Raw genomic sequence first — 57,671 nt, 5'->3', positions numbered from 1 at the left:
GTGTCGAAGAAGGTGGCGGAGAGACTTGGATTCGTGAGGGCGGCGTGAGGAACCACGCCTGCGATTGAGGCATGCTGCGGATGAGCCGGGGCAGAAAATTCCGAATGAAATGGCAGGCGCCGTTCCTGCCGATCGTGAATTCGAAATATAGCGGCAAATAGGAAAAAAAGTCATTTATTTCTCTCAGATTTCTCTTGTCAAATGGTGTCATCATCGTGTATATTAAACATTGTATACAAACAACATAAATACAATGTGTAAGCCTGTTTCGGCAGAAATTTGATCCGGATGGCGCCTTTTTTGCGATGAATGGAGCGTAAGCGAAGATCTGCGAGTGTGAGAGGCGGCATGATCCGGATCACACACATGGAAAATAGAAGGTGACAAGATGAAAGACCATTTAGAGCTGAAAGCCTACGCAAAGATCAACCTTGGGCTGGATGTGGTCCGGAAGAGAGAGGACGGTTATCACGAAGTCCGCATGATCATGCAGACCGTGAACCTGTATGACCGGATCGACATGGACCGGACGGAGGACGGCGTGATCAAGACGGAGACGAACCTTCCGTTCGTGCCGGACGGGGAAGGAAACCTTGCGTGGCGCGCGGCAAAGCTTCTTTTAGATGAGGCAGGGATCAAAGACGGCGTGACCATCAGGATCCGCAAATATATCCCGGTGGCGGCGGGCATGGCCGGCGGAAGTACCGATGCGGCAGCTGTTTTAGTCGGCGTGAACCGGATGTTTGATCTCGGATTTACGAAGAAGGAACTCATGGAGCGGGGCGTAAAGCTCGGTGCGGATGTCCCGTACTGCATCATGCGCGGAACGGCGCTCTCCGAGGGGATCGGCGAGATCTTAACGGAGCTCCCGCCATCCCCGAAGTGCCATCTCGTGATCGCAAAGCCGCAGATTTCCGTCTCAACGAAAGCTGTGTACGGAAAACTGCGGGTAAATGAGCTTGCACCGGAGGAACATCCGGATATCGACGGAATGACTGAGGCGATCAGAAACGGCGACCTTGACGGCGTGATCAGCCGCCTTGGAAATGTCCTTGAGACGGTGACGATCCCGGATCACCCGGAGATCGCAAGGATCAAGAGTATGATGATGGAGAACGGCGCCTGCGGTTCCCTGATGAGCGGCAGCGGCCCTACCGTGTTCGGTATCTATAAGGACAGGGAACTCGCGGAAAAGACCTGCCAGGCGCTTAAAGAGGCGGATGACGGGCGTCTGACCCGCCAGGTGTACCTGACTGAATTCTACAACCGGAAGAAAGCCAGATAGAGGAGTAAAGACACGATGACAAATCATTTTGAAGTAAATATGGATGAATATCTGCCGCTCAGGGATGTCGTATTCAAGACCCTGCGTCAGGCAATCTTAAAAGGAGAACTGGAACCGGGCGAGCGCCTGATGGAGATCCAGCTTGCGGAGCGGCTTGGTGTGAGCCGTACCCCGATCCGAGAGGCGATCCGGAAACTGGAGCTGGAAGGTCTGGTCCTCATGATCCCGAGAAAGGGAGCGGAGGTTGCAAAGATCTCCGAGAGCAACCTTCGGGATGTTCTGGAGGTGCGCCGTTCCTTAGAGGAGCTTGCGATCGACCTCGCATGCCAGAGGATCACCGAGGAAGAGCTTGATGAGTTAAACAAAGCGGAAGTTGATTTCAAGGCTGCGATCGAGAACGGAGATGCGATGCAGATCGCCCAGACAGATGAGAGCTTCCATGAGATCATCTACAACAGCACGAAGAATCAGAAGCTGGTGCAGATCTTAAATAACCTGAGAGAGCAGATGTACCGCTACCGCCTGGAGTATATCAAGGATGCGGACAAGCGCCAGATCCTCATGGTGGAGCATGAACACATTTTAAAGGCACTGACACTGCGCCATATCCAGGAGGCGAAGATGGCTGTGCGGGAACACATCGATAATCAGGAGATCACGATTCTCAAGAATCTGAAGGAGCAGGAAAATGACATTCAAAGAAAAGTACCAGGCAGGAGAAATTGAATTTGAAGCGATCGACGACTATGTCGATGAGTGGAACAACAGCGATGACGAGAGAACGCTGGCGAAATTCCTCGGTCTCAACGCGGACGAAGAGGACGCGTGGATCGATGACGGGGATGAAGCGCTGAAGGAGATGCTGGACGCCGGAAAGCAGTAGGTAGCTGCGTGAAGCATGAAATAATGCTTTTTGACGGTATTTTGCCTGCTGTGAGGCGGAAAGTATTATAATCTGGAATATCATTTGCCCGCAGTTCAGAAATGGTTATTTTTCACGGGTAGGAATTTTCTGGACTGAAAATTCCGTATGATACCGTTATGGCCGCGGATTTTGCCAATTTGGAATGCGAAGCATCGGCAAAATCCTGTTACAGTGCGCGGGCATGGAGTGACCGTGTACTGTAACCAGAAATGTCAGCTGTCTGCGGGCAATTCATAAAGAAGACAGCATGTTCAGCTGTGAAAAAACATGATCAGGCCGCAGGGCCGTACAATATCGGGAAAGGGGATATCTTCATGACGACAGTTACACTTGGAAAGACCGGGATCACGGTCAACAAGAACGGATTCGGTGCGCTTCCGATCCAGAGGATCACGAAGGAAGAGGCGGCAAAGCTTTTAAGAAAGGCGTACGACGGCGGAATTACATATTTCGATACGGCGAGAGCTTACTCCGACAGTGAGGAGAAGATCGGTTATGCGCTCAGTGATGTCAGAAACCATATCTATCTCGCAACAAAGACCGCGGCAAAAACAGCGGATGAATTCTGGAAAGATCTTGAGACCAGCCTGCGTCTGTTAAAGACGGACTGCATCGATGTATATCAGTTCCACAACCCGGCAGTCTGTCCGAAGCCGGGCGATGAATCCGGCCTTTACGATGCGGCATTAAAAGCGAGAGAACAGGGAAAGATCCGTTTCATCAGTATCACGAACCATCGTCTCGCGGTCGCAAACGAGGCGGTCGATTCCGGCCTTTACGCGACCTTACAGTTCCCGTTCTGCTATCTCTGCAGCGACGCGGATCTGGCGCTCATGGAGAAATGTAAGAAGGCGGACATGGGCTTTATCGCGATGAAAGCGCTGTCTGGCGGTCTGATCAACAACTCGAAAGCGGCTTATGTATTCCAGGCACAGTACGACAGTGTGCTCCCGATCTGGGGTGTCCAGAAGGAGAGCGAACTCGATGAATTCTTAAGCTACATCGACAATCCGCCGGTGATGGATGACGAGATCCGCGCCCTGATCGAGAATGACAGAAAGCAGCTGTTCGGCAGCTTCTGCCGTGCCTGCGGCTACTGCATGCCATGCCCGGCCGGCATCGAGATCAACACCTGTGCGAGAATGTCTCTTCTTCTCAGAAGATCCCCGTCCCACCTCCAGCTCACACCGGAAGTCCAGGCGAAGATGATGAAGATCAAAGACTGTCTCCACTGCGGCCACTGCATGAGCAAATGCCCGTATGGACTGAATACACCGGAGTTGCTGCAGAGAAACCTGAAGGATTATGAGGAGATCCTTGCGGGAAAGGAGATTTTGCCGGGAAATTTCTAGGACAAATAAGAAATGATCTGCATATTCGGAACTTACATATGCAAATTTTGCACATTCGAAAAGTGAAATGTGCAAAAAAGAAAAAGGCTTTTTGGAGAACAATCTCTGAAAAGCCTTTTTTTGCAAAAAAATTGGAAATAATGACAATAAATGACATCGATGACAATTTTTGTCCATATAAGGTGCTATAATAACAGTATCATGATTCCTCGAATACAAGAAACTTCTGAGCCTCGACATGCAGGGCATCGGCGATATCGAAGAGGGTATCTAAAGACAGTGCCTTGGAAATATTCGGCGCTTCGAGGTGCCCGATGTAAGCGGGAGTCAGTCCGACCTGTTCAGCAAGCTCTTCCTGGGTGAGACCACGGAGCTTGCGGTAATAGGCGATCTTCAGGCCAATTTGGCGATATTTTTCAGTGTGAATCGATTTCATGAATTTTCCTCCGAATATATTTATGATAGCGAATCACGACAAAAATTGACATGAGCTGAAAAATATAATATTATAACTAACAGATAGTATTATATGATTATAAAGCCATAGAATGCATGGGAGGGAGTATGAACAGTACAACAGGTAAGTCAGACCGTCTGCTTCAGATCTATTCCAGACTTGTGAACGGAGAAGTCCTGTCAAAAAAGGAAATGGCGGACAAGTTTCATATCACTGAGCGCAGCGTTCAGCGAGACGTGGAAGCTCTGAGGTGCTTTTTTCAGGAACAGGGCCTAAACCAGAATGTCATCCACGACCGGAAAGCCGGCGGATACCGTCTGCAGCGGGAGGAAAAACCTCTGTTAAATAACGGGGAGATCCTGGCTGTGTGCAAGATCCTTCTGGAAAGCCGCTCCATGAGGAGAGAGGAAATGTTTCCGATCCTCGAAAAACTGACAGCAAGCTGTGTCCCGCAAAAGAGCAGGGCAGCAGTTGACTCACTCATATCTAACGAAAAATTTCACTACATCGAACCACATCACGGAAAATTCATCATCCCCGGCCTCTGGGACATCGCGCAGGCCGTACAGAATCACTATGTCATGGAGATCAAGTACGAGCGAATGAAAGAGCCCAGATTTGTCAAGAGGACCATCGAGCCGGTTGGGATCCTGTTCTCGGAGTACTATTTTTATCTGGCGGCATTCCTGCGGAATATCGACCGGGAAAAGGAATTCACTAATAAAGATGATATCTACCCAACCATCTACCGGATCGACCGCATCAAGTCCTTTAAAATCACCGACGAACATTTTAATGTGCCGTATAAAGACCGCTTCGAGGAAGGAGAATTCCGGAAACGGGTGCAGTTTATGTATGGCGGGAAGTTGAAGAAAATCCGGTTTAAGTATACGGGGATGTCGGTGGAGGCGATACTGGACCGGCTGCCGACGGCGAAGGTGATTAGAGATGGCGAGGGTGGCAAGGTGATTGAGGCGGAGGTGTTTGGTGGTGATGGGGTGGATATGTGGTTGAAGGGGCAGGGGAGTGCAGTGGAAATGATCAGCGAATAAAATGGCTGCGAGCAGAAAACGGGAGGAGAATTATAATGTTCTTTTCGGATGCAAAGAATCAGATGGAAGAGAAATTGGAGCAGGAGAGAAAAGAGTATCAGAAGGTCTTTCAGGAGACGTTGAGCCACTGTGAAGTGTTGTGCGAAGTCAGAAAAGGGGCGGTAGCAACGCTCCATAGTTGTGAAGAGTACATACAGGCTATATCGAATCGTCCATATGAGTACGATTTAAAAAGCAAAAAAATAAATCAGGATTATCAGAAATTTGAAAAACAGCTCAAAAAATATAAATACAAATCACCTCGGAATAAATCTGGAATGATGTTAGGAAGGAGTACTGCCGCAGGAGCAGGAGTTGCGCTGCTTGGACCTAATGTAGCATTGGCAGCAGCAACTACATTTGGTACAGCATCAACCGGAGCCGCAATCAGCTCTCTTAGTGGGGCTGCTGCTGCAAATGCTGCGCTTGCATGGCTGGGAGGTGGGGCATTGACAGTTGGTGGGGCTGGTGTCGTAGGTGGACAAGCACTTCTTGCGCTGGCAGGTCCAGTTGGTATTGCGATAGGAATCAGCGGTGCTGTAGCGGCGGGAGTTAAGATGGTTTCAGATAATAAAAAGAAAGCACAGAATGCAGAAGTGGAGATTACGAAGATGAGAATAGATATGACGCGGCTGCAGGGCATTCAGAAGAGAGTGGATGTGCTCAAAATTGAAACTGAAAAACTCGATCAGACGGTAAAAAGAGAATTAACTGAACTGCAAAAAATGAAAGCCCAGGATTATAGCAGATTTTCTAATCGGGAAGTTCTCAAATTGCAAACGATGATAAATAATTCACAGTCACTTGCAGTGAGAATAAATGAGTTAATTCCAATAAGCAGATAGGCAGAGTATATGGTGTAGAAGAGGTGATATGATGCAGAAACAGATTTCAGATTCACGTTATTGTACGAGTGTAGCGGAATTAAATGTACAGATGGACTGGTGTGATAAATATGAATTTGGTTTAGCAGCATTTTGCGGTGCGATGGCTGGATTCATTGATGTTTTCTTTGTGCAGATGCCGGGCAGAAAATCAGCGCTTAACCAGTTAACAGATCACCAGGTGGATACCTTGGTAAAGAAATTTGCGAAGTTCTCTGGGTGGAACCCCAAAGATGGGAATGAGAACAGTATAGCTTCCGCTATTGGTTTTCTGGAGAGGACATATAAAGTCAATTATGATCAGAAAAATATGGAAGAAGTGGGAAGAAAATTCCCGATTTCCCCTCAAAATCATCATCTCAAATCGTTGGCACATTCACCGGATATTGTGGGATTATTTTTCTCGATTTTAGATCAGTTTCAGAATAAAGCAAGTTATGTTTCAAATGGACGTCTGATTCGCATTGATACTCAGGACGGGAATTTTGAGTTACGAGGTGGAAATTTTGCCGCAAAGCTCTTTGCCGGTTTTACGAACTGGCTGGGACATATTATGTCAGATGCAGCAGGAAGTACAGGAAGCCGAGGCAGCGGAGGACGCGGAAGCGGCGTACCTATGCCGTTTATGGAACTGACTCAGTTTTGTAAATTTGGAAGATTTCAGGTAGGAAAGGATCGGCAGACATTCGCAGAAGTTATGGCTAGAACATTCCAGCAGGGATATGATGCAAGGTTTGGCGCTGCAACTGCGATTCCGGTAGTGTTCCAGCAATTAGCGACCAGTGCATGTTGGGCTATCAAACGCCATTTAGTGGATAAAAAACGATGGGAAGACTGCATACCATCTAATACATACGGCAGCTTCCGAATGATGCAGTTGGTTTCTAATGGAACACTTTGTCTGATTGACGTTGGGGATGCAGCGCTTAGAAGCGGTGGAAATGCATTGACATTCTGTCTGCATTTTAACTTTGCGGCGTCATTACGACTGTCTTATCTTGTACTGAGAGAAATTAATGTCCGTGTTGGAGCTGTGCTGGATCAGAAGATTGCTAAATTCTATAAGGACATTATGGCAGCTTCAAAAGGTGAAGAAAAAGAATATCTGCGCCAGATGGAGATACGCCTGCAGCAGAATCAGATCAGACTTAATGAAATATATGTGGCCTACTGTGAAAGTGTGGAGGCAGAGTATCGCTATTTTTTGGTACAGATGAGGACGATTGACAGTAGGATGGCGAGCCAGAAGAGAAAGGCAGATGCATCTACTAAACTGGTGGAGACAGATGGAGTGGAACATGATAAGATTATGCATTCACCTGAAGAGATGGATGAAACATTTGGAGAACGAGAAGGAAAAAATGGTTTGAAAAATTTTTTCAAAGGGAGAAATTAACATGGTGGATGATAAATTAGCACAACTGAATGTTTTAATTATTGGTAAGACTGGGGTTGGAAAAAGTACCTTAGTTAATAGCATATTCGGAGAAAGTATAACAGAAGAAGGGCTTGGAAAACCAGTCACACAAAAGATTCATAAGATTGAAAAAATGGGAATGCCAATTTCGATTTATGATACACCAGGTCTGGAATTAGGCGGAAATAATTCTGCAGATAATCTTCTTAAAGAAATGGTTAAATTGGTTAGGACATGTAACACTAGCGGTGATCAGAGTCAAATGATTCATTGTGTTTGCTATTGTATAAATACCCTTTTGAGTAAAATAGAACCGGCAGAACTTGAATTCTTGAAAAATTTTATAGAAAAAACTAAAAAATATAATATCCCGATAATTGTGGTTCTTACACAGGCACTTCAAAAAAATTGTGTAACAGAACTAAAGCGAGAAATTGAACAGGAAAAGCTTTCAATCGTACAGGTTATACCGGTTTTGGCGAAAGATTATCATGTTGATGGGCAAGGGATAATTAAAGCTTTTGGAGTAGATAAACTAATAGATATAATGTTTAGTGTTTTGCCAGATGATCAAAAGGATACGTTTGCAGCGATTCAGATGTCCAATCTAGATTTAAAACAAAAGGCGGCATATAAAGCAGTTAAAATCGCAGCTGCAGCAGCTGCTACGACAGGTGCGGTCCCAATTCCATTTTCAGACGCTGCACTTTTAATACCTACACAGGTAACAATGTTGATGCATATCACTACAATTTTTCATATTCCGATTCAAAAAGCAGCATTAACAACTATTGCAACAATGGCAATAGGTACAATGGGGACAACATTTATTGGAAAAACAGTGGTGTCTAATATTTTTAAAATGATTCCAGGAATAGGAACAGTGACTGGTGGTGCAATTTCTGCAACGACAGCAGCATTTTTAACTACAGCATTAGGAAATGCATATATTAAAATTTTGATAAAAATTAGTAAAGGTGAAATGCGGGTAAGTGATTTAACAACCAAAGAAGGACAGAAAATTTTGAAACAAGAACTAAATACACAATTAAGGGAAAAAAGAGATAGATAATATTGAAAAAGGAGAAAGAGACTTTGTTTAGAAAAAAGTTATTACTGGAGGAATTAGTATGGAAGACAAGGAGAAAGAATTTTTTGAAAATCTTATAAAAGCAGAGGTGGAAAACACTGTGAAGATATCTATGAATACACAGCTTATGCCCAAAATAGAAGAACTAAAAAATTTAATTCAAACGCAAAAAAGAAAGAGATTAGCAGAGAGAATAACCAACAGAGTGATATGTACCATAGGAATAATATTTGCAATACCTAGATTAATTTCAGTGTTATCTGAAAAGCTATATACAACATCTCTAAAAAAACCTATTTTTGATGAGGATTGGACATCTGAATATGTAAAAGTTAAAAGAACTAAAGGGAAGGAGCACAATGACAATGGCTGATTCATATGAGAATCTAGAGATACTGCAGGATATAGGAAATAAAATAAAGGATGAATATAGTAACTTTACGACTTTAAATATTGTGATAATTGGTAAAACAGGCGTTGGAAAGAGTACACTTATTAATACTATTTTTGGTCAGAAATTAGCAGAGACGGGCATAGGAAAACCTGTTACACAAGCTATTAGAAAAATTGAAAAGAAAGATATTCCATTAGTTCTTTACGATACACCAGGGATGGAATTAAAGGGAGATAATACGGCCCAAAATCTATTGGATGATGTTGTTGATTTGATTAATAATGGAACTGAGACAGGAGATGTAAATCAGGCAATCCATTGTGTATGGTATTGTATTAACGCATCATCCGGGCGTATTGAACCAACGGAAATTCAATTTTTGAGAGACCTTGCAATAAAAACAAAATACTGTAATGTTCCTCTTGTTGTTATTTTGACAAAATCCATTTTAAAGGAAAATGTGAAACAAATAAAGAAGAAATTGAAAAGGAAAATTTACCAATTAAAAAAATCATCCCGGTGCTATCGGAAAATTTTCCAACTGATGGTGGAATGGAAATAAAAGCACATGGCATAGAGCAACTCGCATGGGAAATGAATGATATTCTTCCTGACTATGTGAAAGCAACTTTTATATCCATTCAGGATGCTAGCATAGCGCTTAAACAAGAAAAAGCAAGGATAGTTATCAAAAGTACAGTCATAACGGTAATGGTGATAGGAGGTTTGCCTATACCTACTTCTGATGCTCCGCTTATTATGACCGTACAGATGGATATGATAGCAAAAATCACAGCAGCATTTGGCTTAAGAATTGAGAAAGAAAAGTATATGACTATTATCTATGCAATTCTTGGAACAACTGGAGCAACGAGTGCAGGAAAAAAATAGTGAGTAATATTTTTAAAATGATTCCGGGAGTTGGAACGATTGCAGGTGGTGCAATTTCAGCAGCAACAGCAGCAACGTTAACAACTGCTCTTGGTGAAACATATATTGTTATCTTAGGCCAAATCGCAAAGGGAAAAATTAGTCTTGCGGATTTATCTACTAAAAAAGTTCAGAGAGAAATGCAGCATGAATTTAAAGCTCAAATGAAAAAAGCATCAAAATTAGCTATATAAATAGCGATGGATAAAAACAAGAGAGCAATGATTATTTGATAGAGTTTGATCATTAGGGAATAGAGAGGAGATAAGTATGTCAGAATTCAATGTAGTTCTTGAAGGTGAATACAAAGGGAAAAAGATAAAAAAAGGATCATTTCTTGAGATCATTACTGAGGGGGAAAATTCGAAAATAAGCATCAATAAATCTAATGTGCAAGCTTATGATATTCTTGATGAGACAGATAAGAAAACTTACTCTGTCTGGAAAGGCATGTGGGGGAATATGATCGTTCCATTTTTAGGTTGGGCAGCAGGAATCGGCGGAAAGAAAAAAGAAGTTTATCTTGTTTCTATTAATTGGAGAGGTGGAAAAAAATCATTAATCTGTATCGAAAAAGGCTGGAAGGAAGCGTTAATTAGAGGCATGTTTTAGTAAAAATATGGTTTTAACAGAAAGAGATATAAGCTTTATTAAATAGCATGAAATATCTGCATAGAATGCTATGGAAGGAATAAATACCAGGGGGAATTGCTTATGAAAAAAGACAGCAAAAAATCCCGCAAACTCCAACGCGAAAAAGCAGAACGCTTGTCATTGGAAAGTGCAAAGGGAAAAGCATCACCGGATTCCAAGCGGGGCAGGAGAATCCATACATGTCCTCATTATACATTAGTTCCTAAGGCGTATGATTGCGAATGGGAATATTCCAAGGATCTTAGTCCTTATCCCTGGAACACACCGACACTAGATGGACCGTTGGAAGTTCCAAGATGCATAGGAGTAGTGCTTCCGGGAATGAATGCTATAGGAGGAACACTGATTCATGTAGAGATTCCTATGTTGCATTTGAAGTATGCGAAATTCCGCGGAGTCATGAACAACTACATACGTCCTATTTCAGACACCGAATGCCAGTGCTCCCAGTGCCAAAAGAAATTCCCGATCGAGACGATGGAAATCCTGAAAGAGATGAAGGAACTTCAGGTGCAGCGGTATAAGTACCGGGATCTGGATAATGGATTGTGGGAAAATTATGAGGATAAAGAGATTCGGGAAAAGATTGAGAAGTTAGAGAAGAAGATTCCGCTGGTGCGTTATAGGAAATTGTCACCGATAGATTTTATTTATGTAGATGAATAATAATGGGTGCCAGAGATCAGTGATTAGCTGCTGATCTCTGGCATTCTCGTTTTATTTTATAAAAATTTTATCCTTTTTTATACCGGACACGCTTGAGGTTGAAGCGCAAAAAATCCATAATGAAATAAAAGAGGGGATAAAGATATGTATTTTGAAATAATTGATAAGTTGATAGCAAAATGCTTAAAGAAACTGGTGGATTGGCAGGACAATCAACGTATAAAAGATATAAAAAAGTGTCTATTAATGGAATATAGCATTGAAGATCAGAGACGATTGGACCGGAGAGATGCGCGGGCAGAGGGAATAGAGATTGGAAAGCGAATGAAAATTCGTACAGAAGAGAATCGGTGGAAAGAAGAGGGACGAGAGATATATCGGATTTCCCTGATAATGAAGAAGGTAGAAAAAGACCAGTCATTGGAGCAGATTGCAGATGCGCTGGAGAGCTCTCCGAAAACGCTTGAGCCAATTTATAGTACTGTCTTATCAGCAATTCCGGATTATAATGATGCGGAAAAAATTTATGATTTTGTGAAGAGTAAAAGGAAAGAGAGGGCTTAGAAACAAGTATCCGAAAAGCGGAGCATATGATTAGACGTGCGATATGATAAATGGAGATGTTAAAAATGCCAACTTCGGGTATCACGAAAACCTTTATCGTATTAGGGAAAGAACAGACTGAAAAATTTGCGAATGCAATTGAAGATTCCTATCAGGAGTCTCTTCACCGTAAAGAAAGCCTCGATTTTGAAATCACATATTTACATGGAGCAGATGAGGTGAAAAGGTTCATGGAGAAGAGAAAGAAAAAATTATAATGCCAACAGCCGCTGTGGTCAAAGGAACTGACTATGGCGGCTGTTGACGTATAATAGAAATTTTTGGGTAAACTTTGAGAAATTGTTCAGCTTATAGCAGCATCGTCATATACACCGGCAAATAAAAAATCCCATTTTCTTCCTTCAGATCCCCAGTATGCAGCACATACGGAACAAGGAGCTGTTCATCATATTTGGCTTTAAATTTCTGAAGAGAAGAAATCGTATAATTTTTACTGGACTTCACCTCGATCGGTGAGATATTGTGGCGGTTGCTGGTCTTGCTTTTGGCGATCAGAAAGTCGATCTTCATACGGCTGGAGGCATCATCGCGGGATGCATTGTAGTAGAAATAGAGCTTATGACCGCTGGCGGCGAGCATCTGGGCGACGATATTTTCCATGAGGAGGGCTGTTCTGCCGTTTTCCTCTGTTTTCCACTGCATTAAAGAGTCATAGAGTTTTCTTTTCATATGGAAGCACCTCCGTAAACACGAAAACGAGATTTTTATATCAAGCATTATACACGAAAACAAGAATTTTCTAGAATTCAATTTACACAAAAACAAGATTTTAGATCAGCCGTGTGGAGATGTATTTATGGAACCATTAAAAAATTATACAGTCTATTTTGACAGCAAAAAGAGGATAAGAAAAATTCACTCTGAAAAAGAGTTTGAATGAACAAAGCCAATAAACTCCCCCCGCAGATCCTCGTAAAAAGGCTCTGCGGGGGGAGTTGCCTTAGCCGGATAATCTTCCCGGCACGTTCATATGGTGAATCATAACAGATTTATTTATACAGTAACTTTCTGATAGGCTTCTGTCATATCGGTTCCGTCTTTGCGGATTCCGGCAAATAATGAGCCTGATATATTGTGCCATACGCTGAAGATCGCTCCGGGAAGCGTAGCCAGTGGATTTGCTGCAAAATTAGCGGCTGCAAGGGAAATGGCAAGTCCGCTGTTCTGCATTCCGACTTCAATTGCAATCGCGGTGGCTTTATTATATTCGATATGTAAAAGTTTTGCGGCGCCAAGTCCGATCCCCATTCCGCAGAGATTGTGAAGTGCCACAACTCCAAGCACGAGCAGACCACAGCTTATAATCTTCTCTGAATTGACAGAGACGATTCCGCTGATGATCATGACGATCGACACAACAGAAATCAGAGGGAGTACTTCTGATATTTTCTGGATCTGCTTTCCGAAGCAGCAATTGATCAGAATACCAAGAAGAACCGGAACAAGTACAACCTTCACGACAGAAATTACCATTGCGAGGAAAGATACTTCTACCCAGGCATCGGCAAGCAGATACACGAGTAATGGTGTCATCAGTGGAGCTGCAAGCGTGGAAGTGATCGTCATTCCAACCGAAAGCGCTACATCACCTCCGGCAATATATGTAATGACGTTGCTTGCTGTTCCGCCGGGACAACATCCCACCAGAATAACGCCAAGTGCAAGATCGGTCGGAAGCTGCATCAGCCTGCATAAGCCCCATGCCACAACCGGCATGATCGTATATTGTGCAACAAATCCGATAACGATTTCTTTGGGTCTTGAAAAAACCCGTTTAAAATCTTCGATCTTAATGGTCAGTCCCATGCCGAACATGGCAACACCTAAAAAGGTGGAGGTATATTTGGTTGTCCATGCGAATCCGTCATGCCAGAAAAATGCGATCACAGAGAAACAGATAATGATAATTCCAATATGTTTTGTAAGGAAAGAGCTGGCTTTCCCTGCTTTTTTCATTAAGTGTTCCATCCCTTATACCTCGTAGCTGAAGTTATCGATCAGTCTGGTTTTTCCGATATAGACTGCCATAGCGACCAGAACATCTTTTTCTACGCTTTCTACCGGCTGCATATCCAGTGCATCTACCATAGATACATAATCGATCTTTGCCAGAGGCTCAGCTTCAATGATCCCACGCATTTTTGCTAATACTTCTTCTGCCTTGATTCCCTTACAGATAGTATCCTGACCGGCTTTTACGGCTCTTGAAAGACAAAGAGCGGCTGTTCTTTCTTTTTCACTTAAATATGTATTTCTGGATGATTTGGCAAGGCCGTCTTCTTCGCGGATGATCGGGCATCCTACGATCTGGATATCAAAATTCAGATCCTGTACCATTTTGCGGATGATCGCCAGCTGCTGTGCATCCTTCTGACCAAAATACGCTCTGTCCGGTGCTACAATGTTGAATAACTTGGAAACGACCGTACAAACACCTTTAAAATGAATGGGTCTTGTTTTACCGCACAGGGTATCGGATAAGGTATCAATGCTTACAAATGCATGCGGATCATGGTACATATCTGTTGGTTCCGGATGAAAGATGAGATCGGCTCCAAGGCTCTCGCAGAGTTCGCTGTCACGTTTGAAATCTCTTGGGTATGCTTCCAGATCTTCGGTCGGTCCAAACTGTGTTGGGTTTACAAAATCGGATACGACGACGATATCATTCTCTTCGCGGCACCGTTTGATCAGACTTGCATGTCCTTCGTGCAGGAAGCCCATTGTCGGCACAAGTCCGATTGTTTTTCCTTCTTTTTTCCAGTTCTTGATTAAAGCTCTTGTTTCCTGTACTGTTTTTGTTACCTGCATGATGTTCTCCTTTTAAAAAATAAATTAGGAGATAGTCTCTTGTCCTGAATTCAACAAATTTCGTTTTTATTGATAAGCTACAGTCAATCTTATCGTTATGCCATATCTTTCAGTAATCCGTGCTTTTCATAGTTTGTAACACGGCTGATCTTATTCGTATCATCTACAAACACAACCTGTGGTTTATGTTTTTTGGCTTCTTCGGCCTCATATTGTGCATAACACATGATAATGATCTTATCACCATTGCTTACGCATCTTGCCGCAGCACCATTCAGGCAGATCATTCCGCTTCCGCGCTTGCCGCAGATCGTATAAGTTTCAAACCGGCTTCCGTTGTTCACATCCACGATCTGAACTTTTTCATATTCCATAATTCCTGCTGCTTCCAGCAGCTCTTCATCGACAGTAATACTTCCGACATAATCCAGTTCGGCCTGTACTACGGTAGCACGATGAATTTTTCCTTTTAACATCTCAACAGTCATTTCTTATTGGTCTCCTTATAAAAAAAGCATTCGTCAAGGCATACTTGTCCCTGCAAATGCTTTTGCTATTCTTCGTATTCCCTGAGTCTTATTTTATGTCTTGATAAATATAAGCTTGATTTCCACCGGTTCCGGCGGGGTAACTTTTCAATATGAAATTGTTGTGATTCAGTCAGAGTATAGTTTTGTAGTATTCCAAATACTATCTCCGCGGGTATTATGACATTTTAGAAAAGGAATGTCAATACGAAGATGGAAATGAACGGTAACCAGTCAGCGCAGCAAGTGTACAGATCTGTTCACAGTTACAAAGAAGCTATCTTGTGATATAAGCCTTCAACAGCTCAAAGGTATTGTGAACTCCGTCCATATGGGAGCGTTCGTAATTATGGGAAGCATAGACTCCAGGACCGATGAGACCGTGACGGATATCATATCCGGCGCGCAGGGTAGTCTCCACATCGGAGCCATAATGCGGATAAACATCAATGGCATAATCCAACTTTTTCTCCTTCGCAAGGTTGGAAAGAGCCGTGATCAGATCATAGTTATAAGGGCCACCGGAATCTTTGGCACAGATCGAAACCATCCGTTCAGTGCAGCCAAGGTCGCTGCCGACACAACCCATATCGACAGAAATCATCTCCTCTGTATCATCCGGTACGACACTTCCGCCGTGCCCTACTTCTTCATATACTGTAAATAATAAAGAAACCTTGCGGTTCAGCTTCCAGGCATCTTCACGTACGGCTCTGGCGAGACCCAGCAGGATAGCTGCGGAAAGCTTGTCATCAAGAAAACGGCTTTTGATGTATCCGCTTTCTGTCACAACCGTGCGCGGGTCCATGGCGATGATGTCACCGGTCTGGATCCCAAGCGCCAGAGTATCCTGATCGGAAGCGACATTTTCATCCAGCAGGATCTCCATATTTTCTTCGATCAGCTCGGTCTTCTGATCAGCAACGTGGGAAGAAGGCTCCTTGTTCAGCACTACACCGGTGTAAACTCTGCCGTCACGGGTGTGAATGGTGCAGTTCTCGCCGTCCGCCGTGGACCACTGATGACCTCCGATGGTTGTGGGCCGCAGACGTCCGTTTTCCTTGATGGAGCGAACCATAGCCCCCAGTGTATCAACATGGGCTGCCAGTACCAGAGGAGAGCCGGAACCACCCAGGGTAACGAATACGTTCCCCTTATTGCTGCGCTCCGGGGAATACCCCAGAGAAGATAATTCGGACAACAGGTAATCAGTCACTTTTGCTGTAAAGCTGGACGGACTCGGGATAGAAGTTAAGGTGTATAACTGCTCTTTGATAAAATTCATATGAGAGTTCATGTCTACATTCCTCCTGAAGGATATTTCTGATTACTATTGTAGCGAACCGGAGAAGAAAGGTCAACAAAGGACCTGACGAAAAGAAGAACGATCCAGCTACCGGACGAAAACGATATTTTTGACAAGATACTTGTAAAAGAAATCACCGCCCCGTATAATAAAAGTCAGGAAATGGAAACATGATTTCCAGGAAAACATTTTAATGGAAAAGGTGAAAAAAGGTGCAGACAGACCAGAAAACAGGCGCACAGGCGGCGGACCCGATGACGGGGGAAGAAGTCCTGACCTGCGCGATCAATATCGGGGAGCAGCTCCTCGTGAGCGGGGCGGAGATCAGCCGTGTGGAGGATACGATCCGGAGGATCTGCAATGCCTACGGGATCCGGCAGAGCCATATTTTCTCGATCGCGTCGTGTATCATCGTGACGCTGGAGACGAAGGAGCGGAAGTGGATCACGCAGACGCGAAGAATTTTAAGTTACGGGACGGATATGTGGAAGCTGGACCGGCTGAATGACCTTTCGAGGCGGATCTGCGCGACGCAGCCGTCGTTTGCGGTGATCGATCAGGAATATGAAAAGATCTTAAAGGGACCGACATATTCCCCGGCGGTGCAGTGCGGGATCTATGCAATGACAGCCGGGGCGTTTGCCATTTTCTTTGGAGGAAATCTGTGGGATGGATTTGCGTCCCTGTTTGTCGGGGCGCTGATCCGCGTGACCTTATATGCGCTCTCCGCGATCAAGCTGAAGGCAATCTTCTCCAATATCCTCTGCTCTCTGATCTCAGGTATGGCATGTATTCTTGTCTGCTATCTCGGGATCGGACAGCATGTCGAGATGATCATGATCGGGAATATCATGCTCCTGATCCCGGGAGTCCTGATGACGAACTCATTCCGGGATTTCATCAGCGGGGACATGATCAGCGGACTTCTGCATTTTTCGGAGGCGATGATCACAGCCGTCTGTGTGGCAGCCGGGTTTATTCTTTCTAAAATACTTCTTGGAGGGATGTTATGAGTCAGGATGTTCTTTCAGTCATCGCATCGTTTTTCGGGTCGCTCGGATTTGCGATCATTTACAACATCCGCGGGCGCAGAGTCTGGATCCCGGCGATCGGCGGGGCAGTTTTCTGGGCAGTGTATCTTGTATTTTTACATTTTGTGAATAATGAATATCTGGGATTTTTCGTTGTGGCGATCCTGATCACGATCTACTCGGAGATCTGGGCGAGGATCTTAAAGACACCGGCAACGACGGTCCTGATGCCGACGGTCATCCCGCTGATCCCGGGAGGTTCCCTGTACTATGCGATGGACGCGGCTCTCCGGCGTGACATGCCGCAGTTTATCGTAAAGGGTCAGGCGGCGATCGGACTTGCGATCGCGCTTGCGGCGGGGATCATGATCGTGACGTCGTTAAGGCGGCCGATCGAGGCGCTGGTGCACATAGTAGCTAAGAAAAAACATTGGCGAACAAATATTCGAAATATATAATGAATTTATGGGAAAGCAGAATACATAAAAGGCGGCCTGCCCTCCATAAAAGGAGGGGCTTCCCCCTCCGGACGAAAGAAAGGAGGGCGATGCCAATGTATGTTACATATTCGGACTTGATCCAGATAGGTATCTTCATTGTAGCTCTCGTAGGATTGTGTTACACGATCTTCGGAAAAAGAAAATAGCCGCCACTACCCCAATAGTGACGGCTGTTATACTATAACAGATTACTTGTAAAGGGTAGGCCGTGTGTATCTGACTTTCCCTTTTTTGTATCTATAGTCTATCATATTCCCAAATCGAATTCAAGCACTATTTCCCTTCGGTCGTCACCGACAACCCCGGCGTTACTGCTTACGCTTTGCGTAAACAGTAACGGGATTTTGCCGATGCTTTGCATCCTAAATCGGCAAAATCCGCATCCCGGACATTATATTACAGTATTTTCGGTGCCGAAAATACCTACTTGGAATAGCTGGCTGGAATCATTTTTCCATCTGCAGCTTTCTTAAACATTTCTTCCATCGTATGCCACCCAAGGACCGCGCATTTGACACGCGCCGGCATATGGGAGACATCCTGGAGGATGGAGGCTTCTTCGAGCGGCTCGAGGTCATCGCCTTTGACATTTCCTTTGATCATCTCGAGGAAGAGGTTTGCGAGGCGGAGTGCCTCGTCTTTTTTCTTTCCGATGATCAGGTCCAGCATCATATCTGCGGAAGCCTGGGAGATGGCGCAGCCATCCCCGACGAACGCCCCGTCAACGATCTCATCGTTTTCAACTTTTAATTTCAGCCAGATATCATCGCCGCAGCTCGGGTTTACGCCCTCAAGGACGAGATTTGCATCCGGCAGATCATGCTTGTGGGTCGGATGAAGGTTGTGCTCGATTAAAATTTCATTATAAAATGTATTACTCATATCCCATTTTTCTCCTTAATCCGCCAAGACTTGTGAGGAACGCCCGGATCTCATCCTCAGTATTGTAGAATGCGAGACTCACACGGGTCGTAGAGGCGGTCCCAAGGTACTGTAAGAGCGGCTGCGCGCAGTGATGACCGGCGCGGACGCAGATATTATCGGCATTTAAGATCTCAGCGACATCATGCGGATGAACCCCGTCAACGGCGAAGGAGAGGATCCCGTGATGATTGTCTGGATCGGAACTTCCGAGAACACGGATCCCCGGGATCTTTGTCATGCCCTCATAAGCGATCCTTGTGAGCTTGTTTTCCTGTTCCTCGATCGCATCAAAACCGATCGTGTTCATGTAGCGGATCGCCTCGGCAAGTGCATAAGCGCCGCCGGCATTGACGGTTCCCGCCTCAAATTTATGTGGAACTTCTGCCCAGACAGCACCTTCTCTTGTGACGGATTCGATCATCTCGCCGCCGGTGAGAAATGGCGGGAGCTGCTCTAACAGCTCTTTCTTTCCGTAGAGAGCGCCGATCCCCATCGGAGCCAGCATCTTATGTCCGGAGAAGGAGAGAAAATCGACTCCGAGGTCCTGGACATCGACTTTGATGTGCGGAACGCTCTGTGCGCCGTCGCCGACCAGGATCACACCGTGGCGGTGGCAGATCTCAGCGAAGGTCTTTAAGTCATTCTTGCATCCGAGCACGTTGGAAATCTGGGTGATCGCCGCGATCTTTGTGTGCGGGGTGATCATGTTCTCGAGGCGCTCTGCCGGGATCGTGCCGTCCATGTCGCATTCCAGGTATTTCACGGTCGCACCGTAACGCTTTGCGGCCTGCTGCCATGGAAGAATGTTGCTGTGATGTTCCATGATGCTGACGATGATCTCGTCACCCGGTTTTAACAGGTACTCGGAGAGTGTGTAAGCGGCGAGATTCAAGCTCTCAGTCGCATTTCTCGTGAAAATGATCTCTTCCGGACAGGATGCGTGGAGAAAATCAGCGACCGTTTTTCTTGCTTCTTCATAACATTTCGTTGCTTCTTCGCTCAGCTCATAGAGACCGCGGAACGGGTTTGCATTGTATTTCTCATAAAACTGCTTTTCAGCATCCAGGACAGCTGCGGGCTTCTGTGAAGTTGCCGCATTGTCCAGGTAAATGATGTCACGGTTTTTGAGAAGCGGGAAATCTTCCCGGATCTTAGATACGTCCATTGGTGGCCTCACTTTCTAAATAAGAGGCAACATCTGCCTTTGTCTTTTCATCAGGTACCAGACGGAGAACGGCGTCGATCCGTGCCTTCGCCATCATCTTGTAGATCTTTGGAAGCTCCATGCCGCGGCTTTCCAGATAGAAGACCATGTCATCGTCAAGCTTTCCGATCGTTGCACCGTGGTTTCCTTCGACATCTTCCTCCGCGCAGAGGATCAGCGGAATCGTCTGGTTTACAACGTCATCGTCGAGAAGAAGAACGTCCTCTTTCTCGTTCCCGACAGCGCCTGCCGCGCCTTTCTTAAAATCGATCGTTCCGCGGAAGAGTTTCTTCGAATTTTCATGAAGCACGCCGTCGGTCTTGATCTCGCTGACGGATTTCTTTCCTTCGTGGAGAGCGACGTAGTTCATATCAAGGACTGCATCGTTTCCGACCGTGTAGGCGATGTCCGCGGTGAACGTACTCTTTTTGCCGACGAGATCTGCCTTACAGCCGTTGTATACATGACCACCGGAGAGGAAGAGGTGGATCACGGAGAATTTTGCTCCGTCAGCAACCTTCGCACCGATGTCGTTTAAGACGGTTTTTGCATTGTCATTGCGGATGATCTGGACGAGAGTCACTTCGGCGTCTTTTTCGAGGATCAGTTTTGTCTGGACGCCGGAGAGAGTAGTGTGGTCTGCACCCGAAGCACCGTCGGCCTCAGCCGCCATATCCATGATGACGGTCATCTTACTTCCTTCTTTTGCGAAGATTCCGAACGTATTTAAGCTATGCTCGGAAGCGCCGTATGTGAAGCCGATGCGCACCGGTGTCTCTGCGAGGTCTCCATCCGTCGAGAGCAGGACGGCACCGGCTGCGGACTCTCTGACGAGAACATCCATATCCGGTCCCATTCCGCCTGCGATCTCCCGGAACTGATCCGGAAGGCCGGCAGGGCAGTTTGTTTTTGAGATCCCCGCCGGGATCTCAGCGTTTATTTCATGCGCTCCGGAGACAGAAATCCCGGAGACCGCAGTTTCATTCATTTTCAGCCAGTTCCATGTCCTGGAAGGGAGCTGGTTGATCTTCATATTCTCCATCATCCAATACTTCCTTTCATTTCCAGATGGATCAGATTGTTCATCTCCACCGCGTATTCAAGCGGAAGCTCCTTCGAGACATTGTCGGCGAAGCCGCTGACGATCAGGGCTCTTGCGTCCTCCTCGGAGATCCCGCGGGACATCAGATAGAAGACGGCGTCATCGCTGATGCGGCCGATCTTTGCCTCGTGTCCGACATCGGCGTCCTTTGTGCGGATATCCATCGCCGGGATCGTGTCGGAACGGGAGATATCATCAAGCATCAGGGACTGGCAGGAGACAGCGGATTTGCTGCCCTTTGCCTTCGCGGATACGACAACGGAGCTCCGGAAGGTGCTGATTCCGCCGTCCTTGGAGATCGATCTCGTATTTACATAGGAAGAAGTTTTCGGAGCGTTGTGAACGACCTTACACCCGGTATCGAGGTTCTGTCCCTTACCGGCGAATGTGATTCCGGTGAACTCGGATCTTGCGCCCTCGCCGTTCAACACGCTCATCGGGTAGAGGTAAGAAACATGGGAACCGAAGGAACCGGATACCCACTCGATGACTCCGCCTTCCTCGACCTTCGCCCGTTTTGTGTTTAAATTGTACATATTTTTCGACCAGTTCTCGATCGTAGAGTAGCGGAGCTTTGCGTTTTTTCCGATGTAAAGCTCGACACAGCCGGCATGGAGGTTTGCCACATTGTACTTCGGAGCGGAACATCCCTCGATGAAATGTAAGGACGCGCCCTCATCGACGATGATCAGGGTGTGCTCAAACTGTCCGGCACCCGCCGCGTTTAAACGGAAGTAGGACTGCAGCGGGATCTCAACGGAAACTCCCTTCGGAACATAGACGAAGGAGCCGCCGGACCATACCGCACCGTGCAGAGCGGCAAATTTGTGGTCATGAGGCGTCACTAGCTTCATGAAGTGTTCTTTTACCATATCGGCGTATTCGCCGGTCAGGGCGCTCTCCATATCTGTGTAGATGACGCCCTGCTCCGCAACTTCCTTGCGGACGTTGTGGTAGACGAGCTCGGAGTCGTACTGGGCACCTACGCCTGCGAGAGAGGTGCGCTCCGCCTGCGGGATCCCGAGCTTTTCAAAGGTATCCTTGATCTCCTCCGGGACCTCGGACCAGTCCCCTTTCATCTTTGTGTTGGCACGGACGTAGGTCGCGATGTTGTCCATGTTTAAGCCTTCGATGGACGGGCCCCAGTCCGGAACCTTCATTTCATTATATACTTTTAAGGAATTTAACCGGAAATCATGCATCCACTCCGGGTCATGTTTCTCCTCGGAGATCTTTTCCACAATGTCCTCGGTAAGACCGGATCTGATGCGGTACGCATCTTTTTCCTCATTGCGGAAGTCGTACATGTTGCGGTCAACGTCCTCAACATACGTCTTTTCCTTCATTAGTTGTTCTCTCCCTTCTCGTTCGCGGAAACGATAAACTGTTCGAAGCCGTGCTCGTTGATCTCATCGACGAGAGAGCCGTCACCCTCTGCGACAAGATGTCCATCGACGAGGACATGGGTCTTGTCCACATGGAGAGATTCGAGAATTCTGGTGCTGTGGGTGATGATGAGAAGGGCGCCGTCCTTGCTCTTCTGGTATTCCTCGATTCCCTTGGAAACAGTGCGGACCGCATCGACATCAAGACCGGAGTCTGTCTCATCGAGGATCGCCAGGGACGGATTTAAGAGGAGAAGCTGTAAGATCTCGGCTTTCTTTTTCTCACCGCCGGAGAAGCCGACGTTCAGATCACGGAAACCGTAGGACGGATCCATATCGAGGACCTCCATGGCTTTCTGGAGTTCTTTATTGAAATCCCAGATGCGGACATTCTTTCCGGTTCTTGCGGAGAGAGCGCTGCGGATGAAGTTGGAGAGGGAGATTCCCGGAACTTCAAGCGGATTCTGGAAGGAGAGGAACATGCCGAGCTTTGCACGCTTGTCAGCGGCTTCTTTCGTGATGTTCTCGCCTCCGAAGAAGATCTCACCGTCTGTCACATGATAGTTCGGGTTCCCCATCAGGGTGCAGCCGAGTGTGGATTTTCCGGCACCGTTCGGTCCCATGAGTACGTGGGTCTCGCCTTTGTTGATCGTTAAGTTGATCCCGTGAAGAATGGATTTCTCTTCCACATCCACGGAGAGATTTTTTACATTTAATAATGGTTCTGACATATCGGATTCCTCCATGTATTTTATATAAGGTAAAAATGTAAGTTTCAGCAATTTCCGGACAGATATGAACCGGCACCGGAGCTGATCTCCGGGATACGTTCCGTCTGCCGGGACTAAACCTAGTCGCTTACTAGGTGATGCAATGATATTATACCTGTATTGAGAAAAATATGCAAGAAGCAATTCCTACAAACATGCTATGAATTGGTATTTATTCCTGTACAATCCGATATTTCCGGGAAAATATGCAGGATTCATGAAACTGCAACAATCGGAAAACAATTCTGAAACATGGGCATGGTAGGCTGAGCAAAACAGCGGAAATCACAGACGGGATCGGACCGGAGACAGGAGTTTCTATACAGAAATTTTGCAAACCTTACGAAAATATAAAATCATTATAAACTGGAAAAACAGATATTGACAGAATGACAGGGTGTCACTATAATGGTGACGGGTTGTCACTTTTCGAACCCGTTTTTATAGAAGAGGGGAGATGGAATTATGCCGACCGAACGGTTTATGCGGCTTCCGAAGGAAAAGATCGAAGCAATTCGGGCTGCGGCGGCAAAGGAATTTATGAGGGTAGCTCCGGAGGAAGTATCGATCAACCGGATCGTTCACGACGCGGATATATCGAGAGGAAGCTTTTACACATATTTTGAAGATAAACAGGATCTGTTAAAATGGCTGATCTGCAACCAGGCGGAACAGCATTTCACATCGTACATCACGATGCTGGACGAAAACGGCGGAGACCTCTGGGAGGTCCTGGAGCAGATCTTTGATCTCGGGATGGACCGGCTTGAGGATTCAGGGTTGTCAGCGATCTTTCACAACCTGGTCAACAGCGCAAGACTGGTAGAACTATTCAAAGGCGGATCGGATTCGAACCCGGAGGCGATGGAGGCAAACCGGAAATTTTTAAAACTGTTGTATGAACATGTCAACAAAGAGAAATGTGATCTGGATCATCAGGAGTTTTTCGAGCTGATCGAGATGCACATGATCGTATTCATCATGTCACTCAAACGTTTTTTCCGGGACGGCGAGTCGAGAACGGAAGCTTCCGAATATTACAAACGTCATATCCATATGCTCCATTATGGCATATGTGGATATAAAACAGAGGGCAGCAGGAAGAAAACAGACGAGGGACGTTCATAAAAACAGAACAACCGGAGTCGTACCACAGCAGCATGTTACAGAAAATGAGGAGGAACCATGAAGAAAGCAGGTAAGATCGTAATCGGACTTGTATGCGTCGGCGCATTTGGAGTCCTGATGTTCACAAGATTTACGAAAAAAGAAGAGCCGATCGAGGCCGTTCCGAACCCGACCGTCGTCGTCCAGACACCGGAGACAGGAAATATTGAACTTTCCACAGGACTGACAGGTACCGTGGAACCGGCAGATCAGGTATACATTATCCCGAAGGGAAGCGGAGAAGTACTGGAGGTTTATGTAAATCAGGGCGATACCGTACAGAAGGGACAGAAGCTGTTCCGCATCGACAACAAGCAGTTAGACGCGGCAAGGATCACGTTAAATACGACTCAGGTATCCTTAAATGATGCCCAGACATCTGTAAACAGGATGAAGGCGCTCTACGAGAGCGGGGATATTTCCGCTCAGGCCTACGAGCAGGCGGTAAGCGGTCTGTCCATGGCGAAGCTCCAGTATGATTCCGCAAAATTAAACTATGATACCCAGAGCGAGAACACGGTCGTTACCGCGCCGATCGCCGGTGTCTTAGAACAGTTTGGCGTGCAGGTACATGATATGTCTGCGGGCGGTTCTGTCGCAGGCGTTGTATCCGGTGCAGGCGGAAAAACACTGACCTTCAACGTGTCGGAGCGTGTCATGAAGGGATTAAATATCGGTGATCCTGTGACGGTGGAGAAGAACGGAACGGACTACAGCGGCGCGATCTCTGAGATCGGCAGCATGGTGGACGCGTCCACAGGACTTTTCAAGGTGAAAGCGACCCTGGGTGACGCGGACGGACTTGCCAGCGGAACGATGGTAAAGGTTTATGTGACAGCAGAGAAGGCGGACAACGTCATGGTCGTTCCGGCAGATTGTGTGAACTACAGCAATGGAGACGCTTACGTGTATACATATGATGCCGCGACAGCAACGGCGAAAAAGACTCCGGTGGAAGACGGACTCATCGATTCTGACAAGATTCAGATCGTTTCCGGACTTTCCTACGACGACGAGGTCATCACAAGCTGGTCCAAGGAGCTTTATGACGGCGCCGCGGTAAATATTCAGGGCAGTGATGACAGTGCGGAAACGACAGCCGACAGCAGTGAGACAACAGCAGAAGAGACTACAGAAGCCGCGGAAACGGCAGCAAAATAAGGAGGCACAAGGAACATGGGACTTACCAAAAAGGTCTTAAAACGGCCGGTCACAACCGTTCTTGTTGTGCTCTGCCTGATCGTATTCGGTCTCAGCTCGATCTTTTCATCCCAGCTTGAGCTGATCCCGGAAATGGAGATGCCGATGCTGATCGTCAGCGCGGTCTACCCGGGAGCAAGCCCGGATGACGTGGATCAGCTTGTGATCAGTAAGATAGAGGATGAGATCGGAACGCTTTCCGGTGTCGATTCCGTCACCAGCATGTCTTCGGAAAACTTCGGAATGGTCCTGGTCCAGTATGACTATGACCAGGATATCGATAAAGCTTACGATGACTTAAAGAAAAAGCTGGATGGGATCAAGTCGGATCTCCCGGATGATGTCGATACCCCGACGATCATCGAGATGGATATCAACAGTACGCCGTCCATCACCCTCGCGGTCAACAATGACAGCGTGGATAACCTCTATAACTACGTAAATGACGATATCGTTCCGGAAATCGAAAAGCTGACCTCCGTAGCCAGTGTCGATGTATCCGGTGGTCAGGAGGCTTATATCAAGGCGGAGCTGATCCCGGAAAAATTAAGCCAGTATCATGTGAACATGAATACCATCGTTGCGGCTTTAAAGTCTGCGGACTTTTCTATGCCGATCGGAAGTACCTCCGTTGGAAACAAGGATCTTTCCGTGACATCCGGAACATCCTTTGACACGATGGAGCTTTTAAAGAAGATCCCGATCACACTGGGTAACGGAAACATCATCTATATGGAAGATGTTGCCAATATCTACAATACCGTTGAGGCAAAGGACAGTATCGGACGTTACGACGGCAAGGACACGATGACGATCGGTGTCAAGAAAAATCAGGACAGCGACCACATTACCGTTTCCAGGGCAGTCCAGGAGACAATGGAAACGTTAAAAGCACAGGACCCGTCTCTGGAGTACGTCGTTGTCAACGATTACAGTGATCAGATCAGCAATTCCTTAAACAGCGTATTCCAGACCATGATCATGGCAGTCATTATTGCGATGTTCATCATCTGGCTGTTCTTCGGGGATATCAAGGCATCCCTGATCGTCGGAACTTCCATCCCGGTATCAATTTTAGCGGCCCTCATCCTCATGAAGACCATGGGCTTTACGTTAAACGTCATCACCCTGTCGAGTCTGGTCCTCGGTGTCGGAATGATGGTTGATAACTCGATCGTAGTTCTGGAGAGCTGCTTCCGCTTTACGGATAAGGGCGGCGGCTTTATTGAAACGAGAAAAGCCGCAATCGATGGTACGGCAGCCGTTCTGGAATCCATCATCGGTGGTACTGCTACGACCTGTGTCGTATTTATCCCGTTAGCGCTGATCTCCGGAATGAGCGGACAGATGTTCAAGCCGTTGGGCTTCACGATCGTATTCTGTATGATTGCGTCCCTGATTTCCGCGATGACGCTTGTACCGCTCTGCTACGTGTACTACCGTCCGAAGGAGAAGGAAAATACCCCGGCCTCCGGCATCATGAGAGCTCTGCAGAATGGATACCGTTCCCTGATGGAGAAGCTTTTAAAGAAAAAAGCGATGGTCATGGGAACCGCCGTTGTGCTTGTGATCTTCTCCCTGTTCCTTGCGACAAAGTTAAAGACAGAGCTTATGCCGGCAGATGATCAGGGAACGATCGCGGTGACGATCGAGACCCAGCCGGGTCTTAAGATCGAGGAGGTCGATAAGATCCTCCAGAGAGCAGAGGACTATGTGACACAGGATCCGGATCTTGATTCCTACATGCTTTCCTACGGAAGCTCCGGACTTTCCATGAATATGGGCGGAAGCGGAGCGACCCTGACGGCATATTTAAAGGATGACAGAAGCAGAAAGACGGATCAGGTGCTCAAGGAATGGAAACGCGATATGCAGAAATGGTCGGATTGTTCGGTCAGTCTGGAAAGCCAGAGCTCTCTGGGCAGTGGGATGTCCATGGGAAATGCGGAGGATCTCGAATATGTTCTTGTCAGCACACAGTACGATGACTTAAAGAAGGTATCGGATGAGATCGTTTCCGAGCTCCAGAAACGCCCGGAGGCGACAAACATCCACTCTTCCCTTGAAAACAGCGCTCCACTTGTAAAGATCAATGTAGATCCGGTCAAGGCGGCAGCGGAGGGACTTTCCCCGACCGCCGTTGCTTCCCAGGTATACATGATGGTCAGTGGAACGACGGCAACGACCCTGAATGTTGACGGAAATGATATCGATGTAAAGGTTGAGTACGCGGATGATGAGTACGATACGATCGATAAGCTCCAGGGAATCGTTCTTCCGACAGCGACCGGCGGATCCGTAGCTCTTATGGATATCGCGGATATCGGCTTCAAGGACAGCCCGCAGAGCATTACAAAGAGTGATAAGCAGTATCAGGTGACCATCACCGGTACTCTGACAGAGGGCGCGGACAGCACCACGAAGGATAAGATCCAGAAGGAGGTCATCGATAAGTACTTATCCGGCACGATCTCCATGCAGGAAAGCACATCCACAAAGATGATGAACGAAGAGTTTGCTTCCCTGGGACAGGCGATCGCCACAGCCGTATTCCTTGTATTTATTGTAATGGCTGCACAGTTCGAGTCGCCGAAGTTCTCCATCATGGTGATGACGACGATCCCGTTCGCCCTGATCGGTTCCTTCCTGTTCTTATGGTTAGTGGATTGCCCGATCAGCATGACCTCCCTGTTAGGCTTCTTAATGTTAGTCGGAACGGTAGTAAACAACGGTATTTTGTACGTTGATACGGCGAACCAGTACCGGGCAACAATGGACTTTAAGGAGGCAGTCATTGAAGCCGGCGCGACCCGTATGCGCCCTATGTTCATGACAACACTCACGACGATCGTGGCAATGATCCCGATGGCGGCGGCTTATGGAAATGCCGGTAAGACGATGCAGGGACTCGCCCTTGTGGATGTCGGTGGACTGATCGTCTCTACAGCGATGGCACTTCTTGTTCTTCCGGTCTTCTATGTGATCATGAGCGGAAAGAATCAGGATAAGAAAGAGATCATTGACGTAGATTAAAGCTTTGAACATTGAAAGCGGATCCCTGCAGAGTCTGCAAGAGACGGCCGCTGCCCGGTCGGGAGGCGGTCAGCCGGAATGCGGAATGCTCTGCGGGGCTTCCTGCTTTTGGAGGCGGCAGTCAGGGGATAAAAATTGCCACCGGATTGCCGTATTTGGAAAGAAAATGTAAGAGAAACGTTATTGCGTTTCTGCGATGAAATCGTTATGCTCATAGACGGAGGGAAACCTATGAGACGAAATAAATGGAAAAAAGCAGGTCTGATCATGCTCTCAGCCGTTTTTGTGGGAAGTCTTTCCATAGCGGCAGCGGATACCGGAATACCTGCGTTAGCTGCGACGAAGGACGTCGCGGTCACAGAATATGACGAAGCAGCGCTTGAAAAGTTTAAGGACAACACGCTGGAATACTGGGAACTCCCCGGACTCATTGAGCGCTACAATACCGATTATCAGAACCAGCTGCAGAAGTATTATTACAATCCGGGCGGATCCACGGGTCTTACGAAGGATCAGATGTTAGCGATGGCGGCGGATCTGCGCGCGGAGGCGGATGAAATGGAACGGGATGCGAATGATGTTCAGTATGACGAGACAGTATCCCGCGACGTGTATAAAGGATATAAAGCAAATATGCATGCTCTGCGGGCATATGCGCAGCAGCTGGAGGATGCCGCAAAGGGAAAGGGAGCCGGTGGTTCCTCTGCACTCCGCGGACTCCGCATCACGAGAAATGAGAAGACAAAGACCGCGAGGGAAGCAATGCGGACCTATGAGACCTTAAAGGACCAGTATGAGATCGCCCTTTTAAATCAGGAGATCGCAAAGCAGAATTACGAGGCGGCGTTAAAGAAAAAGGATCTTGGAATGATGTCGAAGGAGGATGTTCTGACCGTGGAGGACGCACTGAATTCCGCGAACGGAAGTGCTCTTCAGGCAGCGTCCGGCCTCAATACCCAGAAACAGACGCTGATCACAATGTTGGGCTGGGATTACAACGCTGATCCGGAGATCGCGAAGGTTCCGGAGCCGGATCTTTCCGTGATCGCGTCCTTTGATCCGAAGAAGGATGAGGCGAAGGCCATCGAGATGAACTACACTCTGTATGATACAAGGATGACGAGTTCCAAATCGGCGGGCGGAGCAGTCACGAAGGCAAGAAATATCAAGGATCAGGAAGATTCCGTCCGTTCTTCTCTGGATCTTATGTATAAGGACCTGAAACAGAAACAGAAAGCCTATGAGGCATCGGAAACGCTCTATGAGGCGGCAAAGGCCGATAAAGCGGCTGCTGACCGGAAGAATGAGCTGGGGATGTTGAGCCGTCAGGAATACCTTCAGGCAGAGTCTGCATGGCTTTCCAGTGAAGCATCCCACACGGCGGCGAAGCTGGACCTCACAGGAGCGATCGAAAATTATCAGTGGGCGCTTGAGGGACTTCTCGATATCGTTTCCTCATCACAGAGCTAAAGGAGAAGCAGAATGAAAAGAAATTTGACAGGACGTGTGATCCCGGCGGCACTTGCGCTTGCGCTTGCGGCAGCGCCTGTGACTTCGTTTGCAAAGACAAAGGCGGTCGAGGCGACCGGAGTCGCGGATGAGAATGGATTTGTATCCCAGCCGGGAAATGAGTACGATGACGCGACGATGAAGAAGCTCGCGGATAATGTGCTGGAATATGACGAGATCGGGAAGCTTGTTGAGGTGTACAGCCCGACGTTTAAGACGTTGAAGGAGACCTATTCCGACAAAAAGGATGCATCCAAGGATGTCGCAAAATTGAAATCCCAGTTATCAGATAAATCGGCATCGATCCTGGATGCCGCGGATCAGATGAACGGGATGACAGACCAGATGAAGGACCTGATCGGTATGCTCCCGACGGCTCCGACGACATATGCCCAGTTAGTCTACAATTCCGAGCTTCTGGACTATCAGGCGGAGCAGGTACTTTTAATGGGTGACAGTCTGACCCAGATCTCCCCGGAGCAGATGCATATCAAGGTGATCGATGCGAACCGTGCAGCGCTGGAGGCCGGCGCCCAGAGTGCCATGATCGGTTATAAGCAGCTGCTGCTTAATGAGGAGAGTTTAGAGAGTGGTCTTACGCTTCTTAACGCAGTGTATCAGTCTACCCAGAATCAGGCGGCCAACGGCCTTGCGACCCAGAGTCAGGTTCTTTCCGCGAGACAGCAGTTGGAGTCTACTCAGGCGACAAAGCTGACATTGACAGCGAATGAGCAGAAGCTGCGCCAGACACTCTGCACGATGCTTGGCTGGAAGTACGACGCAGTGCCGGAGATCAGGGATGTTCCGGCGGCAGATCTTGCAAGGATCGACGGAATGAATCCGGAGAAAGATAAGCAGGCGGCACAGGACAATAACTTCACGATCCGCTACAATGTGCTGGATCTCGATAATAAGGACGCCGGGTCCGTCGAGTACCAGAATTTACAGCGCACGATCAAGCAGGAGAAGGAAGAAGTCTCCTCCTCCCTCGTAAATCTCTATAACGATGTTCTCCAGAAGAGGAACGAGATTCAGACCGCAAAGGCAGCTTACGAGCTGGAAAAGACGAAGATGGAGACTGCCGAGAGAAAATGGCAGTTAGGAACCATCGGACGCCTTGAGTATATGCAGCAGCAGAACTCCTTAAAGACAAAGGAGATCGCAGTGAAAACAGGTGATCTCGCGCTGTTTCAGGCGATGGAGACCTATGACTGGGCGGTAAAAGGAAATTTAAAGCTCAGCCAGTGATCCGGGAGCGGCCAAAGAAGGCCGTCCTTTATGAAAACAGTTCGGCGATCCGGAAACGGATCTTTACAGTGGGCAGGGAAACAGTTTCCTGCTCACTTTTTTTTACAGACGATTCCTCATCAGATGGCGAGCGTTGTGGTCCGGAGCGCAGCAACGCTTCATAATCGTTCTCCGGGATCAGGCTTTTCAACGTCTCCTTCGATCCTTCCGGCATTGATGCATGAATGCTGTCCGTGTAGCATAGGGATGGATACAGGACGCACCAGAAGTTGTGCCCGGCACCGTTTCCGATGGTCACCCGGACGGCTTCATACATTCCGGCGGGAAATGTCATGTCCCCATAGGTGCGCACCGGAAACCTGCAGGTCTCAATCCCCACACGTACACCGTAATCATACCCGAAGCTGTGGATAAAGTCTTCTGCGGCGGTTTTCAGTGTGGAAGATTCAGACAGGATATATGCTTTCAGATCCTCTTTTCCGGCAATCTGATCTGCGGCGGCATCGTCCCGGATCTTTTTCAGCAGAAGATCCTTTACGCAGAGCTTTAACGCCTGATCTTCAGCAGAGTCACTGTTCGCAAGAACATGGAACCGCAGGATCTTCGGGGCAATATCCGCCGCCAGTGCCTCATCCCTTGCCCGGATTCCGGACATGGCGAGGAGAAAACAGATGAAAAAACATAAAATGGAGAGGGAAAATTGGTTGGTTCGATTCATGACACGCCCTTCTTTTTACTTTTATAAACATATATTTTCTGAACAGAAAATTCCTACCCGTGAAAAGTAACGTGAATTTTTCCGCTTCAGAATTGCTTTTATTTCCTATTTGTAATTATTCCCAGTTGTGCTATAATCTAAACGATAACATGAGAAAACTGCCCGTCCAGTGCCTGTACATCTGAAAACACATTCGGGTGCACAGGCGCTGACCGGGACTTTTAGAAATTTATTAGAAAATCAGAGAGGAATCAAATCATCATGGAAAAGAAAAATATCGTTGTCCTGTTTGGCGGACAGTCATCAGAACATGTAGTATCCTGTATGTCTGTACAGAATGTGGCAGCAAACATCGATCAGGAGAAATATAACGTCATCCTTGTCGGAATCACAGAGGATGGTCACTGGTTAAAGGTAGATTCTTTAGCTCAGATCAAGGACGATACCTGGAGAGAGGCAAAGGCGGGCGCAGTCCTGTCCCCGGACGCAAAGGAGAAATGTCTCATTGTCACAGAAAACGGAAAATTCGAGAAAGTTCCGGTTGATGTTGTATTCCCGGTCCTTCACGGACTTTACGGGGAAGACGGAACGGTTCAGGGAATCCTGGAACTTGCGAAGATCCCGTATGTCGGCTGCGGCGTTCTCGCTTCCGCAGTCTCCATGGATAAGCTTTCCACAAAGCGCATGGTAAACGGACTCGGAATCTGCCAGGCGGCATATGTTCCGGTATTGAAGGAAGAGTTAAAGGATATAGATGCTGTTGTCGCAAAGATCGAGAAAGAGATCCCGTATCCGGTATTCGTAAAACCGTCAAATGCAGGTTCTTCCAGAGGCGTGACCCGCGCGGATAACAGGGAAGAGTTGATCGCAGGCTTAAAGGAAGCAGCAGCAAATGACCGCAGAATGCTTGTCGAGGAGATGATCGTCGGCCGTGAGATCGAGTGCGGCGTATTCGGTGACGGCGCTTCCACTAAGGCATCCGGAGTCGGTGAGATTCTGGCTGCGGCTGAGTTCTATGATTTTGATGCAAAGTATTACAATGCAGAGTCCAAGACGGTTGTTGATCCGGAACTTCCGAACGGAGCAACCGAGCGCGTCCGTGAGGCGGCGGTCAAGATCTTCAATGCGGTGGACGGCTACGGCTTATCCCGCGTGGATTTCTTTGTGAAGGCAGACGGAACGGTCGTATTCAATGAGATCAACACGCTTCCGGGCTTCACCGCCATCAGTATGTACCCGATGTTATGGGAGGCAAGAGGCGTAAATAAGAAGCAGCTGATCGATGATCTGATCAACCATGCTTTTAAGAGATACGAGAGATAAAACGACTGGATCATTCAGAAAGTCCAGATGTTATCAGTCACGCAGACGATTCCGGATCATGGTGAGATCTGCGAAAACAATATATCAGGGGAGTTTTATATGACAAAGGATATTCTTGTCCGTGTCCGGGGAACTCAGACGATCGGTGAGGAAGAGGACACGGTCGAGATGATCACTCCGGGGACGTATTATGAGAAGAACGGCAAGCAGTATTTCATCTACGATGAATCGCTTGACGAGACGGGGGAGCCGACCCACAATACGGTGAAGATCATGGAAAACCGGATCGAAGTGACAAAAAGGGGACTTGTGGACAGCCACATGATCTTTGAGCCGGGAAAACGGACGACGGCAAATTACCGGACTCCGATGGGACTGTTTCTGATGGGGATCACAACTTCGTTTCTCGAGATTGCGGAGGACGAGGAATCAATCCTTCTGAAGATCAAATATTCGATGGAGATGAACGGGCAGTACGCATTTGACTGCAGTACGGAGATCTTGGCATCTTCAAAAAAGGATGAGGTTCTGGGAATCGTGGTAAAAGACTAAGAACGTTATTTGTTACTTTTCACGGATAGGAATTTCCTGAAAAGAAGTTCTTTGCATATTGCGGTTTGCACAGCGGTCCGGTATTCTGGCATCGTGCCGGACCGGAAAGGAAATGGGGGTTGCAGCTATAGCGGATGGAACGGCGCGGAAGATGAGATCCGGGCTGTTCACACAAATAAATAAGAAAGGGCGCAGCTGACTAGCGATCTGTATGCTCGCAGATCCAACAGTACAGTCCGGCTGTGAGAGGATTCAAAAGAGGTATGGAGAGTTTTTTAGTCGCGGTCAACGCAGTCATCCCGTTTTTCTGTTATCTGGCTCTTGGATACACGATGAAGATCAAAGGTGTTGTATCGGAAGAATTTCTGCAGAAGCTGAACCAGATGGTTTTCCGGGTATTTTATCCGTTCATGACTTTCTACAATATCTATAAGGCGGATGCGGAATCTCTGCCGCGTCCGCTGCTGCTGATCTTTACAGGTGCCAGCATCCTGATCGTGGAGGCGATCCTGATCGTGATCGTTCCGAAGATCGTAAAGGAGAACCCGAGAAGAGGCGTTATCATTCAGGCAATCTTCCGAAGCAACTTCGTATTGTTCGGACTCCCGCTCACGATCGCAGTATTCGGAGACTCCGCGGCATCTATCGCCGCGATGATGGTAACCGTTGTCGTATCGATCTACAACACGACTTCCGTGTTTATTCTTGAGATGTTCAACGGAGAGGGAAAATCGGATATCAAAAAGACCCTGAAGGCGGTGGTGACAAACCCGTTGCTGCAGGGTGCGGTTGTCGGACTGATCTTCTTTTTCCTTGGGATCAAGCTTCCGGGAAGTCTTGTGACTCCGATCGCAGCATTTTCCAATATGACTTCCCCACTGGCGATCTATGTACTCGGCGGAACGCTGCAGTTCCGTGCGATCCGGAAGAACCTCAAGTACCTGGTTCCGACGCTTACCTGCAAGCTGTTTTTTCTTCCGGCGATCATTATTGCGATCGCATACGCATTTGGCCTTCGTGGTCTTGAGTTATTCCTTCTGATCGCAGTCTACGCGACACCGGTCGCTGCGGCTTCCTATCCGATGGCCCAGAACATGGGCGGAGACGGAGAACTCGCCGGACAGTTTGTCGTGATCAGTACGGCGGTGTCCATGTTTACATTATTCCTGTGGATCTTCTTTATGAAGTCGGTAGGACTGATCTAAGTAAATGATAAGATGTATGAAATACCCGATGAAACATGAGCTTTTTACGCTCGTGTCTCACCGGGTATTTTGCTGTCGGTATGTCTGAAAGGCAGGGGAAGGAAGAAGCCGGCAGATAGAAAAAGATCCGCCCATCGGATGGCTTGTCCAGCCATTCCGTGAGCGGATCTTTTGTTTCGTCTGTTCTTGTCGATTTAGTCTTTTTTGAAAATTCCTTTGATACGCTGACCGAGAGTTTTCTTTTTCGGAAGCGGGATCAGTCCTCCGCGCGGAACGGATTTGATCTCTGTGATATAGAGACCGCTGATCACAACTTTGACCTCAGTCTTTAACGGGAGCTGAAGGAAAACTTTCTCATCGGCGATCATGGTCATGATCTTTGTGCCGATCTTTGCTTTTACTACCGGAACCTTCATCCGCTTTGCATACCATGGAGTCTGCTCATAAACGATCGGCGGGAGTCCGGCTTCCTTTATTTTCAACTTTTTCTTGTCGATCGCCATCAGACTCACGGTCTGCTTAGCGGCATCGATCGCGCTCTGCTGTTCTACCTGGCGCTTTTCCATCTTACGTCCGAGGAAGTAAAGCACAGCGAGGACAACGACAAGGATCAGGAGAATGACAAGAATGACATTTGCTACGATACTCCAGTTCATGTGGATACCTCCAGTGTGTTCACGTTCGCCCTGTATCACAGGGCATTACCTATGAATTATACCATCGCAGGTATAAAAGCGCAAGCAGTTTTCAAGAAGAGGATGTGCCAACAGTAAGAAGCCCCACCTGCAAAATTAAATTCCACCCCTCTTCGCGCAGTCAGAACAGAAAATATGTGCGGCAGGGAAAGCTGAGAAAACCAAAATAAATAGAGGGAAAATTTGCGGACATCCGAAATGATACATTTACTTTAGGCACAAAACATGAAAAAGGTTGCGCATTGACGGATGCGATAGTATAATTATTGATAACTGGTTGGGATTTATATAAAAATTCAGAACAACTCGAAAATTAAATTTTGAGAGCTGCCTGATCGGAAAATGAAAGGGCAGCGTGGACAACGGCCGGAAATCATGTACAAGAAAGGTGATATGGAGATGGGAAAACAGACAGCTTGGGAAGAAATTGATAAGAAATCCAGCGAGATCTTTACCGCCAGCGACGAGATCTGGGGCTGCGCGGAGACTGCCTTCACGGAAGAAAAGTCGATGAAGATCCTCTGCGATGTTCTGAAAGCAGAAGGTTTTACAGTTGAGACAGGTCTTGCGGACGTAAAGACAGCATTTAAGGGCACATTCGGTTCCGGAAAACCTGTGATCGGTATCTTAGGCGAGTTCGATGCCCTGTCCGGACTGGATCAGGAAGCGGGAGCTACCGAGAAGATCGTTGTGCATGATGGCGCCAGCGGACACGGCTGCGGACATAACATGCTCGGCACAGCGTCTCTCTCTGCGGCGATCGGAATCAAAAAGTATCTGGAAGAAAGCGGAAAACCGGGAACCGTGATCTATTTTGGCTGCCCGGGTGAGGAAGGCGGATCCGGAAAGGCATTTATGGCGAAAGGCGGAGTGTTCGCAAACCTTGACGCCGCGATCACATGGCATCCGGGAGATTTAACGCAGGCCGACACGGGAAGCTCCCTCGCAAACTATCAGGTAGCGTATAAATTCTATGGAAAGAGCGCCCACGCAGGCGGCGCACCGCATCTTGGACGAAGCGCCCTTGACGCGCTGGAGCTTATGAACATGGGTGTACAGTTCTTAAGAGAGCATGTGGTTCCGGAGGCGAGAATCCACTACGCGATCACAAACACCGGCGGATACTCCCCGAACGTTGTACAGCCGTACGCGGAGGTTCTGTATCTGATCCGTGCACCGAAGAACAGCCAGGTGGAGGAGATCTATCAGCGTGTCAACAAGATCGCTGAGGGCGCTGCCCATATGACAGAGACCCGTGTGGAAATCGATTTCGTAAAGGGCTGCTCGAACCTCATGAGCAACAAGGTGATCGCGAAGGAACTCTGGGACAACCTTGTGGAGCTTGGCGCTCCGGAGTACACGGAAGAGGAGATGAAGTTTGCCAAAGCCATCAGTGAGGGCGTTGGCGACAGCCGTTTTGAGTCCTTAGAGAAGATCGCAAAGAACTGCAAGGACAAAGCAGCTAAGGCGGAAGTCCTTTCTCATAAGGGCGAGAGCATGTACCGCTTTGTCGCTCCGTTCAACCCGGACGGAATCATGTCCTTCGGTTCCACGGACGTCGGTGATGTGAGCTGGAATTGTCCGACTGCTCAGGCCTACGTTGCTACATGGGCGGCTGGAACACCTGGTCACTCCTGGCAGGTCGTTTCCCAGGGCAAGAGCGGACTGGCACACAAGGGACTGATCTACGCGGCGAAGGCAATGGCAGGCGCAGCGATCGATATGTATGAGGATCCGGAGATCATCGCGAAGGCGAAAGCGGAGATGGAGGAGGAGCTGGATGGCGACACCTATCACTGCCCGATCCCGGACGGCTGCAAGCCGAGAGCGCTTGGAATGAAGATGTAAAAAATTGATGGATGCGATTGAGCGTGAATAGATCTTTCCGGCGAACGTGAAAGGAATGACGCATTGTAATCGTACATAAAAAGTGGGGAGAAGTTCCGTAAAATGGAACTTCTCCCCATTTTTTATGAAAAATCCCGATCAGATCCGTTTCAGCTCATACTGTCTTGTGCCGAGACCGATCTTTTCCGCCTGATCGAGAGTTGCCTGCCATTCGATATTCGGATTGGAATCCTTGAAGTGATCGTGGTGGCAGTGCCATCCCGGCTGGGAGAGATGTTCCCCGAGCTGGCTATTGGCGATTGGAGCTGCCTTCAGACAGGCATCCGCGCAGGCCTGGTCCAGAGCCACCGGATCGAAGCTCGCGAACATTCCGATATCCGGAAGGATCGGGGCATCATTTTCAACGTGGCAGTCACAGTTCGGGCTGATATCCTGCACAAGGGAAATATGGAAGCACGGGCGGTCATAACAGACAGCCTGCGCGTACTCTGCCATCTTGCGGTCTAAAAGCTCGTTGGCATTGTAGTTCGGGTTGTAGATAGCATCAAAGCTGCAGGCACCGATACAGCGGCCGCAACCTTTACACTTGTCATAATCGATGACGGCTTTCTTATTTACATATGTAATAGCATCGCTTCCGCACTCCTTCGCACAGCGTCTGCAGCCGCGGCAGAGCTTCTCACGGACGGACGGCTTTCCGCTTGCATGCTGCTGCATTTTTCCGGCACGGCTTCCGCAGCCCATACCGATGTTTTTGATGGCACCACCGAAACCGGTGGATTCATGACCTTTGAAATGGGTCAGGCTGATAAAGACGTCGGCATCCATAACCGCGTGGCCGATGAAGGCCGTCTTGCAGTATTCTCCGTTCACGACCGGAACCTCCACCTCGTCAGTTCCGCGAAGACCGTCACCGATGATGATCTGGCAGCCGGTGGAGATCGGGTTGAAGCCATTGAGGTTTGCACAGTCTAAATGATCCAGAGCATTTTTTCTGCTGCCCGGATACAGGGTGTTGCAGTCGGTCAGAAACGGCATGCCGCCCTGTTCCTTACAGAGATCTGCTACCGCTTTTGCGTAGTTCGGACGAAGGAAGGCGAGGTTTCCAAGTTCACCGAAATGCATTTTGATCGCGACGAATTTTCCGTCCATGTCAATGTTTTTGATCCCTGCAGTAACGCAGAGCTTTTTCAGCTTGTCCAACTGGCTGGTTCCAACCGAACACCGGAAATCGGTAAAATAAACCGTTGATTTTTCCATGCTTATAAGGTCCTCCTTTAATAAATACTTCGCAACGCTCCAGTACCGTAAAGTCTGCGTTTTACTGCGGCGAGTACGGCCGGCGCGACCAGTGCGGTCAGCGCGCAGCTTGCTGAACCGTTACGATCTTTCTAATGAAAGTATCCCCGTAAGTCTTAAATTAGTCAAGGATAAATTTTGCGGAATTTTTTTAAGGATAAATTTTGCAGAAATTTTTACATTGTGGTATAGTAAACGGGAATCGGTGTGTGCCGATGCATACCAGAAACAAAAAAGGAAGCTGTGAAGAACAGTTATAAAAGGTGATCGTATGAACATAAGAAAACTGGCAAGACCAGCGGCAGCGCTTTTGGCCGCCGCAGCCCTGATGGCGGGGATCCCTGAACTTCGGATGGAAGCGCAGGCGGCGTTTCCGGAATACTTAAAATCCGTGACCTACTTCGGTGATGCCTGGCCGATCAACTACTGGGGAACTGAAGATGATAACATGGGGGCAAATTTTGCCCGCATCAAGGCGGACGGCTTCAACAGCATCATTCTCGTGATCCCGTGGAGAGAGTTTCAGCCGGGGGATATGGGAAATATGTACAATGAGGCTGCTTTCGCCAAGCTCGATCAGGTCATGAAGTGTGCGGATGACCACGGACTTATGGTGACGCTGCGGATCGGTTACTGCTGGGATTACAGCGGTGAAGCGTCCCTTCCGGAGCGATATGCCGGTGTGGTGCAGGACGGAAGCAATGACAGGAAGATGTGGATAGATTACTGTAAGACGATCTATGACCGGGTATCCGACTACGGGAACTTTCAGGGTGGATTTATTACCTGGGAGGACTTCTGGGACTATACGTCAAACATGGACCGGGATCTCACAAGAGCCCTCAGTATCCGTCTGGCATCCAGATGCGGATATCAGGATTACCTGAAGGCCCACTATTCCCTTGCGGAGGTCGGCGCGGTCTACGGAAAGACATTCCAGGATTATTCCGAGATCTGGATCCCGGAGAGAAAGCGCCCGGAGGCGAAGCTGTTTTTTGAGTTCTATGACAGCTTTTTAAATAAGCTCCTTTCCGAGAGTCAGGAAGTGTTCCCCGGACTATCCATGGAGGTCCGGTCCGACGGAGACCCGATCTACCAGCTGGACGGAAGCTATACCTACTATTCCCACTCCGCCACGTATCCGTGTGCCGATGCCGAGTACTCCGCTCTTATGTACAGCGTGTCCCTCGGACAGCAGAACGTAGGAGACCATATTTCCGCGGAAACAGCGCTGGCATCCATGCAGAACAGCATGAACGGTCTGGTGGAAAAGAGCGGAAAGAAGTATTTTATGGAGCAGTTCCTCTATATGGATTCCACAGAGGCATTCTCCTACAATACCCAGATCGAGGAGTCCCAGGTGGCGGACTTTGTGAAGAATACCGCTCCGATCTTAAAGGATACTACCTGCGGCTACGGTCTCTGGGTATACCGGAATTATGTAAATGATTGTGTATACAATGGCCAGTTCGCTCTGGGACTGACAGGCTGGGATACCACCGGAAAGGTTGAGAAAACGGAACATGACGGATCAAAGGCAGTCACTCTGGCAAAAGACAGTGTGCTCAGCCAGAATGTTCATGGACGTCTTGGAAAAAGGGACAAGATCTATGTAAAATTCTGGGCGGCACCGAAGAACGGTGCAGCGAAGGTCACCTTCCAGATCGGTGACGCTAAAAAGTCGGTCCAGGTGACGGAAGCGGGAAATTATGAGTGTTCCATCCCGTGGCAGGAAAACTACAATCTCTCGATCACGACAGACCGAAGCGTGACACTGGACAATATTAAAATGTATTCCCACGAGCAGTACGGCAGGATCTATGACACAGACGGCAACGAGCAGGATCTCGCGGCGGCGTTCCGGGAGTTAAATGCGGCACTGGATCAGACACAGACTTTGGAGCCTGTTCCGGCAGCCGATTCCAGTAAATAAAATTTCTGTAAAAAAAACATAAAGAAATTTGAAATTCCTACTTGCGGAATTGCTCAGACTACGATATAATCTCCGGGATAGTTTGACAGGGATCGAGAAAAACCTGTCAGTGTCCCGGAGATTTTTATGCGGGCAATGAGTCTAAGCCTGTATCCGCATATCAGGAATGTTTTGGAGAGCCGCCCCAAAGCTTATGTTTCCGGGTGTGTTGCGCGGTAAAAAAAGGAGGATTACATGGAGAAAAAGAAAAGTTCACTCGCTGTCAGAATGAGTATTTCCCTCGTCTGCGGTCTGGTAGCAGGTCTTCTGTTAATGTTCTTAAGAGAAAACCTCAACAGCACAGGCAAGGAAGCCGTATGGGCAACGATCAACAGCATCCTGTTCCAGGATATCACAGCTGCAGGCGCTGAAAAGGCACTCGGTATCTTCTATATTATCGGTCAGTTGTTTATCCGTTCTTTACAGCTTGTCATCGTACCGATGGTATTCACATCCATCACACTTGCGATCGGACAGATTTCCGATACAAGAACTCTCGGCAGAATTTCCGTAAAAACGATCGCAGGTTTCCTGATCTGCTCTTTCTTCGCATTACTTATGGCATGCGTAGTCGGAATCATGATCTACAATGCAGGTGTATTCAATATTCAGGTGGAGGGTCTTGAAGGTTCCGCCGGATCTACCGGTTCCAACCCGTTAAATGTGATCCTTAACATTGTTCCGTCCAATATCACAGCGGTATTCAGCACAAACACTTCCGTTCTCGCGATCGTGTTCTTAGCGGTTTCCCTCGGTCTCTGCATGAAGGCAGTCGGCGACGAGAAGAGCGCAACATTAAAGAAGCTCATCACAGAAGTAAACGATATCGTTGTTGTATTCTTAAACTACGTTGTTACAAAGTTCGGTCCGTTCGCAATTTTCGTTCTCCTTGCAAGAACATTCGCGACATACGGAATCAATCACTTAAAACCGGCTCTGGCATACGTTGTCGTAACCGTTATCCTGCTTCTCTTATTCCTCTTCGTAGGATACCCGATCTTTGTAGCAGTTACAACAAAGCAGAATCCGGTGAAGTTCGCAAAGAAGATCTTCCGTGTAGCAGTATTCGGATTCTCCACTTCCTCCAGTGCGGCTGCTCTTCCGCTTAACGTGAAGACGACCACAGAGGAGCTCGGTGTTGATGAGAAGATCGCTTCCTTCGTACTTCCGCTCGGTATGACCATCAACATGAACGGTACCGCGATCATGCAGGTCGTTGCGACTCTGTTCATCGCAGGCTGCGCAGGCTACAATGTAACCCTGTCCCAGCTCATTGTGATCGCTCTCTTAGCCCTGATCGCATCCGCCGGTACACCGGCAGCTCCGGGCGCAGGCGCGATCATCCTGTTCACGATCCTTTCCGGTCTTGGCTACATCAACGACGGTGCACTCTTAGCATACAGCCTGATCCTTGCGATCAACCGCCCGATCGAGATGTTAGTAACGGCGCTTAACGTTGTCGGCGACTCCGCAACTGCAATCTACGTTGCGAAATCCGAGGGAATGTTAAACGAGGATATCTACAATTCATAAGGAAAATACCGGCCTGGTTTACGGTCGGTGTGCAAAGCTCCGGAAGACCTGAGGGAAGAAGCCCAGGTCTTCCGGAGTTTTTTTATGTAACAGGAAATCCCGGGGAATTCCCTGTTACATAAAAAGGCACTGACGTGCCAAAGATGCGCACTCGCGCGAAGATGTAGACTGTCGCAAGCGACCACGCTTCACATTTTCTGAACAAATAAACAGAAAAATGTGATATGATAAAAACATGTGAAAGAGGCAGACAAGAACATTCAGTCTGCGGGGACAGGGGGAGCTTTATGACAGGAACCATGTTTTTCAACATGCTTTTAAATATCGGACTGCTGGTGCTTCTGGCAACGCTGCTCACCAATATGGCATCGGTGCGGAAGCTGTTCCGGGGAGAGAGCAGCACGATCATCCAGAAGATGGCGTTGGCAGTGATCTTCGGTGCCATCAGCATCGTGTCGACCTACACAGGGACAAAGACCGGCGGGGCCATCGTCAATACCCGCGTCATCGGCGTCCTGACAGCAGGGATCCTGGGAGGACCGTTTGTCGGAATGATGACGGCACTCATCGCCGGAGCCCACCGGTTCCTGTTTGATATTGGCGGCTTTACAGCAGCTTCCTGCGCGGTCTCGACCCTGGTGGAAGGCGTGCTGGGAAGTCTGGTCTATAAAAAGTACAAGGCAGGAGAGATGGACAGCATTGATCTGTTTTTCCTGACTGCCGAGGCGGAGATCCTGCAGATGTTGATCATTCTGATGATCTCGAAGCCTCTCGGCGCGGCCATGGAGCTTGTGGGAAAGATTGCCGTCCCGATGATCGTCATGAATTCTGTGGGAATGGTGCTCTTTTTCAAGACCTTTGATATGGTATATATGCGAGAGGACAGTCTGTTTGCGGAGCGGATGCGTCTTTCCATGGGGATCGCGGACAAGAGTCTCGTCTATCTGAGAAAAGGTTTCGGAAAGCGGGAAAATATGGAAGCTGTGACTGATATCATTTTTGGTGAGATCCCATGTCAGGCGGTGATCATCACGGATGAAAAGGAAGTTCTGGCGGTGAGTTCCCTGATCGATGACAGCCGTTTCCGCCGGGAAAAGTTTCTGGAACATCTGACAGGACCGGCAAAAGGAATGAAAGCAGAATGTATCTGGGAGGAAGATCTCGATGAGGATATACGGTCGCTGTTTCACTCCCTCGTGACGGTGACAGTTCCGGTCATGACCGGAGATGAGAAGATCGGAAGTCTGTCCATTGTCGTGAAAAAGAGACGCCGTGTGGAACGAAGCATCGGGGATTTTCTGGAGGAACTCGCGAAGATGTTTTCCACACAGTTAGGGGTCTACAATGTGGAATATCAGAAAAAATTACGGAAAAAAGCGGAGTTTAAGGCGCTGCAGTCTCAGGTAAACCCGCATTTTCTTTACAACGCGCTGAATACGATCTCCTGCATCTGCGATGAGGATGCGGGAAAGGCCAGTGACCTGATCTTAACGTTAGCGTCCTACTACCGTCAGACTCTGGAGAACGACCAGTACATGCTGGATATCGATACGGAGATCAACCATGTCCGGACGTATCTGGAGATCGAGAAGGCGAGATTTGAGGAGAAGCTCCGGGTGGAGATCAACGTGGAAGACGGTCTCTCCTGTCAGGTCCCGTCCTTTATCCTGCAGCCCATCGTGGAGAATGCTGTCCGGTATGGAAACAGCGCGGACGGGGTGCGCAGAGTGGAGATCTCAGCAAAACGGGTGCAAAGCGGGCCCGGGGAGGAGCTGGTGAGGATCGGAGTCAGGGATCATGGAAAAGGTTTTGAACCGGAAGAGGCAGAGAGGATCCTGACCGGAAACAAGACCGGCAGCGTGGGATTAAAAAATGTGAATGAGCGTTTGAAGAGTACATACGGAAAGCGTTATGGGCTGGAGATCCGGAATACGGATGACGGGGCGGATGTTTCGTTCTGTATTCCGTATCAGGCAGAGAGCTGACAGGAAAATACTGTGACCGGACGTAACTATTCAGTACCTTCATAGTTACGTGCAAAAATCCATTCCAGATCAGCTTCGCTGATGGGATTTTTGCCTTCCAGCCTATGTTTTCTTACGGTCAGCGCAGCAAGTGCGCAGACCTACTGAACAGTTACGACCGGACTATTTTATACATTGGGGAAATTATGAGAGACAGGGGGAGATGTTTTGAAGATCGCAGTGATCGATGATGAGAGACCGGCAAGAAAAATGTTGATCCGCAGGGTGAAGGAAGTGCGTCCGGACTGTGAGATCACGGAAGCAGAGAGCGGATCGGACGCCTTAAAGATGTTTAATGAGGCGGATTCGTTTGATCTGATCTTTGTGGATATGGACCTCGGGGACATGGAGGGGACGACGCTGGCGGCCACGGCAAAAAGACTGTTTCCCGGGGCGAAGATCGTCTTTGCCACCGCCTATTCCCAGTATGCTGCGAAAGCATACGAGATGGAGATCGATGATTATATTTTAAAACCGTTCGATCCGGAGCGGGTGCACCATGTTGTGAAAAAATGCATTGGGGAAGGAAAACGTGATTCCGCGGGGAAAATGGAGGAGCAGGAGGAAAAAACGGAACCGGCAGCAGCAGAAAAACAGGGGGCAGAGCAGGAAAACGCAGGTGTGGAAGAGAGGCGCGAAGCAACGGTATTCGGCAAGATCCCTGCGACGGCCAGCCACGGAATCCTGTTTCTGGAGATCGCCCAGATCGTGTATGCGGAGACCGACGGACACGGGTGTGTGGTCCATACCACATCGAGATCCTATGAGGTCAACCAGCTTTTGGGAGAACTTGAGAAAAAGCTGGCGGACTTCGGATTCTTCCGGATCCATAAGAGCTATCTTATAAATCTGTCATTTATTTCGGAACTTTTCGCAGGCAGCGGAAACGGACTTTCCGTACATATGAAGGGGTATGAGAGCCGGGAACTCCCGGTGGGAAGAGAAAAACTGAAAACATTAAAACAGCTGTTGAAGATCAGCTGACAGAAAGAGAAGCTGCGGCACTCCGTTCATGACGAATGGAGTGCCGTTTGTGCAGATAACCATGCTGTTCATGCAGACCACCTTTAAATATTGTGCAAAATATACTATAATGCATTTGCTTGAAGAAAAAGAACTAAGCATAATGTATGTTCAAGGAGGGATTTGTATGATTAGTTTTCTCGTCTGTCTGGCACTTTTGATCGGAGGTTACTTTGTTTACGGCAACCTCGTAAATAACATTTTCAGTCCGGATGACAGAGAGACACCGGCAGTCAGAATCAACGATGGTGTCGACTACGTAGTCATGCCCCAATGGAAGCTCTTCCTGATCCAGCTTCTTAATATCGCTGGTCTGGGCCCGATCTTCGGAGCCATGCAGGGTGCATTGTGGGGACCGATCGTATTCCTGTGGATCACCTTCGGTACGATCTTTGCCGGCGGTGTTCATGACTTCTTCTCCGGCATGATGTCCGAGAGAAATGATGGTGCTTCGATCTCAGAGGTATGCGGAATCTACCTCGGCGGCCTGATGCAGAACGTGATGCGTGTATTCAGTGTTGTACTTCTTGTCATGGTCGGTACTGTTTTCGCAGTTGGTCCGGCCGGTCTGATCGTAACTCTGTTCAGCAATGGCGGAGCACAGGGTCTGGTCGTAAACAAAGAGATGTGGCTCTGGATCATTCTGGCTTACTACTTTATCGCGACCTTTATTTCTATCGACAAGATCATCGGTAAGGTCTATCCGATCTTTGGTATTTGCCTGATCATCATGGCACTCGGTGTTGCTTTTGGTATCTTCACAAAACCGGAATATGTGATCCCGGAGATCTGGAGCAATTTCAGAAACATGCATCCGAGCGGAACACCGGTATGGAGCTTCATGTTCATCACCGTTGCCTGCGGCGCGATCTCCGGTTTCCACGCAACACAGTCACCTCTTATGGCGCGTTGTATGAAGTCTGAGAAACAGGGTCATTTCGTATTCTACGGCGCAATGGTATGTGAAGGTATTATCGCCCTGATCTGGGCAGCAGCAGGATGCTCTCTCTACGAAGTGACAGGTGGTTTAAACACAGGTCTCGCAGAGATCATGAAGAACGGTCAGTCCGCAGCCATCTATGATGTCTGCCAGAAGACCATGGGCGGTGTCGGCATTGCTCTTGCTATGTTAGGTGTTATCGCCTGCCCGATCACTTCCGGTGATACAGCATTCAGAAGCGCACGTTTAACACTTGCTGACTGGTTCAAGGTTGACCAGAAGAACTGGAAGAACCGTCTGATTCTCTGCGTACCGTTACTTGGAATCGGCGCTATCGTTGGACATATGGATTACAGCATCGTATGGAGATACTTCAGCTGGACAAACCAGACACTGGCTATGATCGTTCTCTGGACAGCAAGCATGTACCTCTACAAGGCAAAGAAGAACTACTGGCTCACAGCAGTTCCGGCAACCTTCATGAGCGCTGTTTCCATGACATATTTCTTCTGTGCAAAAGAGTGCTTAAACCTCGGTACTGCAGTTGCGTACCCGGTAGGTATCGTACTTGCGGTCGTATTCCTTGGAATCTTCATCCGCGCAACGAAGAAACAGACAGCATAATGTAAGATTATAATGACACGAAAGACAGGCTGCAAAGCTGGGAGTGTCTGACTGCAGATGATGCAGAAAGTATAAGCTGCCCCGGTGAAAGGCTGAGGGCAGCTTATACTGGTTATTCAGTATTTGGGAGGCGAGAGTTATGTTCTTAAAACCGGCAAAACTTGGAGAAAAAGAGATTCCGGAGAGTATTCTTTCAGAGGACAAAAAGCACTGTAAGAAGATCGGTCCCTGCGGAATCGGAAAAGAGGCATTATACCTCAACAGTTTTTATCTGGAGCGGCGCTTCTACATCCCGGTATCTTCCGTCTCCCGTGTCTTTAAGCGCGTGGCGATGAGCAAAGGTGGATTTACCGGAAAAGGCCTGTTTGCCACCATCCCGTATCTGGTGGTTGTCTATGAGGACGGTAAGGAAAAGCAGTGCAACTTTAAATATGAGGATCAGGTTGACGCTTTCGTGGCATCCGTGAAGGAGCGGTTCCCGCAGATAAAGATCGTGAGTGAAGCGGCGGAAAAGCGCCTTGCGGAAGCTGAGAAAAAACAGGCGGAGAAATGTCTCATTCCGCTTTCTGAGCAGGCGAAGGAGACGGTAAATGTTCTGGAGCAGGCAAAAGCAGCCCTCACGAAGCGTCTGTCCCTGTTCACAGAGCTCACCAACGCGGCAAAGAAAAAGAGAACGTATGAGAAGACAAAGCCGTTTTACAAATGGCTCGCTTTATTCATGGTGGTCATGGGGGCGGCGGCGCTTGCATACGGCGTATTCTCCTTTATGAATCACGACGCGTTTGCCGTATACTTTGTCCTCTTTGGAATGGCGGCGATCTTTCTGTTCTCCGGAGCGAATGTCATGCCGACGAGTACGAATAACCGGAAAGCTATCGAAAAACGTCTTGCGGCGGCGGAAGAAGCCGTTACGGGTTATGTGGACAGTCTCCATCTCGGACTTCCGGTTCCGGCCTGTTACCTTCATCCGGTGACTGTAGAGCGGATGCAGCGTGCTGTCCGTGAGGGGCGCGCTGAGTCTGTGGAGGACGCGTTTGACGTTGTAAAAAATGATCTGAAAAAGACCAACGCGGATGTATCCGTCACTCAGGAGGAATTCGATGAGATCATGGCGATCAAGCCGGTCTTTTTGGTCAGAGATTACGTGTAGATGAAAAAATTGACTGCCGTATCAGTAGGCTTATGCTGGACGGCAGTCTTATTTTATGTAACAGGAAATTCCGAGGAATTCCAAAGATGCGCACTCACGCGAAGATGTAGATTGTCGCAAGCGACCGCGCGAGGTGCGAGAATGTGCCAAGGCACGTTTTTTATAAAAAACAAGGATTCATGGTATTATATGAAAACCGGGATGCTGCGCAGATAGGCGGCATCCCGGTTTTCTTCATGCGATTTTGATAGATTTCTGCTATTTTCCTGCAGCCATCTGATAGATCTTAAGCATATCTTCCGCTTCCAGCTTCTTCGCGGATCCCTTCGGGCCGCCTGCAGCGATTCTCGCGTTTTTCGCCATGGTCTCAAGCTGTTCTTCTGTCGGATCGATCCCGAGTTCCTTTAAGTTTGTCGGCATACTGATGGCACGGTAGAAGTCTTCCATGGCCTCGATCCCCTTTAAACCCGTCTCCATATCATCTTTTCCAGGTTCAACACCCATGACATTCACTGCGAATTTCGCAAAACGCGGAGTGCAGCTGTCGATCACATATCTCGCCCAGCTGCCCCAGATCGCCGCCAGTCCCGCACCGTGGGCAACGTCGAACATTCCGCCGATCTCATGCTCTAAGAGGTGGGAGGCGAAGTCTCCGCCGTCGTTTCCGCAGCCGGTGAGGCCATTGTGAGAGAGACTTCCGGACCACATCACCTCGGCTCTCGCGTTATAGTTGTCTGGATCGTCCACAAGGATCTTCGCGTTCGTGATCACGGTGCGCATAAGACCTTCCGCAATGGCGTCGGTGATCTCCATATTTCCGCCGTTTGTGAAATAGCGCTCCATGGTATGCATCAGAATATCGGTGCAGCCGCAGGCTGTCTGGTACGGCGGGAGAGTCATTGTGATCTCCGGATTCATGACAGCGAATACAGGGCGGGAGATATCATTGTTGTAGCCGCGTTTTTCCAGTGTTTCATCGTTTGTGATAACAGAGCTGTTGCTCATCTCACTTCCGGAAGCCGCGATGGTCAGAACAACGCCGATCGGAAGGCATGCGGATGCCTGACGGGTGTGCTCATAGAAATCCCAGACATCACCGTCGTTCGCGAGACCGTAACCGATGGCTTTCGCGGAGTCGATGACACTGCCGCCGCCTACCGCAAGGAGAAAATCAACGCCCTCCTTTCGGCAGAGCTCGATCCCCTTGCGGACTAAGGAAAGACGTGGGTTTGGGACAACACCGCCAAGCTCCACATAGGTGACTCCGGACGCGTCCAGGGACTCTTTGATCCGTCCGAGAAGACCGGAGCGGATCACACTGCCGCTTCCGTAGTGGAGCAGGACTTTTTTACAGTTGACATTTTTTACAAGCTTTCCGATCCGGTATTCGGTTTCTTTTCCGAATACGACGCGGGTCGGGGTATAGAAATTAAAATTAAACATAAGACACCCTCCTGATAGATCAAGTATACTAAGAATTGCAGTGATCTGCAAGAAATACCTCTGGAACTTTCCGGATTTTCGGAAGCATACCTGACACAGATTTTACACAGGCTTTAGGTGATGACGGCACCAGATTTTACAGAGGACGCATAGGATAAAGACAGAAACTGACAGACAGGCATAAAAGAAAAAGGCAGAGACGATCTGCAGGAGGAAACACATTATGAAAAAAATAAGACTGACAGCACTTACCATGGCGGGACTGATGGCGGCGGCATCCATGACCGGCTGCGGTGCGAAAACAGCGGAGACCACAGCGGCTTCGGAGACAACGACAGCAGCAGGGACGATGGCGGCAGAGACAACAACTGTGGCGGAGACGGCTGGGAAGGTGTCCCAGACCAAACCGCTTGTAGTATATTTAAACGACTTCGATGATATTATTCCGGAGATGTTTAAAAAGGCGACCGGATATGACGTGGAAGTCGTAGCAGGAAACGGTGCGGAGACACTTGCAAGGATCGAGACGGAGGGCGACAACCCACAGTGGGATATCGTATGGCTGGATTCCATGCCAAGTATCAACTCTCTCGGAAAGAAGGGAATGCTTCTCACGGACTGGGAACCATCTAATGCGGGAAACCTCACCGATTTCTTTAAGGAGATCGTTCCGGCGGACAAGGCATACTATCCGACCGGGGCACACGCGGCAGGCGTGATCGCGTACAGGAATGATGTTTTCACAGAAGAAACAGCTCCGAAGACCTGGGAAGACTTCGCAAAACCGGAATATAAAGATAAGATCGGAATCGCAGATCCGAGCGTAGCGGCTCCGGCATATCCCTTCGTGTCATACTTCTTCAACTCGAAGGGAATGGATAGCGGAAAAGAGTACTTCGGCTCATTATTCGAAAATGGCTTAAAGGTCTACCCAAAGAACCCGCAGGTGGTTCAGGCGCTTGCCAGCGGTGAGATCGCGGTGGCAGGACTTCAGGAGAGCAACGCATACGGCATGATCGCTTCCGGAGAGCCGATCAGCATCATCTGGCCGGAAGAAGGCGCACCGGCATCTGTACGTGTGGCAGCGATCAGCGCGAAGACGGATCAGCCGGAGGTTGCGAAGAAATTCATCGAATTCCTTTTACAGCCGGAGACACAGCAGCAGCTGGTGGATGCGGGAGATGAAGGATATTTTGAACCGTCCGTTGCAGGCGTAAACGAAAAAGAAGATCGCGAGAAAGATGGAAAGCTTGTCTATGCAGAGGCATCCTGGGCATCTGAACACGAAGCAGAGATCAAGGAGTGGTTTGCAGATGAGTCCGCGAAATAGTGGAAAATTAAGAAGCGCAGCACATAGAGGACAGGCAGAAGGGGCGATCGGCTGGATCATCCTTTCCGTGCTTGCTGTTTTAATTATCTTGCCGCTAGGGGCCGTTCTTTTACAGATCGTAAGTCCCGGATTTTTTGGAAATACGGAAAAAGCAGATGGAATGAGCCTGCTCTTTGAGGTCTTTGAAAAACCGCTCTGGTATAAGGCACTCGGAAATTCCATGTCTCTTGGCATCTGGACAACATTTTTTGGCACGGTGTTTGGGGCGTTTCTTGCAAATTTCCGGGTAAAATGGGAGTTTAAGACAGCGAAACTTTTAGACATCGCGGCGTGGATCCTGATGATCATGCCGTCCTTCATCATTGCCCAGGGCTGGGTCTATTTCGCTTCCGGAAACGGGATCGCGAGGTCCTGGCTTCACTGGAACAACATAAACAGTCTGGTATTCAGCTTTCCGGGGCTGGTGTTTATCATGGTACTCAACAAGTTCCCCTTTGCTTATGTGACGATCAAGGCGGCCCTGGAGTGGAAACCGGAACGGCTGTCTCTGGCAGCAAGAATGAATGGGGCATCTCCGTGGGAAGAGTGGAAGACTGTGCAGGCACCTTTATGCATTCCGGCCTATTGTTCCGCGGCGATCTTGATCTTTATGGATACGATCGGTGATTTCGGACTTCCGGCAGCGATCTCCGGAGTATATCGCTTCCCGACATTGCCATACGCGATCTATACGGCGCTTTACAGTTCCCCGATCCGCCTGGATATGGCAGGTGTGTTATCCTTCTATCTGGTACTGATCATCATCGCAGCCATGATCGTCCAGTACAGGATCATTGGTAAAAAGCGGTACGATTTCTTTGATACGGGAACCGTGAAGGCGGTGCCGGTCCGCCCTGCATTTGGAGTCGGGATCATCCTCGATTTCTTAGGGGCATTTCTGGCATTTATCACACTGTTTGTGCCGCTTGGTTCCACAGTGGTCATGTCCTTCTCCGACTCGATCTCCGTTGCAAATTTCAGTTTCACGTTAAAGAATTATGAGAAGGTCATCGTAGACAGCAAAGAGCTCTTAAATGGTCTGGAACACTCCTTGATGATTGCCTTTGCGGCAGCCATCATTGGGCTGGTTCTCGGATTTTTCGTTTCCTATGTGCTGAACTATTCAGACTTCGTTTTAAAGCGCGTGATCGATGTGCTGTCCCTGGTTGCGTTAGCAGTGCCGGGAGTCGTTTTAGGTATCGGCTATATCTTTGTATGGAACCAGCGATGGATCGAATCCATGGGGGTTAAGATGTACGGAACGCCCAGGATCATTGTCCTTGCCAGCGTTGCGGCGGCGATTCCGGTCATCACGAGAGTTCTGACCGGCGGTATGGCAAAGATCCCGAGACCGATCCTGTTTGCGGCCCGGCTTTCCGGCGCCGGTCTTATCACGCGGATTCGGACGATTCTCTGGCCGCTCTTAAAAGCAACCGTTTTGTCCGCATTTTTATCCGCATTTGGCGGAAGCGTGTTCAACCTTGCGATCAATACGATCCTCTATCCGCCGAACTATCAGACACTGCCGGTCTACATCAGCAAAGGAGTGGAAAATCTGAAATTCGGATATTCTGCGGCGGCAACGGTGTTTGGCGGCGGAATCGTGGTCCTTCTCATTTTACTGATGGAGCTTTTACCGCTTTATTCTCAGCTGTTCCAGAGAAGAAGAGCAGCCGGATCTGTGGTGAAGCTCTTCCGGGGGCAGAAAGAAAATAAGCGGGTAACGATGAAGGTACAGAATAGTTAGACGATCAGGAAATAAAGCAGATACAGTGGGAGACTTTATAGGGTACACGCTAACTGCTTTTGGAGGAATATATGGAGATTCAGAAACAGGAAGTCATCTTAAAAATAGAAGATCTGACAAAAAGCTTTGGAAAGACGGAAGTGCTTAAGGGAATCAGCATGGAAGTCCATAAAAACGAGATCATCAGCGTATTGGGTCCGTCCGGCTGCGGAAAGTCCACCTTGCTGAACATTATCGCAGGCATGCTGGCTCCCGATGGCGGACGCGTGACTATGAACGGGCAGATGATCTCTGAGGCGGGAAAAGTCCTACCGCCGGAGAAACGCCATATGAACATGGTGTTTCAGGATTTTGCACTGTGGCCACATATGACAGCGTATGATAACATCGCTTACGGCTTAAAGCGGAGCAAAACCGGAAAAGAGGAGATCGAGGAGCGGGTACAGGAGCTCTTAAAGCTTCTGCATCTGGAGGGACTGGAAAAACGGTATCCGGCGGAGCTTTCCGGCGGTCAGCAGCAGAGAGTCGCGATCGCCCGGGCACTGATCACGAAGCCGGATATTCTCCTGATGGATGAGCCGCTCTGCAATCTGGATGTCCAGCTCCGTGTGGAGATGAGAACCGAAATGGCGTTCTTGTTCCGGAAGCTTGGGACGACCGTCTTTCACGTCACCCATGACCCGTCGGAGGCGTTCGCGATGGCGGACCGGATCGTGATCATGAACAAGGGAAATATCGACCAGATCGATTCCCCGAAAAACTGTTACAGGAATCCGGGAACGGAGTCGGTGGCGGCTCTTTTAGGTGCCGGAAACCGGGTACATGGATACGCGAGGAAGGATGGCGGCACGCAGATCGATCTCGGTGGCAGTGTCTGCGGAACACTCGGAAGAAACGGAATCCGCAAAGATGACATGGTGACTGTCCGCTTCCGCGCGGAGAACACGGTGTGGACCGGAAGCGAGCGGCAGGAGAACAGTTTTCCGGTGGCGGTCGAGTATTCCTCCTTCGAGGGGGATTATTACCGCGTTATGGCGAAGATGGGAATGGGAGAACCGCTCTGCTTCTTAAGCCGTAACTATCTGGAAAAAGGCACGGAAGGCTACGTGAATGTGGAAGGGGACCGTCTCTATGTGTACGGCCCGGAGACAGCGGCATGAGCGGGAACCTGTATCTGATGAGTGACATTCATGGATATTTTATTCCCTTTCTGCAAATACTGAAAAAGATCCGGTTTACGGATGCGAATCGGATGGTGATCCTGGGGGATCTTGTGGCGAAAGGACCGGATTCCCTGGGACTTTTGTGCTTTGTGATGGAACATAAGAATATTCTGGCGCTGAGAGGGAATCATGAACAGCGGCTCTTACAGTATTTTGGAACAGACCGCGCGGCCGGGATCCCGGATTCCACGATGCGGCCCTGGGTGGCCGGAGACGGGGCGGGGATCATCAGGCAGATGAATATGCTGTCAGAGACAGGACGCAGGAAGGTTCTGGAGTTTATCGAAACGATGCCGCTCTGGGCAGCCATGGAGATCTGCGGCAGAAAGTATGTGTTGATTCACGGAGCGCCGGATGATGAAATGAAAAAAGAACTTCTAGCAGTGCAAAAAGATCCGGGTGGGAAAAGAAAAACAGCGGATTATGATGTCCTCATAAACCGATATGAATCACCAGACGCGGATAACCGGCTTCCAGCGGGAATGACTGCCATAGTGGGACACACGCCGACATTCAAATATGGAACACAGTACGCGGGAGATATGATCATAAGGGACGATAAGATCTTTCTGGACTGCGGAGCCGGTCAGGGATATGGATTGGGCTGTCTGGAAATATTGTCTGGCAATGACAAAAATTCCTATCGAAAATACTTTACAAATACGGAGAACGGGAGTATATTGTAAACAACCGCTGATGGAAATGACGGTCAGCGATAGGACAATTCAATAATAAGTCTTCAGGGCAGGGTGCAAGTCCCTACCGGCGGTAAAGCCCGCGAGCCGAGAGGCATGATCCGGTGAGATTCCGGGGCCGACAGTATAGTCTGGATGAAAGAAGAATTTCAGGTTTGTTTGTGATATGCGGAAGCGATCCGGTGTTCGAAAAAGAGGACAGGATCGAGAGATTCCGTATCGCGGAAGATCGGATCAGTAGCTCTGAAATAGGAAACTGTTTCAGGGCTTTTTTAATGAAAAGGATCCGGGAAAAGCTGGGAATAACGGAAATTTATATTTCCGGATGAAACAACGGACCGAATATGGAAAACCCTGTAGGCATCTACTTTACAGGTTTTTTTAACAGAAAATTCCTATGGAACTTTCTGATTGTGCCTGTAAGGCAGGTTTGCGGAAAGAGGAGTGAAAAAGATGACGGACCGGGATTATATGCTGCGGGCCATTGAGCTTGCAAAGGGGGGACTTGGCTGGACGAGCCCGAATCCCCTCGTGGGAGCTGTGATCGTGAAAGACGGAAGGATCATAGGGGAAGGTTATCATGAGCGGTGCGGAAAACTCCACGCGGAGCGAAATGCCATTGCGTCGCTCACGGAAAGCGCGGAGGGCGCGACACTCTATGTGACGTTGGAGCCGTGCTGCCATTACGGAAAGACACCTCCCTGCACGGAGGCGATCCTCGAGCAGAAGATCGCAAGAGTTGTGATCGGTTCAAGAGATCCGAATCCCCTGGTGGCAGGAAAAGGCGCGGCGATCTTAAGAGCAGCGGGAGTCCGGGTGGAAGAGGACTTTATGCGGGAGGAATGCGATGCGTTAAATCCGGTGTTCTTCCACTATATCACAAAGAAAACGCCCTATGTGGTCATGAAATACGCCATGACGGCGGACGGAAAGATCGCTGCGCGGACCGGTGACTCCAAGTGGATCACAGGAGAGAGTGCAAGGAAAAAGGTGCAGGAGCTGCGCCACCAGTATATGGGGATCATGGCGGGGATCGGCACGGTCCTGGCAGACGATCCGATGTTGAACGTCCGGATCCCCGGGCTGAAGAGCCCGGTGCGGATCATCTGCGACAGCGGACTCAGGATCCCGATGGATTCACAGATCGTGAAGACGGCAAAGGAGTACCGGACCATCGTAGCGTATGCGGGGGAGCATTCCGGGGAAGGCTGTAAAGAAGCGGAAGAGAAAGAGGAACAGCTTCACGCGGCCGGCGTGGAGACTGTGTCGGTCCCGGACGCAGACGGGCGTGTGGATCTTGGAAAGCTCATGGAATATCTCGGAAGCCAGGGTATCGACAGTGTACTTTTAGAGGGCGGCGGTACCTTAAATGACGCGGCGCTGTCAGCCGGGATCGTAAACGAGATCTGCGCGTTTATCGCACCGAAGATCTTCGGCGGTGCCGGTGCGAAGACTCCGGTTTCCGGGATCGGTGTGGCGCATCCGGCGGAAGCCGTGATGTTGACGTTAAAACAGATGGAGACGATCGGGGATGATCTGATGCTCAGATATTCGGTAGATTGAAAATGGGAAAGGAAATGAGAGCATGTTTACAGGGATTGTAGAAGAACTCGGACAGGTGAAGGCACTTTCCCTGCGCGGAAATTCCGGTACGCTGACGGTAAAAGCGAAAAAAGTTCTGGAAGGAACAAAAATCGGTGACAGCATCGCGGTCAATGGTGTCTGCCTTACGGTCACGAATATGAAAAATAACGAGTTTTCCGCCGATGTGATGGCGGAGACGGTGAGGAGAAGCAGCCTTGGAGCACTGCGTGATGGAAGTTATGTAAACCTGGAGCGGGCCATGGCGGCGGACGGCAGATTCGGCGGTCATATTGTTTCCGGTCACATTGACGGAACCGGTCAGATCGAATCGATGAGACGGGAAGAGAATGCAGTCTGGGTCACGATCGCATGTACAGATAAGATCCTGGATCTGATCGTGGAAAAAGGTTCAATCTGCATCGACGGGATCAGCCTCACGGTGGCGGCGGTGACAAAGCGGAACTTTTCAGTGTCGGTGATCCCACATACCGGCGAGGAGACAACGCTTTTGAAGAAAAAAGCAGGAGATGCGGTCAATCTGGAAAACGACATTGTGGGGAAATATATTCAGAAATTTGTGGATATCGGAAGAAATTCCGGTGCGGACAGGGGAAAAGCGGAGGACGGCAAGGATGCCGGGGACAGCACGAAAGGAAACTCCGGTCTCAGCATGGAGTTCCTTCAGAAATATGGATTTTAAAACAGATGCTTTGAAGATATTTAGAAACATCCAGAAAATATGAGATCAGAGCAGTTAAAGTTTCAGCAGTAGGAATCCTGCTGAAAGAAAAACTTTTAATAAAAGGCTCTGGAAAGGCAGGAAAATATGAACGAGCAATACAACACAATCGAAGAAGCGATCGAAGATCTGCGGGCGGGAAAGATCATTCTCGTGACAGATGACCCGGACCGGGAGAATGAGGGAGATATGATCTGCGCGGCAGAGTTCGCGACACAGGCAAATATCAATTTCATGGCAAGCCACGCAAAGGGACTGATCTGTACGCCGATGAGCGCGGCAGTGGCAGAGCGGCTGGGACTTCCGCAGATGGTATCCGAGAACACGGATAACCACTGCACGGCATTCACGGTCTCCATTGACCATGTGGACACGACAACAGGAATTTCTGCGGCGGAGCGCTCTTACACGATGATGAAGTGTGTGGATCCGGCGACAAAGCCCCAGGATCTCAGAAGACCGGGACACGTATTCCCACT

The 57,671-nt window shown here is 48.6% G+C and carries 56 protein-coding genes and 1 riboswitch (2 of these 57 running past the window's edge); of the genes, 41 read left to right on the top strand and 15 right to left on the bottom strand.

Features of this window, described 5'->3' with window-relative positions; all coding sequences use genetic code 11:
* The 5 genes from ACI3EW_RS14360 to ACI3EW_RS14340 all read left to right on the top strand — a co-directional run.
* Positions 1 to 48 carry the end of a GNAT family N-acetyltransferase gene (locus ACI3EW_RS14360; RefSeq protein WP_118531013.1) on the top strand. 654 nt of this gene lie to the left of the window's left edge, so 48 of the gene's 702 nt are visible here — the last part of the coding sequence; its start codon lies beyond the left edge, outside the window; its stop codon occupies positions 46 to 48.
* A 340-nt stretch (positions 49 to 388) separates the two neighbouring features.
* Positions 389 to 1,285: a 4-(cytidine 5'-diphospho)-2-C-methyl-D-erythritol kinase gene (gene ispE / locus ACI3EW_RS14355; protein ID WP_118322012.1), complete on the top strand. Its 897-nt coding sequence runs from the start codon at positions 389 to 391 to the stop codon at positions 1,283 to 1,285.
* A 15-nt stretch (positions 1,286 to 1,300) separates the two neighbouring features.
* A complete protein-coding gene (locus tag ACI3EW_RS14350; protein WP_118297207.1) occupies positions 1,301 to 2,011 on the top strand; it encodes a GntR family transcriptional regulator in 711 nt (236 codons plus the stop codon).
* Complete coding sequence (locus tag ACI3EW_RS14345; RefSeq protein WP_015553121.1) at positions 1,974 to 2,168, top strand: hypothetical protein; 195 nt, start codon at positions 1,974 to 1,976, stop codon at positions 2,166 to 2,168. Before ACI3EW_RS14350 ends, ACI3EW_RS14345 begins: the two co-directional genes overlap by 38 nt.
* A gap of 356 nt (positions 2,169 to 2,524) precedes the next feature.
* A complete protein-coding gene (locus ACI3EW_RS14340; RefSeq protein ID WP_405580775.1) occupies positions 2,525 to 3,562 on the top strand; it encodes an aldo/keto reductase in 1,038 nt (345 codons plus the stop codon).
* A 199-nt stretch (positions 3,563 to 3,761) separates the two neighbouring features.
* On the opposite strand, the gene ACI3EW_RS14335 is transcribed toward ACI3EW_RS14340, so the two are convergent.
* Positions 3,762 to 3,998, bottom strand: a complete 237-nt coding sequence (locus ACI3EW_RS14335; RefSeq protein ID WP_118297206.1) for a helix-turn-helix domain-containing protein — start codon at positions 3,996 to 3,998, stop codon at positions 3,762 to 3,764.
* 128 nt (positions 3,999 to 4,126) lie between these two features.
* On the opposite strand from ACI3EW_RS14335, the gene ACI3EW_RS14330 reads away from it, so the two are divergent.
* The 12 genes from ACI3EW_RS14330 to ACI3EW_RS14275 all read left to right on the top strand — a co-directional run bounded on the left by ACI3EW_RS14330 (position 4,127) and on the right by ACI3EW_RS14275 (position 11,966).
* Positions 4,127 to 5,071 (top strand): helix-turn-helix transcriptional regulator, encoded by a 945-nt coding sequence (locus ACI3EW_RS14330; protein ID WP_118531011.1) that lies wholly within the window; start codon positions 4,127 to 4,129, stop codon positions 5,069 to 5,071.
* 35 nt (positions 5,072 to 5,106) lie between these two features.
* Positions 5,107 to 5,955: a hypothetical protein gene (locus ACI3EW_RS14325; RefSeq protein WP_118531009.1), complete on the top strand. Its 849-nt coding sequence runs from the start codon at positions 5,107 to 5,109 to the stop codon at positions 5,953 to 5,955.
* Between the two features lie 28 nt (positions 5,956 to 5,983).
* Positions 5,984 to 7,390, top strand: coding sequence for a hypothetical protein (locus tag ACI3EW_RS14320; RefSeq protein ID WP_118531007.1), 1,407 nt, complete (start codon positions 5,984 to 5,986; stop codon positions 7,388 to 7,390).
* A gap of 1 nt (position 7,391) precedes the next feature.
* A complete protein-coding gene (locus ACI3EW_RS14315; protein ID WP_118531005.1) occupies positions 7,392 to 8,483 on the top strand; it encodes a GTPase in 1,092 nt (363 codons plus the stop codon).
* 58 nt (positions 8,484 to 8,541) lie between these two features.
* Positions 8,542 to 8,874 carry a hypothetical protein gene (locus ACI3EW_RS14310; protein ID WP_118531003.1) on the top strand — a complete coding sequence of 111 codons (333 nt, stop codon included), beginning with the start codon at positions 8,542 to 8,544 and terminating at the stop codon, positions 8,872 to 8,874.
* On the top strand, positions 8,867 to 9,457 hold the full coding sequence (locus tag ACI3EW_RS14305; RefSeq protein ID WP_405580768.1) for a GTPase: 591 nt from the start codon (positions 8,867 to 8,869) through the stop codon (positions 9,455 to 9,457). The genes ACI3EW_RS14310 and ACI3EW_RS14305 overlap by 8 nt, the downstream gene beginning before the upstream one ends.
* A complete protein-coding gene (locus ACI3EW_RS14300) occupies positions 9,448 to 9,786 on the top strand; it encodes a hypothetical protein (protein WP_405580765.1) in 339 nt (112 codons plus the stop codon). Before ACI3EW_RS14305 ends, ACI3EW_RS14300 begins: the two co-directional genes overlap by 10 nt.
* The gene (locus ACI3EW_RS14295) at positions 9,786 to 10,019 is read left to right on the top strand and encodes a hypothetical protein (RefSeq protein WP_118530999.1); all 234 of its coding nucleotides are present in this window, start codon (positions 9,786 to 9,788) and stop codon (positions 10,017 to 10,019) included. The genes ACI3EW_RS14300 and ACI3EW_RS14295 overlap by 1 nt, the downstream gene beginning before the upstream one ends.
* 76 nt (positions 10,020 to 10,095) lie before the next feature.
* On the top strand, positions 10,096 to 10,437 hold the full coding sequence (locus ACI3EW_RS14290; RefSeq protein WP_118530997.1) for a hypothetical protein: 342 nt from the start codon (positions 10,096 to 10,098) through the stop codon (positions 10,435 to 10,437).
* A 102-nt stretch (positions 10,438 to 10,539) separates the two neighbouring features.
* The gene (locus ACI3EW_RS14285) at positions 10,540 to 11,145 is read left to right on the top strand and encodes a hypothetical protein (protein ID WP_118530995.1); all 606 of its coding nucleotides are present in this window, start codon (positions 10,540 to 10,542) and stop codon (positions 11,143 to 11,145) included.
* A 144-nt stretch (positions 11,146 to 11,289) separates the two neighbouring features.
* Positions 11,290 to 11,709: a hypothetical protein gene (locus ACI3EW_RS14280; protein WP_118530993.1), complete on the top strand. Its 420-nt coding sequence runs from the start codon at positions 11,290 to 11,292 to the stop codon at positions 11,707 to 11,709.
* 50 nt (positions 11,710 to 11,759) lie between these two features.
* Positions 11,760 to 11,966, top strand: coding sequence for a hypothetical protein (locus ACI3EW_RS14275; RefSeq protein WP_243022274.1), 207 nt, complete (start codon positions 11,760 to 11,762; stop codon positions 11,964 to 11,966).
* A 91-nt stretch (positions 11,967 to 12,057) separates the two neighbouring features.
* Here the strand turns inward: ACI3EW_RS14275 and ACI3EW_RS14270 are convergent, their stop codons facing one another.
* The 5 genes from ACI3EW_RS14270 to ACI3EW_RS14250 form a co-directional block, all read right to left on the bottom strand.
* Positions 12,058 to 12,438 carry an ATP-binding protein gene (locus ACI3EW_RS14270; protein WP_207663833.1) on the bottom strand — a complete coding sequence of 127 codons (381 nt, stop codon included), beginning with the start codon at positions 12,436 to 12,438 and terminating at the stop codon, positions 12,058 to 12,060.
* A 324-nt stretch (positions 12,439 to 12,762) separates the two neighbouring features.
* Entirely contained in the window at positions 12,763 to 13,737 is a 975-nt protein-coding gene (locus tag ACI3EW_RS14265; protein WP_405580757.1) for a bile acid:sodium symporter family protein, read from the bottom strand.
* A 3-nt stretch (positions 13,738 to 13,740) separates the two neighbouring features.
* Positions 13,741 to 14,580: a pantoate--beta-alanine ligase gene (gene panC / locus ACI3EW_RS14260; RefSeq protein WP_118530985.1), complete on the bottom strand. Its 840-nt coding sequence runs from the start codon at positions 14,578 to 14,580 to the stop codon at positions 13,741 to 13,743.
* 95 nt (positions 14,581 to 14,675) lie between these two features.
* The gene (gene panD / locus ACI3EW_RS14255) at positions 14,676 to 15,068 is read right to left on the bottom strand and encodes an aspartate 1-decarboxylase (protein ID WP_118530983.1); all 393 of its coding nucleotides are present in this window, start codon (positions 15,066 to 15,068) and stop codon (positions 14,676 to 14,678) included.
* Between the two features lie 316 nt (positions 15,069 to 15,384).
* On the bottom strand, positions 15,385 to 16,404 hold the full coding sequence (locus tag ACI3EW_RS14250) for a M42 family metallopeptidase (RefSeq protein ID WP_118530981.1): 1,020 nt from the start codon (positions 16,402 to 16,404) through the stop codon (positions 15,385 to 15,387).
* Between the two features lie 221 nt (positions 16,405 to 16,625).
* On the opposite strand from ACI3EW_RS14250, the gene ACI3EW_RS14245 reads away from it, so the two are divergent.
* Both ACI3EW_RS14245 and ACI3EW_RS14240 read left to right on the top strand, forming a co-directional pair.
* Entirely contained in the window at positions 16,626 to 17,426 is an 801-nt protein-coding gene (locus ACI3EW_RS14245; RefSeq protein ID WP_243022273.1) for a threonine/serine exporter family protein, read from the top strand.
* Positions 17,423 to 17,902, top strand: coding sequence for a threonine/serine exporter family protein (locus tag ACI3EW_RS14240; RefSeq protein ID WP_118530979.1), 480 nt, complete (start codon positions 17,423 to 17,425; stop codon positions 17,900 to 17,902). Before ACI3EW_RS14245 ends, ACI3EW_RS14240 begins: the two co-directional genes overlap by 4 nt.
* Positions 17,903 to 18,367: 465 nt before the next feature.
* Here the strand turns inward: ACI3EW_RS14240 and sufU are convergent, their stop codons facing one another.
* Genes sufU through sufC form a run of 5 tightly spaced genes read right to left on the bottom strand, consistent with a single transcriptional unit; the run spans position 18,368 to position 23,290 of the window.
* Positions 18,368 to 18,826: a Fe-S cluster assembly sulfur transfer protein SufU gene (gene sufU / locus ACI3EW_RS14235; RefSeq protein WP_118514815.1), complete on the bottom strand. Its 459-nt coding sequence runs from the start codon at positions 18,824 to 18,826 to the stop codon at positions 18,368 to 18,370.
* Entirely contained in the window at positions 18,819 to 20,033 is a 1,215-nt protein-coding gene (locus ACI3EW_RS14230) for an aminotransferase class V-fold PLP-dependent enzyme (protein WP_405580751.1), read from the bottom strand. Before ACI3EW_RS14230 ends, sufU begins: the two co-directional genes overlap by 8 nt.
* Complete coding sequence (locus ACI3EW_RS14225; RefSeq protein ID WP_405580748.1) at positions 20,020 to 21,117, bottom strand: SufB/SufD family protein; 1,098 nt, start codon at positions 21,115 to 21,117, stop codon at positions 20,020 to 20,022. Before ACI3EW_RS14225 ends, ACI3EW_RS14230 begins: the two co-directional genes overlap by 14 nt.
* Positions 21,114 to 22,520, bottom strand: coding sequence for a Fe-S cluster assembly protein SufB (gene sufB, locus ACI3EW_RS14220; RefSeq protein ID WP_405580745.1), 1,407 nt, complete (start codon positions 22,518 to 22,520; stop codon positions 21,114 to 21,116). The genes ACI3EW_RS14225 and sufB overlap by 4 nt, the downstream gene beginning before the upstream one ends.
* Positions 22,520 to 23,290 carry a Fe-S cluster assembly ATPase SufC gene (gene sufC, locus ACI3EW_RS14215; RefSeq protein ID WP_405580742.1) on the bottom strand — a complete coding sequence of 257 codons (771 nt, stop codon included), beginning with the start codon at positions 23,288 to 23,290 and terminating at the stop codon, positions 22,520 to 22,522. Before sufC ends, sufB begins: the two co-directional genes overlap by 1 nt.
* 504 nt (positions 23,291 to 23,794) lie before the next feature.
* Between sufC and ACI3EW_RS14210 the strand changes: the two genes are divergently transcribed.
* The 5 genes from ACI3EW_RS14210 (at position 23,795) to ACI3EW_RS14190 (ending at position 31,486) form a co-directional block, all read left to right on the top strand.
* Positions 23,795 to 24,457: a TetR/AcrR family transcriptional regulator gene (locus tag ACI3EW_RS14210; RefSeq protein ID WP_118530969.1), complete on the top strand. Its 663-nt coding sequence runs from the start codon at positions 23,795 to 23,797 to the stop codon at positions 24,455 to 24,457.
* Between the two features lie 57 nt (positions 24,458 to 24,514).
* Positions 24,515 to 25,657: an efflux RND transporter periplasmic adaptor subunit gene (locus ACI3EW_RS14205; protein WP_015553203.1), complete on the top strand. Its 1,143-nt coding sequence runs from the start codon at positions 24,515 to 24,517 to the stop codon at positions 25,655 to 25,657.
* A gap of 15 nt (positions 25,658 to 25,672) precedes the next feature.
* The gene (locus ACI3EW_RS14200; protein ID WP_405580737.1) at positions 25,673 to 28,729 is read left to right on the top strand and encodes an efflux RND transporter permease subunit; all 3,057 of its coding nucleotides are present in this window, start codon (positions 25,673 to 25,675) and stop codon (positions 28,727 to 28,729) included.
* Between the two features lie 231 nt (positions 28,730 to 28,960).
* Positions 28,961 to 30,199, top strand: a complete 1,239-nt coding sequence (locus ACI3EW_RS14195) for a TolC family protein (protein WP_182426783.1) — start codon at positions 28,961 to 28,963, stop codon at positions 30,197 to 30,199.
* A gap of 12 nt (positions 30,200 to 30,211) precedes the next feature.
* Positions 30,212 to 31,486 (top strand): TolC family protein, encoded by a 1,275-nt coding sequence (locus ACI3EW_RS14190; RefSeq protein ID WP_118530962.1) that lies wholly within the window; start codon positions 30,212 to 30,214, stop codon positions 31,484 to 31,486.
* 28 nt (positions 31,487 to 31,514) lie between these two features.
* Here the strand turns inward: ACI3EW_RS14190 and spoIIR are convergent, their stop codons facing one another.
* Complete coding sequence (spoIIR, locus tag ACI3EW_RS14185; protein WP_118530960.1) at positions 31,515 to 32,204, bottom strand: stage II sporulation protein R; 690 nt, start codon at positions 32,202 to 32,204, stop codon at positions 31,515 to 31,517.
* Positions 32,205 to 32,465: 261 nt separating this feature from the next.
* On the opposite strand from spoIIR, the gene ACI3EW_RS14180 reads away from it, so the two are divergent.
* From ACI3EW_RS14180 to ACI3EW_RS14170, 3 genes are all read left to right on the top strand, one after another.
* On the top strand, positions 32,466 to 33,527 hold the full coding sequence (locus ACI3EW_RS14180) for a D-alanine--D-alanine ligase family protein (protein ID WP_118530958.1): 1,062 nt from the start codon (positions 32,466 to 32,468) through the stop codon (positions 33,525 to 33,527).
* Between the two features lie 99 nt (positions 33,528 to 33,626).
* Entirely contained in the window at positions 33,627 to 34,079 is a 453-nt protein-coding gene (locus tag ACI3EW_RS14175) for a YwiB family protein (RefSeq protein WP_182426782.1), read from the top strand.
* Between the two features lie 263 nt (positions 34,080 to 34,342).
* On the top strand, positions 34,343 to 35,284 hold the full coding sequence (locus tag ACI3EW_RS14170; RefSeq protein WP_118530954.1) for an AEC family transporter: 942 nt from the start codon (positions 34,343 to 34,345) through the stop codon (positions 35,282 to 35,284).
* A gap of 194 nt (positions 35,285 to 35,478) precedes the next feature.
* On the opposite strand, the gene ACI3EW_RS14165 is transcribed toward ACI3EW_RS14170, so the two are convergent.
* A complete protein-coding gene (locus ACI3EW_RS14165; RefSeq protein WP_118297187.1) occupies positions 35,479 to 35,940 on the bottom strand; it encodes a hypothetical protein in 462 nt (153 codons plus the stop codon).
* A 438-nt stretch (positions 35,941 to 36,378) separates the two neighbouring features.
* Between ACI3EW_RS14165 and ACI3EW_RS14160 the strand changes: the two genes are divergently transcribed.
* A complete protein-coding gene (locus tag ACI3EW_RS14160) occupies positions 36,379 to 37,827 on the top strand; it encodes a M20 family metallopeptidase (RefSeq protein WP_118531160.1) in 1,449 nt (482 codons plus the stop codon).
* A 138-nt stretch (positions 37,828 to 37,965) separates the two neighbouring features.
* Here the strand turns inward: ACI3EW_RS14160 and ACI3EW_RS14155 are convergent, their stop codons facing one another.
* Complete coding sequence (locus tag ACI3EW_RS14155; RefSeq protein WP_118530952.1) at positions 37,966 to 39,087, bottom strand: DUF362 domain-containing protein; 1,122 nt, start codon at positions 39,085 to 39,087, stop codon at positions 37,966 to 37,968.
* A 310-nt stretch (positions 39,088 to 39,397) separates the two neighbouring features.
* Between ACI3EW_RS14155 and ACI3EW_RS14150 the strand changes: the two genes are divergently transcribed.
* From ACI3EW_RS14150 to ACI3EW_RS14125, 6 genes are all read left to right on the top strand, one after another.
* The gene (locus ACI3EW_RS14150) at positions 39,398 to 41,059 is read left to right on the top strand and encodes a glycoside hydrolase family protein (RefSeq protein WP_118530950.1); all 1,662 of its coding nucleotides are present in this window, start codon (positions 39,398 to 39,400) and stop codon (positions 41,057 to 41,059) included.
* A gap of 234 nt (positions 41,060 to 41,293) precedes the next feature.
* Positions 41,294 to 42,631: a dicarboxylate/amino acid:cation symporter gene (locus tag ACI3EW_RS14145; protein ID WP_118530948.1), complete on the top strand. Its 1,338-nt coding sequence runs from the start codon at positions 41,294 to 41,296 to the stop codon at positions 42,629 to 42,631.
* A gap of 287 nt (positions 42,632 to 42,918) precedes the next feature.
* Complete coding sequence (locus ACI3EW_RS14140; RefSeq protein WP_118530946.1) at positions 42,919 to 44,616, top strand: LytS/YhcK type 5TM receptor domain-containing protein; 1,698 nt, start codon at positions 42,919 to 42,921, stop codon at positions 44,614 to 44,616.
* Positions 44,617 to 44,823: 207 nt separating this feature from the next.
* Entirely contained in the window at positions 44,824 to 45,639 is an 816-nt protein-coding gene (locus tag ACI3EW_RS14135; RefSeq protein WP_118530944.1) for a LytR/AlgR family response regulator transcription factor, read from the top strand.
* Positions 45,640 to 45,805: 166 nt separating this feature from the next.
* Positions 45,806 to 47,242 (top strand): carbon starvation CstA family protein, encoded by a 1,437-nt coding sequence (locus ACI3EW_RS14130; RefSeq protein ID WP_118530942.1) that lies wholly within the window; start codon positions 45,806 to 45,808, stop codon positions 47,240 to 47,242.
* A 139-nt stretch (positions 47,243 to 47,381) separates the two neighbouring features.
* Positions 47,382 to 48,392, top strand: coding sequence for an ATPase P (locus ACI3EW_RS14125; RefSeq protein ID WP_405580716.1), 1,011 nt, complete (start codon positions 47,382 to 47,384; stop codon positions 48,390 to 48,392).
* 258 nt (positions 48,393 to 48,650) lie between these two features.
* On the opposite strand, the gene ACI3EW_RS14120 is transcribed toward ACI3EW_RS14125, so the two are convergent.
* Positions 48,651 to 49,835 carry an iron-containing alcohol dehydrogenase gene (locus tag ACI3EW_RS14120; RefSeq protein ID WP_118530938.1) on the bottom strand — a complete coding sequence of 395 codons (1,185 nt, stop codon included), beginning with the start codon at positions 49,833 to 49,835 and terminating at the stop codon, positions 48,651 to 48,653.
* Between the two features lie 223 nt (positions 49,836 to 50,058).
* On the opposite strand from ACI3EW_RS14120, the gene ACI3EW_RS14115 reads away from it, so the two are divergent.
* The 7 genes from ACI3EW_RS14115 to ACI3EW_RS14085 form a co-directional block, all read left to right on the top strand.
* Positions 50,059 to 51,165 carry an extracellular solute-binding protein gene (locus ACI3EW_RS14115; protein WP_021904516.1) on the top strand — a complete coding sequence of 369 codons (1,107 nt, stop codon included), beginning with the start codon at positions 50,059 to 50,061 and terminating at the stop codon, positions 51,163 to 51,165.
* Positions 51,149 to 52,951: an ABC transporter permease gene (locus ACI3EW_RS14110; RefSeq protein WP_118530936.1), complete on the top strand. Its 1,803-nt coding sequence runs from the start codon at positions 51,149 to 51,151 to the stop codon at positions 52,949 to 52,951. Before ACI3EW_RS14115 ends, ACI3EW_RS14110 begins: the two co-directional genes overlap by 17 nt.
* Positions 52,952 to 53,022: 71 nt before the next feature.
* Positions 53,023 to 54,111, top strand: a complete 1,089-nt coding sequence (locus ACI3EW_RS14105) for an ABC transporter ATP-binding protein (protein ID WP_118530934.1) — start codon at positions 53,023 to 53,025, stop codon at positions 54,109 to 54,111.
* Positions 54,108 to 54,860, top strand: coding sequence for a metallophosphoesterase (locus ACI3EW_RS14100; RefSeq protein WP_118530931.1), 753 nt, complete (start codon positions 54,108 to 54,110; stop codon positions 54,858 to 54,860). Before ACI3EW_RS14105 ends, ACI3EW_RS14100 begins: the two co-directional genes overlap by 4 nt.
* Positions 54,861 to 54,905: 45 nt before the next feature.
* Positions 54,906 to 55,020: riboswitch (FMN riboswitch) on the top strand.
* Positions 55,021 to 55,322: 302 nt separating this feature from the next.
* Positions 55,323 to 56,432, top strand: a complete 1,110-nt coding sequence (gene ribD, locus ACI3EW_RS14095) for a bifunctional diaminohydroxyphosphoribosylaminopyrimidine deaminase/5-amino-6-(5-phosphoribosylamino)uracil reductase RibD (protein ID WP_118530928.1) — start codon at positions 55,323 to 55,325, stop codon at positions 56,430 to 56,432.
* A 22-nt stretch (positions 56,433 to 56,454) separates the two neighbouring features.
* Entirely contained in the window at positions 56,455 to 57,153 is a 699-nt protein-coding gene (gene ribE, locus ACI3EW_RS14090) for a riboflavin synthase (protein ID WP_118530925.1), read from the top strand.
* Positions 57,154 to 57,279: 126 nt separating this feature from the next.
* Positions 57,280 to 57,671 carry the 5' end (the start) of a bifunctional 3,4-dihydroxy-2-butanone-4-phosphate synthase/GTP cyclohydrolase II gene (locus ACI3EW_RS14085; protein WP_021904510.1) on the top strand. The gene runs 820 nt beyond the window's last position, so 392 of the gene's 1,212 nt are visible here — the first part of the coding sequence; it begins with the start codon at positions 57,280 to 57,282; its stop codon lies off the right edge, out of view.

This window comes from Pilosibacter rotomagensis (assembly GCF_045062245.2).
GTDB lineage: Bacteria > Bacillota > Clostridia > Lachnospirales > Lachnospiraceae > Pilosibacter.
This window is presented reverse-complemented; position numbering and strand designations above follow the sequence as displayed.

Coding starts and splice junctions, on each gene's coding strand:
- ACI3EW_RS14165 (WP_118297187.1), bottom strand. CDS start 35,940: ATGAACTGGAGTATCGTAGCAAATGTCATTCTTGTCATTCTCCTGATC.
- ACI3EW_RS14110 (WP_118530936.1), top strand. CDS start 51,149: ATGAGTCCGCGAAATAGTGGAAAATTAAGAAGCGCAGCACATAGAGGA.
- ACI3EW_RS14280 (WP_118530993.1), top strand. CDS start 11,290: ATGTATTTTGAAATAATTGATAAGTTGATAGCAAAATGCTTAAAGAAA.
- ACI3EW_RS14100 (WP_118530931.1), top strand. CDS start 54,108: ATGAGCGGGAACCTGTATCTGATGAGTGACATTCATGGATATTTTATT.
- ACI3EW_RS14170 (WP_118530954.1), top strand. CDS start 34,343: ATGGAGAGTTTTTTAGTCGCGGTCAACGCAGTCATCCCGTTTTTCTGT.
- ACI3EW_RS14180 (WP_118530958.1), top strand. CDS start 32,466: ATGGAAAAGAAAAATATCGTTGTCCTGTTTGGCGGACAGTCATCAGAA.
- ACI3EW_RS14305 (WP_405580768.1), top strand. CDS start 8,867: ATGGCTGATTCATATGAGAATCTAGAGATACTGCAGGATATAGGAAAT.
- ACI3EW_RS14105 (WP_118530934.1), top strand. CDS start 53,023: ATGGAGATTCAGAAACAGGAAGTCATCTTAAAAATAGAAGATCTGACA.
- spoIIR (WP_118530960.1), bottom strand. CDS start 32,204: ATGAATCGAACCAACCAATTTTCCCTCTCCATTTTATGTTTTTTCATC.
- ACI3EW_RS14290 (WP_118530997.1), top strand. CDS start 10,096: ATGTCAGAATTCAATGTAGTTCTTGAAGGTGAATACAAAGGGAAAAAG.
- ACI3EW_RS14200 (WP_405580737.1), top strand. CDS start 25,673: ATGGGACTTACCAAAAAGGTCTTAAAACGGCCGGTCACAACCGTTCTT.
- ACI3EW_RS14190 (WP_118530962.1), top strand. CDS start 30,212: ATGAAAAGAAATTTGACAGGACGTGTGATCCCGGCGGCACTTGCGCTT.
- ACI3EW_RS14140 (WP_118530946.1), top strand. CDS start 42,919: ATGACAGGAACCATGTTTTTCAACATGCTTTTAAATATCGGACTGCTG.
- ACI3EW_RS14210 (WP_118530969.1), top strand. CDS start 23,795: ATGCCGACCGAACGGTTTATGCGGCTTCCGAAGGAAAAGATCGAAGCA.
- ribE (WP_118530925.1), top strand. CDS start 56,455: ATGTTTACAGGGATTGTAGAAGAACTCGGACAGGTGAAGGCACTTTCC.
- ACI3EW_RS14270 (WP_207663833.1), bottom strand. CDS start 12,438: ATGAAAAGAAAACTCTATGACTCTTTAATGCAGTGGAAAACAGAGGAA.
- ACI3EW_RS14150 (WP_118530950.1), top strand. CDS start 39,398: ATGAACATAAGAAAACTGGCAAGACCAGCGGCAGCGCTTTTGGCCGCC.
- ACI3EW_RS14335 (WP_118297206.1), bottom strand. CDS start 3,998: ATGAAATCGATTCACACTGAAAAATATCGCCAAATTGGCCTGAAGATC.
- ACI3EW_RS14320 (WP_118531007.1), top strand. CDS start 5,984: ATGATGCAGAAACAGATTTCAGATTCACGTTATTGTACGAGTGTAGCG.
- ACI3EW_RS14250 (WP_118530981.1), bottom strand. CDS start 16,404: ATGAACTCTCATATGAATTTTATCAAAGAGCAGTTATACACCTTAACT.
- sufC (WP_405580742.1), bottom strand. CDS start 23,290: ATGTCAGAACCATTATTAAATGTAAAAAATCTCTCCGTGGATGTGGAA.
- ACI3EW_RS14130 (WP_118530942.1), top strand. CDS start 45,806: ATGATTAGTTTTCTCGTCTGTCTGGCACTTTTGATCGGAGGTTACTTT.
- ACI3EW_RS14145 (WP_118530948.1), top strand. CDS start 41,294: ATGGAGAAAAAGAAAAGTTCACTCGCTGTCAGAATGAGTATTTCCCTC.
- ACI3EW_RS14315 (WP_118531005.1), top strand. CDS start 7,392: ATGGTGGATGATAAATTAGCACAACTGAATGTTTTAATTATTGGTAAG.
- ribD (WP_118530928.1), top strand. CDS start 55,323: ATGACGGACCGGGATTATATGCTGCGGGCCATTGAGCTTGCAAAGGGG.
- ACI3EW_RS14175 (WP_182426782.1), top strand. CDS start 33,627: ATGACAAAGGATATTCTTGTCCGTGTCCGGGGAACTCAGACGATCGGT.
- ACI3EW_RS14325 (WP_118531009.1), top strand. CDS start 5,107: ATGTTCTTTTCGGATGCAAAGAATCAGATGGAAGAGAAATTGGAGCAG.
- sufB (WP_405580745.1), bottom strand. CDS start 22,520: ATGAAGGAAAAGACGTATGTTGAGGACGTTGACCGCAACATGTACGAC.
- ACI3EW_RS14155 (WP_118530952.1), bottom strand. CDS start 39,087: ATGGAAAAATCAACGGTTTATTTTACCGATTTCCGGTGTTCGGTTGGA.
- ACI3EW_RS14350 (WP_118297207.1), top strand. CDS start 1,301: ATGACAAATCATTTTGAAGTAAATATGGATGAATATCTGCCGCTCAGG.
- ACI3EW_RS14225 (WP_405580748.1), bottom strand. CDS start 21,117: ATGATGGAGAATATGAAGATCAACCAGCTCCCTTCCAGGACATGGAAC.
- ACI3EW_RS14345 (WP_015553121.1), top strand. CDS start 1,974: ATGACATTCAAAGAAAAGTACCAGGCAGGAGAAATTGAATTTGAAGCG.
- ACI3EW_RS14275 (WP_243022274.1), top strand. CDS start 11,760: ATGGAGATGTTAAAAATGCCAACTTCGGGTATCACGAAAACCTTTATC.
- ACI3EW_RS14160 (WP_118531160.1), top strand. CDS start 36,379: ATGGGAAAACAGACAGCTTGGGAAGAAATTGATAAGAAATCCAGCGAG.
- ACI3EW_RS14120 (WP_118530938.1), bottom strand. CDS start 49,835: ATGTTTAATTTTAATTTCTATACCCCGACCCGCGTCGTATTCGGAAAA.
- ACI3EW_RS14285 (WP_118530995.1), top strand. CDS start 10,540: ATGAAAAAAGACAGCAAAAAATCCCGCAAACTCCAACGCGAAAAAGCA.
- panC (WP_118530985.1), bottom strand. CDS start 14,580: ATGCAGGTAACAAAAACAGTACAGGAAACAAGAGCTTTAATCAAGAAC.
- ACI3EW_RS14205 (WP_015553203.1), top strand. CDS start 24,515: ATGAAGAAAGCAGGTAAGATCGTAATCGGACTTGTATGCGTCGGCGCA.
- ACI3EW_RS14300 (WP_405580765.1), top strand. CDS start 9,448: ATGGAAATAAAAGCACATGGCATAGAGCAACTCGCATGGGAAATGAAT.
- ACI3EW_RS14265 (WP_405580757.1), bottom strand. CDS start 13,737: ATGGAACACTTAATGAAAAAAGCAGGGAAAGCCAGCTCTTTCCTTACA.
- ACI3EW_RS14340 (WP_405580775.1), top strand. CDS start 2,525: ATGACGACAGTTACACTTGGAAAGACCGGGATCACGGTCAACAAGAAC.
- ispE (WP_118322012.1), top strand. CDS start 389: ATGAAAGACCATTTAGAGCTGAAAGCCTACGCAAAGATCAACCTTGGG.
- sufU (WP_118514815.1), bottom strand. CDS start 18,826: ATGAGTAATACATTTTATAATGAAATTTTAATCGAGCACAACCTTCAT.
- ACI3EW_RS14330 (WP_118531011.1), top strand. CDS start 4,127: ATGAACAGTACAACAGGTAAGTCAGACCGTCTGCTTCAGATCTATTCC.
- ACI3EW_RS14115 (WP_021904516.1), top strand. CDS start 50,059: ATGAAAAAAATAAGACTGACAGCACTTACCATGGCGGGACTGATGGCG.
- ACI3EW_RS14230 (WP_405580751.1), bottom strand. CDS start 20,033: ATGGACGTATCTAAGATCCGGGAAGATTTCCCGCTTCTCAAAAACCGT.
- ACI3EW_RS14240 (WP_118530979.1), top strand. CDS start 17,423: ATGAGTCAGGATGTTCTTTCAGTCATCGCATCGTTTTTCGGGTCGCTC.
- ACI3EW_RS14310 (WP_118531003.1), top strand. CDS start 8,542: ATGGAAGACAAGGAGAAAGAATTTTTTGAAAATCTTATAAAAGCAGAG.
- ACI3EW_RS14125 (WP_405580716.1), top strand. CDS start 47,382: ATGTTCTTAAAACCGGCAAAACTTGGAGAAAAAGAGATTCCGGAGAGT.
- panD (WP_118530983.1), bottom strand. CDS start 15,068: ATGACTGTTGAGATGTTAAAAGGAAAAATTCATCGTGCTACCGTAGTA.
- ACI3EW_RS14195 (WP_182426783.1), top strand. CDS start 28,961: ATGAGACGAAATAAATGGAAAAAAGCAGGTCTGATCATGCTCTCAGCC.